Here is a 55,947-nt window from a genome sequence, read left to right as displayed (position 1 = left end):
TGGACGCTTGTGAGATCGCCGTGAAAAAGTTGTTGGGGACGACAAACCGATTGAGTATCCCAAACACCCAGGTCTTGATTCAGGAGTACCTGGCCGGGTTGGAGTATGTGGTGAATATGGTCTCCCTGGACGGCCAGCAGCTCGTCACTGAAGTCGTGCGCTATCAAAAGCAGCGCACGCAGGGGGGCGGCATCCTCTATGACATTGACGAGTTAATCGGGCCCGACTCGGCGGTCTATTCGGTATTGGTGGATTACACTCGGGCCGTAGTGCGATGCTTGGGTATCCACAATGGACCCAGCCACGCGGAGGTCATGTTCACCGAGGACGGGCCGAAATTGGTGGAAATTGCAGCCCGTACCGATGGCATTCTTCGCCCGGGCGTATCCAGGCAAACCACTGGTCTTGGGCAGATTGATGCGGTGGTGTTATCCATCGTCGAACCTGAACATTTTACGCAGCGGCTGGTTAAAGGAGAGCATTATCAACTGTTGCAACATACCTACAATGTTGGCCTGATCAACCGCTTGGAAGGCTATTTCTATAAGGACCAGTTCTTGAGCGAGCTGCGCAAGCTGGATTCTTTTTATGAAGCGGCTTTTTACGTTGAGAACGGTGAGCACATAGGCGCGACCCATGACGTTTTCAGTCAGCCAGGGACTGTCTATCTGGTTCATGCGGACCGTGCAGTTATCGCAGCAGATTACCGCAGAGTGCGCGCACTTGAGTTGCAGGGAAGCTATATAGGGAGGCGTTGAAGTTTGCGCCGTTGTTCATTTTCTCATTCCGCTTTCAACGAGACGGACCTCATGCATCTCCACGTCATACGCCACGGCGAAACCTGGGCCAACGCCGAGCACCGCTACCTCGGCGCACTCGATCCGGAATTGACCGAGCGGGGCAGGGAACAGGCCGCCTCTCTGAGCAAGAACCTGCCCTGCGGCATCGAAGTGTTGATCGTCTCTCCACGCCTGCGAGCCCAGCAAACGGCGCAGATTCTTAATCAGGCGTTGAACCTTGAACCCGTGACGATGGACAGCTTCCGCGAGCGCGATGTGGGTGTTTTCGAGGGTTTGACCCAGGCACAAGCCAAAGCCTTGCACCCAGCGCTTTGGGCGCAGAACATCACGCGGCAATGGGCGATCGGGCCAACGGGCGGTGAGTCGATTGCCGAGGTGGTCACGCGAGTGCACCAAGGCCTTGCCGAACTGGCGGCACTCTATCCAACCCAGTCGGTTTTGCTGGTGGCGCATGGTTTTTTGGCCAAGGTAATCCGGGCGTTGGCCATCGGGGACTTTTCGGATTTTTACACCTGGCAGCTTTCCAATGGAGCAATGCTGGTCCTCGAGGATTTTGAACTGAAGAGGCTTCCGACTGTTTCGCCCTTCGAATCTCAGTGAAACACCTCCACCCCTGTGGATAGGGAGCTTGCTCCCTCGCCACAGAGGGTTGCGGTGACATTCCAACCTTTCACAAAACCTTCATCCAGCCGACCCCCTCCAGTCATGTGCAAGTAATAGCACTGACACCTCCCGCGCCTACTGTCGTTTGAACTCAACCGCAGCCATCCCCTGGCTGTTCAAACAAGACAGAGAAGCCCATGACGCACGCTATCCATGTCGATCACTTGAACAAGACCTTTGCGAAGAAGCCCGCGTTGGTCGACCTCGAACTCACCGTTGCCGCTGGTGAGATGGTCGCGCTGATTGGCGCTTCCGGTTCCGGCAAGTCCACGTTGTTGCGCCATTTGGCGGGCCTGGCCTGTTGCGACAAGCGCAACGGCGGCAGCGTCAAGGTGCTGGGCCGGGAGGTGCAGGCCAGCGGACGCTTGAATGGCAAGGTGCGGCGGTTGCGGGCGGACATCGGCTACATCTTCCAGCAGTTCAACCTGGTCAATCGCCTGAGCGTGCTCGACAACGTGCTGCTCGGGTGCCTGGGCCGCATGCCGCGCTGGCGTGGCAACCTGGGGCTGTTCAATGCCGAGGAGAAGGCGTTTGCCATGGCGTCGCTGGCGCGCGTCGGCCTGGCCGATCTGGCCGCGCAACGGGCTTCGACCTTGTCCGGCGGCCAGCAGCAGCGCGTGGCGATTGCCCGTGCGTTGACTCAGCGCGCCGAGGTGATCCTGGCCGACGAACCGATCGCGTCCCTCGACCCAGAGTCGGCGCGCAAGGTCATGGAGATCCTCGCCGACATCAACCGCCGCGACGGCAAGACCGTGGTGGTAACCCTGCATCAAGTCGATTACGCCATGCGTTACTGCCCGCGTGCCGTGGCTCTGAAAGGCGGGCGCATTCATTTCGACGGGCAGGGCAGTTCGATGAGCAGCCAGTTTCTCAACGATTTATACGGTGCCGACGTCGACACCAGCCTGATGTGTTCCGACCAAACCCGCCGTGCCGAAGCGCCCCCTCGGCTGGCCCTGGCGCGCGCTTGAAACCCTACTCACGACCCACAGGAGTCCCGTCCATGTTGAACCGTATCGGCCATGTGTTTTTGTCTGCCGTGTTGCTGGCCAGTGTCGCGCTGGGCAACGCCCACGCCGCTGACAAGGTGATCAATTTCGGCATCATGTCCACCGAGTCTTCGCAGAACCTCAAGAGCATCTGGCAGCCGTTCCTGGATGACATGCACAAGAAGACCGGCCTGACCATCAACGCCACCTTCGCCTCCGACTACGCCGGCCTGATCCAGGGCATGCGCTTCAACAAGGTCGACGTGGCCTGGCTGGGCAACAAGGCCGCGATGGAAGCGGTGGACCGTTCCAACGGCGAGATCTTCGCCCAGACCGCTGCCGCCAACGGCGCCGCCGGTTACTGGAGCGTGCTGATCGTGCGCAAGGACAGCCCGATCAACAACGTCGACGACATGCTCAAGAATGCCAAGAACCTGACCTTCGGCAACGGTGACCCGAACTCCACCTCGGGCTACCTGGTGCCGGGCTACTACGTGTTCGCCAAGAACAACGTGGACGCCGCCACGGCGTTCAAACGCACGCTGAACTCCAGCCATGAGGTCAACGCGTTGAGCGTGGCCAAGGGGCAGTTGGACGTGGCCACCTTCAACACCGAAAGCTGGGACCGCCTGGAAGTCACCCAGCCCGACAAAGCCGCGATGCTCAAGGTGATCTGGAAATCTCCGCTGATCCCGGCCGACCCGATGGTGTGGAGCAAGGCGCTGAGCGACAGCGAGAAAACCAAGATCCGCGATTTCTTTGCCAACTATGGCGACACCGATGAAGAGAAAGCGGTGCTGAAGAACATGCAGCTGGGCAAGTTCCTCGCCTCCAACGACGACCAACTGTTGCCGATCCGCCAGCTGGAGCTGTTCAAGCAGCGCACCACGATCAGCGCTGACAGCAAGCTGGACGCGGCCGACAAGGCCAAGAAACTCGCCGACATCGACGCCGACCTGGCGAAGCTGCAACAGCGCATTTCCGAGCTGGACAAGAAAACTGCGGTCAACGGCTAATCCCCCGCCTGTATGCGGAGTGCTTTTGGGGTGAGGGGGCTTGTCCCCCTCCGGGTTCACAGCAGAGCCATTGGGGCTGCTGCGCAGCCCAGCGCGGGGCAAGCCCGCTCACCACAGAAGCCAGGCTCACCACAGAAAGCCCACTCATACACATTGATCGAGAGTGACCCATGACTACCTTGCACGCTGAAGCCGTCGGCAAACGCACGTGGCCGCAATACCTCGGCTGGGGCCTGTTCCTGGTCTTGCTCGCCTGGGCCTGGCACGGCGCGGAAATGAACCCGCTGGCGCTGTACCGCGACTCCGGAAACATGGCGACCTTCGCCGCCGACTTCTTCCCGCCGGACTTCCACGAGTGGCGCTCCTACCTCAAGGAGATGATCGTCACCGTACAAATCGCCCTCTGGGGCACGGTGTTGGCCATCGTCTGCTCGGTGCCGCTGGGCATCTTGTGCGCCGACAACATCACCCCCTGGTGGGTGCACCAACCCCTGCGCCGGGTCATGGACGCCTTCCGCTCCATCAATGAAATGGTCTTCGCGATGTTGTTCGTGGTCGCCGTCGGCCTCGGCCCTTTCGCCGGTGTATTGGCCCTGTGGATCAGCACCACCGGCGTGCTCGCCAAGCTGTTTGCCGAAGCCGTCGAAGCCATCGACCCAGGCCCGGTGGAAGGCGTACGTGCCACCGGCGCGAGCGCCCTGCAGGAAGTGATCTACGGCGTGATCCCCCAAGTGATGCCGCTGTGGGTGAGCTACGCGCTGTACCGCTTCGAAGCCAACGTCCGTTCGGCGACGGTGGTGGGCATGGTCGGTGCGGGCGGGATCGGCGTGATCCTCTGGGAAAACATCCGCGCCTTCCAGTTCGTACAAACCTGCGCGGTGTTGCTGGTGATCATCGTGGTGGTGAGCGCTATCGACGTGTTGTCCCAACGCCTGCGCAAGCAGTTCATCTGACGTCGGAGGGGTGCCCACGCGGCGCTTTTTTTTAACATGCAGTTGTCTAGACAAGATGAGCCGGTGTACCGCGAACTCGCGGATATCCTGCGCCGTGAACTGAGCAGCTATCAGGCCGGCGACTTCCTGCCCGGCGAGGTGCACATGGCCGAGCGCTTTGGCGTCAACCGCCACACCCTGCGCCGGGCTATCGACGAGCTGGTGTTCGAAGGCAGCCTGTTACGCCGCCAGGGAAAGGGCACCCAGGTGCTCGACCGCCCGCTCATCTACCCGATGGGCGCCGAGACCTCCTATAGCCAATCGTTGTCGGCCCAGGGCGTAGGGGTGGAAGCGCTGTTGCTCAAGCGCCGCTACTGCTACGCCAGCCGTGAAGAGGCGCAGCACTTAGGCATCGCCGAGATGGCGCCAATGATCGAACTGCAAACCCTGCGCAAGCTCGACCACCAGCCCGTCAGCCTGATCCGCCATCGCTACTGCGCCAGCCGCGCGCCGTTGCTGGCCGACTACACCGGCGGGTCTTTGCGCCACTACCTGCGCGAGCGTGACCTGCCGCTGACCCGCACCCACAGCCTGATCGGTGCGCGTTTGCCCAACCGTGACGAAGCCGCGCTGCTGATGATGCCCCGGCATTTGCCGGCGCTCACCGTATTCACCCTTTCCCGCGATCGCGATGGCCACCCGGTGGAGCTGGCGCAGTCCACCAGCCGTTCGGATCGCTTCCAGTACCAGGTGATGACTTGATGGAGCCTTTGATGAGCCTGTCCCCGCGTCAACACTGGATCGGCGTGCTTGCTCGCGCCCAGCTCAGTGAACTGCAGCCCCACGAAGCCGCGTTGAAGGACGCCGAATACCAACTGATCCGCGCCCCGGAAATCGGCATGACCCTGGTGCGCGGCCGCATGGGCGGCGATGGCGCGCCGTTTAACGTCGGCGAAATGAGCGTGACCCGCTGTGTGGTGCGCCTGGCCGATGGCCGCACCGGCTACAGCTACCTGGCCGGGCGCGACAAGGTCCATGCCGAGTTGGCCGCCTTGGCCGATGCCCATCTGCAAGGCACGCAGCCCAGCCGCTGGCTCAGCGATTTGATCACCGCGCTGGCCAATGCCCAGGCCGCCCGCCGTGCGCAAAAAGAAGCCGATACCGCCGCCACCAAGGTCGAGTTCTTCACGCTCGTACGAGGAGAAAACTGATGAGTGCGCCACTGTTGCAGCCGGCGTTTGTTGACCCGGTCCTTGATGCCCAGCGCGGTTTTCGTGCCGCACTCAAGGCCCTCGCCGAGCCCGGTTTGATCCAGCACCTGCCGTGCGCGCCACGCCTCGACGGCCTGGCGCCCGCCACCTACGCCTTGTGCCTGGCGCTCTTGGATACCGACACGCCGCTATGGCTGGCGCCGAGCTTCGAAACGCCGCTGATCCGCGCCAACCTGGCCTTCCATTGCGGCTGCCCGTTGACGTCGAAGCGCGAAGACGCGGTCTTCGCGCTGCTCGGCGAACAGGACCTGCTCGACCTCAGTGGCTTCGACCACGGCAATGACCGCTACCCCGATCAGTCCTGCACCCTGCTCGTGCAGCTCACCGACCTGGAAGGCGGTCGCGGCCTGCTGTGGCGCGGCCCCGGCATCAAGGCCCAGCGCCAGGTGCACCTGCCGGTGCCCCAAGACTTCTGGCACGAACGTCAGCGCCGCGAAGCTTTCCCCCGCGGGCTGGACGTTGTGTTCGCTGCCGGCCACCACTTGATCGGCCTGCCACGCAGCAGCCGCATTGCACAGGAGCACGCCTGATGTACGTAGCCGTCAAAGGTGGCGAACAGGCCATCGACAATGCCCACCGCCTGCTGGCGAAAAAACGCCGTGGCGATACCGCGATTCCGGAACTGAGCGTGACGCAAATCCGCGAGCAACTGCCGTTGGCCGTGGCACGGGTGATGACGGAAGGTTCGCTGTTCGACGAAGAACTCGCCGCGCTGGCGATCAAGCAAGCGGCGGGGGATCTGGTGGAAGCAATCTTCCTGCTGCGCGCCTACCGCACCACGCTGCCGCGCTTCAGCCCGAGCCTGCCGATCGACACCGCGCACATGTCGCTGAGCCGGCGTTTGTCGGCCACGTTCAAGGACGTGCCGGGCGGTCAATTGCTCGGCCCGACCTTCGATTACACCCATCGCCTGCTGGATTTTGCGCTGCTGGCCGAAGGTGAATATCCAGGGCCGCAGACCACGCCGGAGGCGACGTTGGAAGCCTGCCCACGCGTCCTCGGCCTGCTCGCCAAAGAAGGCCTGATCAAGCCCGAAGTCGACGACAACGCCACGGTCGCCGACATCACTCGCGACCCGCTGGAATACCCCGCCAGCCGTGCCGAACGCCTGCAGGCCCTGGCCCGTGGCGATGAAGGCTTCCTGTTGGCGCTGGGCTACTCGACCCAACGTGGCTACGGCCGCAATCACCCGTTTGCCGGCGAGATTCGCATCGGCGATGTGGACGTGTGGATCGATCCGCAAGAGCTGGGCTTCCCCATTTGCCTGGGCAGCATCGAAGTGACCGAGTGCGAGATGGTCAACCAGTTCGTTGGCTCGGCCACTGAGCTGGCGCAGTTCACGCGCGGGTATGGCCTGGCGTTCGGGCATGCCGAGCGCAAGGCCATGGGGATGGCGTTGGTCGACCGCTCGTTGCGCGCCGGGGAATACAACGAAGAGATCGTCTCGCCGGCCCAGCGCGAGGAGTTCGTGCTGGCGCACTGCGACAACGTCGAGGCCGCCGGTTTTGTCTCGCACCTCAAGCTACCGCACTACGTGGACTTCCAGTCCGAGCTGGAGCTGATCCGCAAACTGCGCCAATCCGCCGAGGGCTCCCGCCATGAATGACACGGCCTACAACTTCGCCTACCTCGACGAACAGACCAAACGCATGATCCGCCGCGCGTTGCTCAAGGCGGTGGCGATCCCCGGTTACCAGGTACCGTTCGGTGGCCGCGAAATGCCATTGCCGTATGGCTGGGGCACGGGCGGCATGCAACTGACCGCCGCGATCCTCGGCGCGGATGACGTGCTCAAGGTCATCGACCAGGGCGCCGATGACACCACCAACGCCGTGTCGATCCGCCGCTTTTTCGCGCGCACTGCGGGCATCGCCACCACCGAAGCCACGCCGGACGCCACGCTGATCCAGACCCGCCACCGCATCCCGGAAACACCCTTGCAGGCTGGGCAGATCATGGTTTACCAAGTGCCGATCCCCGAGCCGTTGCGCTTCATCGAACCGTCGGAAACCGAGACCCGCACCATGCACGCCCTGAATGATTACGGGGTGATGCACGTAAAGCTCTACGAAGACATCGCCACCTTCGGCCATATCGCCACCAGCTACGCCTACCCGGTGATGGTCGACGAGCGCTACGTGATGGACCCGTCGCCGATCCCTAAATTCGACAACCCGAAACTCGACATGAGCCCGGCGCTGATGTTGTTCGGCTCCGGTCGCGAAAAGCGCCTGTACGCGGTGCCGCCGTATACGCAGGTCACCAGCCTCGACTTTGAAGACCACCCGTTCGCCGTGCAGCAGTGGGAGCACAACTGCGCGATCTGCGGCAGCCATGAGTCGTTCCTTGATGAGCTGATTCTGGATGACGCCGGGACCCAGCGTTTCGTGTGCTCCGACACCTGGTATTGCGCCCAACGGGTTCTGGAGAACAACCAATGAGCCAGGTTCTTTTGAAGCAAAAAGCCGACGCACCGCTACTGCAAGTGCGCGACCTGTCCCTGCTGTACGGCCCGGAGAAGGGCTGCCAGGACGTCAGCTTCGATCTGTACCCCGGCGAAGTGCTGGGCATCGTCGGCGAGTCCGGCTCGGGTAAATCCACCTTGCTCTCGTTGTTGAGCGGGCGTCTGCCACCGCAAGCGGGCAGCATCGGCTATCGCAGCAAGGACGGCGAATGGCTGGACCTCTACAGCGCCAGCGAAGCCGAGCGCCGCACCTTGCTGCGGACCGAATGGGGCTTCGTCGAGCAGAACCCTCGCGACGGCCTGCGCATGGGCGTGTCGGCGGGCGCCAATATCGGTGAGCGTCTGATGGCCCAAGGCGTGCGCAACTATGAGCAACTGCGCGGCGCCGGGTTGGACTGGTTGAGCCAGGTGGAAATCGACCCCCAGCGTATCGACGACTTGCCGCGCACCTTCTCCGGCGGCATGCAGCAGCGCCTGCAAATCGCCCGCAACCTGGTCTCCAGCCCACGCCTGGTGTTTATGGATGAGCCCACCGGCGGCCTGGATGTGTCGGTGCAAGCGCGCCTGCTCGACCTGTTGCGCGGCCTGGTGCGTGAGCTGGACCTGGCGGTGGTGATCGTCACCCACGACCTGGCCGTGGCGCGGCTGCTGGCCGACCGCCTGATGGTCATGCGCCGCTCGCGGGTGGTGGAAACCGGGCTCACCGACCAGATCCTCGACGATCCACAGCACCCTTACTCTCAACTGCTGGTGTCTTCGGTATTGCAGCCATGACAAATGCCTTGATCGAGGTCCGTGACCTTTCGAAAACCTTCACCCTGCACCAGCAGAACGGCGTGGTGCTCAACGTGTTGCGCGGCGTGGAATTCAGCGTGCAGGGCGGTGAGTGCATGGTGCTGCATGGCGCGTCCGGTGCGGGTAAAAGCACCTTGCTGCGCACCTTGTACGGCAATTATCTAGCGGCGGGCGGCAGCATCCGCGTGCGCCATGCTGGCGAATGGCTGGAACTGGTCGGCGCCGAGCCGCGTGACATTCTCCAGGTGCGTCAACAGACCCTTGGCTATGTCAGCCAATTCCTACGGGTGATCCCGCGTGTGGCTTGCCTGGATGTGGTGATGGAGCCGGCCCTGGCGCGCGGCTGGTCCAAGGCGAATGCGCAGTCCCGCGCCGAGCACCTGCTGACCCGCCTGAACATCCCGCAGCGTCTGTGGCAACTGGCACCCGGTACGTTCTCCGGTGGCGAGCAACAGCGCGTCAACATCGCCCGCGGTTTCATGGTGGCCTGGCCGGTGATGCTGCTGGACGAACCCACCGCGTCTTTGGACGACAACAACCGCCAGGTGGTGCTGGAACTGATGAACGAAGCCAAGGCTGAGGGCGCCGCGCTGATCGGCATCTTCCACGACCGTGCTGCCCGTGAAGCGGTCGCCGACCGCCATTTCGACATGACCCCCACGTCCGTCGCCGCAGAGGAATACGCCCATGCCCGCTGAACAGATCCTCAGTAATGCCCAGATTGTCATGGCTGATCGCATGTTCCTGGGCTCGGTGGTGCTGCGCGACGGCACTATCGTCGACCTCGCCGAGGGCCGCAGCCAGCTGCCCCAGGCCCAGGACCTCGGCGGTGATTGCCTGTTGCCGGGCCTGGTGGAGTTGCACACCGACAACCTGGAAAAACACATGACCCCGCGCCCCGGCGTGGACTGGCCGTCGACCTCCGCGGTGCTCAGCCATGATGCGCAGATCATCGCGGCGGGCATCACCACGGTGTTCGACGCGGTGTCCATCGGCGACGTGAACCCCAAGGGCAACCGCATGAAAAAGCTGCCGGCGATGCTCGAGGCCATCGCCCAGGCGGAAGGTGCCGGCCTGACTCGCGCCGAGCACCACCTGCACCTGCGTTGCGAGCTGTGCCACCCGGATACCCTCAGCGTGTTCCGCGACCTGGTGGAAAACCCGTTGGTGCGGCTGGTGTCGGTGATGGACCATTCGCCGGGCCAGCGCCAGTTCGTGCTCGAATCCAAATACCGTGAGTACTACATGGGCAAGTACCACCTGAACGACGAGACCATGGACGCGTTCATCGTGCTGCAAAAAGCCAACTCCCTGGCCTACAGCGACCGCTATCGCGCGGCCATCGTCGAGCATTGCCTGGCGCGTGGCCTGTCGGTGGCCAGCCACGACGACGCGACACTGGCCCACGTGGAAGAGTCGGCGCGCTACGGCATGACCATCGCCGAATTCCCCACCACCCTGGAAGCCGCGAAGGGCTGCCAGGCGCTGAACATGAAAGTCTTGATGGGCGCGCCGAACGTGGTGCGCGGTGGGTCGCACTCGGGTAATGTGGCCGCGGCGGGCCTGGCGGCCGAGGGGTTGCTGGATATACTTTCCAGTGACTACTACCCGGCGAGCCTGTTGCAGGCTGCGTTTGTGCTGGCTGACCAGCAGGACGGCGGCGACCTGTCGCGGGCGGTCAAGATGATCAGCCTGGCGCCCGCGCAAGCGGCAGGCCTGAAGGATCGCGGTGAAATTGCCATTGGCCTGCGCGCCGACCTGGTCCAAGCCCGCAGCCGCCAAGGGCTTCCTGTAGTGCAACAAGTATGGCGACAAGCGAAGAGGGTGTTTTGATGGCAGGCAGGTTGATCTATCTCATCGGGCCCTCCGGCTCGGGCAAGGACAGCCTGCTGGATGCCGCACGCCCCCGTTTGGCCGAGCGCGGTTGCCGCATCGTGCGCCGCGTTATCACCCGCTCGGCGGAAGCGGTGGGTGAAGCGGCGCAGGGGGTGAGCCCGGAGCAGTTTGCCACGATGCAGGCCGAGGGCGCGTTTGCCCTCAGCTGGCAGGCGAATGGCTTGTCCTACGGCATTCCCAGGGAAATCGACGACTGGCTGGCGGCGGGTGACGACGTGCTGGTCAACGGCTCCCGCGCGCACCTGGCGCAGACGCGCGAACGTTACCCGACGTTGCTGGTGTTGCTGCTGACGGTTGACCAGGCCGTGTTACGCCAACGCTTGATCGCACGAGGGCGTGAGGCGTTGGCGGACATTGAAGCGCGCCTGGCGCGCAATGCGCGCTTCACGGCCGACTTGATCGCCGGTCATGGCGCGGGGTTGTTTGTCCTGGACAATTCCGGGCCGCTGGCACATACCGTCGAACGCCTGCTGTGCTGCCTGGACCACGGGCACTCGGCATGCGCCTGACCTTGCTTGGCACCGGTGACGCGCGGCAAGTCCCGGTGTATGGCTGCGAGTGCCCCGCGTGCGGTTTGGCGCGCAGCGATGCCAGCCTGCGCCGCCGACCTTGCAGTGCGCTGATCGAATGCGCCGACCAGCGCTGGCTGATCGACAGCGGCTTGCCCGACCTCACCGAACGCTTCCCGCCGCGCAGTTTCAACGGGATTCTGCAAACCCACTACCACGCCGATCATGCCCAGGGCCTGCTGCACCTGCGCTGGGGCCAAGGGCTGGTGATCCCGGTGCATGGGCCTGCGGATCCGGAGGGTTTATCCGACCTCTACAAGCATCCGGGTATCCTGGATTTCAGCCAGCCATTCAGCGAATTCGAAACCCGGCAGTTTGGCCCACTCAGCGTCACCGCGTTACCGTTGCAGCATTCCAAGCCGACCCTGGGTTACCTGCTGGAAGGCGAGGGGCGGCGCATCGCCTACCTCACCGACACCGTCGGCCTGCCACCGGCGACCCTGGCCTGGCTGCAACGTGAACCGCTGGACGTGCTGGTACTGGATTGCTCCATGCCGCCGCAACCGCAGGCACCGCGCAATCACAATGACCTGACGCTGGCGTTGCAGAGCATCGAGGACACAGGGGCTCAGTTGGGTGTGTTGACCCATGTGGGGCATACGCTGGATGCGTGGTTGCTGGAGCACCGCCGGGAGTTGCCGCGGCATGTTTCCATTGGTTGGGATGGGCGCGTGCTTTGAGGTGGAACTGGCTTCCACCTCTGATCCAAATTGTCAGGGCGATGGGGTTTCAGCCAGCAACTGCTCCACATACTCCACAAACGCCCGTGCCTTGGCACTCGCCATTCTGCCCGTGGCGTACACGGCCCATAAATCCCGCGCGGGTAACGTCCAATCGGCCAGTACGGTCTTCACTTCGCCACTGGCCAGCTCCGGCGCGAACATCCAGGTAGACGACAACGTCAGCCCCAAATGGCTCAACACCGCCGCACGTACACCCTCAGCCGCGGTGACGCGCACGCGCCCATGGGCGACGATGGGGTATTCCTGGTCGCCTTGGGTAAAGCACCAGTGCGAGCCTTCGCCACGGGTGTAGATGATGGCTTGGTGTTGCAGCACATCCGCCGGTGTGGCGGGCTCGCCGAAGCGTTCGAAGTAAGCCGGGGTGCCCAGGATGACGCAGGGCGATTCACCGATCTTGCGCGCCGTTAGGCTTGAGTCATTCAGGTTGCCCATGCGCAGGGCGAGATCGATGCCTTCTTCGATCAGGTTGAGGCTACGGTCGTCGAGCACAACGTCCACATTCAACTCGGGGAACTGCGTCAGGAAGGGGCCCAGGTGAGGAATGATGTGCATCCGGGCGAAGGTTACCGGAGCGCTGATGCGCAAGGTGCCGGTGAGCCCCGCCCCCGCGCCGCGTGCAGCGTCGTCAGCGGCGTTGGCTTCATCAATGGCGCGCTTGGCCTTCTCGAAAAACACCAGGCCTGCTTCGGTGGGCGTCAGGCCCCGCGTGGAGCGCAGCACCAACCGCACGGCCAGGCGCGTTTCCAATTGCGCAATGCTTTTGGAGACGGCGGGCTGACCGATGCCCAGGCGTTTGGCGGCAGCGGAGAAGGAGCCCGTTTCGATCACGTGGACGAAGGTTTCCATAGCGGTGAGACGGTCCATCGGCTGTTCCTGCTTGGCGTGGCGGCGCTCAAGCCTAAGGCGATGGACGACGGCTGTCATGCGTTTCCCGCCCTGAGCAGGCGGGTTTTCAATATTCAGTAAAACAGCCGTCAGTCAGGGATGGGTATTCTGTGCTTGAGTAAAGATAACTCTAGGGTTGCTTTTATTCAGGCCAAGCCAAGGAGGCTGGGGGGGCTAAGCAGGTTATTGATCAAGGAACTGCAAGAGGCAGGTTGGGTATTGGATCGGGTCACCGGCAGTCATCACATTTTTACCCATCGCTATAACCCGTACACCCTCCCGGTGCCGCATCCCAAGAAGGACCTGCCGCTGGGCACCGTCAGAAGCATCAGGAAACGCGCCGGTTTGTTTCAGTTTTAAGGAGAGCATTCATGCAATACCCAATCTGTATCGAATGGGGCGATGACTTCACCGCCACCGGTATCCAGATCCCCGATATCCCAGGCGCAGTCACCGCCGGGGACAGTTTTGAAGAGGCCTACAACGCCGCCGTGGAAGTCGCGCACATCATGCTGCAAGCCATCGCCGCAGAGGGCGGGGTGATTCCGATGCCAACGTCGGTGGCCCATCATCACGCGAACGAAGACTACGCCGAAATGGGCTGGGGCATGTTGGAGCTGGACGTCACGCCCTACTTGGGCAAGACCGAGAAGGTCAATGTGACCTTGCCCGGTTATGTCATCCAGCGTATTGACCGTTATGTGCGCGAGCACAAGGTCAAAAGCCGTTCTTCATTCCTGGCCGATGCCGCGCTTGAGAAATTGGTGCGGTCCTGAACGGGGCACCGACTGCGGCCACCGGCGCCGTTTTGGATGCCTTGAAGAACGTTGAACAGGTATGTCCTCACCCTTCGGAAAACCGCGTACTTGAACAACACCTGTTTTTTTAGATCTTGTTTTTTTCCTGCAAAAACAACGTGATGCCGTTCAGGTTGTTGTGTTGTCGAGTGTTTAAATTGCAAATGAATGCTTAGTTATATCGCCGCGTATGTCGAACCGCGCAAGTGTTGCGGTTAGAACCACATCTACGTTGGTGTCCAGTTTTTCAGCGTGCGAGCGTATCTCTAGAACGGCGGATCAACGGTCGGTTGGCCGGCGTTCTGGGTTACTCGAACGCCGAATTGGCTTGATTCGGCTCTTTTTATTCACACTGAAGGCGCCGCACAATGAATAACTATGACCTGCGCAGTATGAGTCCTCTTAATAACCTGCCGGTATCGGACCCCGGCCCGTTTGGTGCGGGGGCTGGAAATAAGCCCGCCTACACAACGGACCAGGCAGCCAAACAACTCTCGCGGGAAAACCTGCGCTTTCATGACCGTAATGATGATTCGACCGTCGATGTGCATTACACGGTAGACAACAGTTTCACTCAACCGCAGCAGCAACGCGTCCGCCAGGCGCTGCAGTCTTGGCAGGATGTTGCCAATATCAACTTTCGCGAGCAGTCAGGCGGCTCGGACGGCACGCTCAACGTGCGCAACAATCCACGCAGCGATCGTGGTGTCGCGACCTCTCCGAACCGTACCACTTCTCACACCACGGCCACGCTTGGCACACAGGGGGGGAACAGCTCAGCCGCATTGGGCAGTCACTTTTCGCTGACTGCCATTCATGAGATAGGCCACGCCATCGGTCTGCATCATCCGGGTGACTACAACGGCGGTAACCCCAATTACCAGACTGGCGCGACCTACGCAGGGGATACGCATGCGCGCACTGTCATGAGTTACTTTTCGGAGAAAAATCAGAAGGGCCATGACTTCAAGAACCAGAGCCCGTCCGCGCCGATGATGGACGATATCGCCGCGGCACAACGCCTGTACGGTGCCAACCATCAAACCCGTAACACCGACACCACCTATGGCTTCAATTCCAATACCGAAAGGGAGGCGTTTAGCCTCAAAAGCGCCACGGACAAACCGGTCTTCTGTGTGTGGGACGGCGGGGGGATCGACACGATGGATTTCTCCGGGTTTGTCCAGGACCAGAACATCGACCTGAACGCCGAATCGTTTTCCGATGTGGGCGGGTTGAAGGGCAATGTGTCGATTGCCAAGGGCTGCACGATTGAAAACGCAATGGGCGGCGCCGGCCGGGACACGCTCTCGGGGAATGATGCCGCTAATCGGCTCAAGGGCGGTGGGGGCGCTGATACCCTGAGAGGCGGGGGTGGCGCGGATACCTTTGTCTACGACAAGGCCAGTGACTCCACGCCGGACCAGCCTGACATGATCGAGGATTTCACCAGCGGTACCGATAAAATCGACGTGTCGGGTGCGTTGAAGGACGCGGGTGTCCGTGGCCTGGTATTTACCGATCGGTTCACTGGGCGAGCGGGTGAAGCAGTGCTTAAGCAGGATGCCAGTACGGGCCAGTCAAGCCTGGCCATTGACCTGAAAGGAACGGGCACTGCGGACTTGTTGGTCAAGAGTAAGGGCGAGATCAAACCGGCCGATGTGCGGTGGGACGGCCAGGCACCGGAGGTCTCACCCTTGCCCAAGCCGGCGCCTGCTCCCACACCGGCGCCTGTCCCCACTCCCGCGCCCTTGCCGGATAAAAAGCAGGACAGTACCGCTGGCGTGATCCACATCTTTGTCGTCACATTGCTAGCGATCTTCTCGCAGTTGCTGGGCCTGCTAACGTCGTCGTCCGGCCAGGCATCCGCTGGAAAAAAACAGCCCTGATTCCATCACTCAAGCGGTGGCGGCCGTGCCCTGGCGCGAAGCACTCAGGAACCGCAGCAACGCCACCAACGGAAATGCACTGCCCACCAGCATCACGCCCAGCCAGCCGCCGTGTTCATACACGCTGCTGGCAATGGCTGAGCCGAAGGCGCCGCCGATGAAGATGCTGGTCATGTACAGCGCATTCAAGCGGCTGCGGCTGTTAGCGTCGAGGGCGTAGATGGCACGCTGGCCGAGCACCATGTTCATCTGCACGCAGAAATCCAGGACCACACCGGTCACCGCCAAGCCGATCACGCTGTACAGCGGGTGCACGAAGGCCGGCAGGAAGCTCAGCGCGGCGAACAGCATGGCCAACAGTGACGCGCGGTGGGTATGACCGGCATCGGCCAGGCGCCCGGCGATAGGCGCGGCGATGGCACCCAGTGCACCGACCAAGGCAAACAGCGCGATCTCGCTTTGGCTCAGGCCGTGATTGCGCGCCAGTTCCAGTGGGGCGGCGGTCCAGAACAGGCTGAAGGTGGCGAACATGCAACCCTGGTAAAACGCGCGTTGGCGCAGTACCGGTTGCTCACGCAGCAAGGTGCCGAGGGAGCGCAGCAGTTGGCCGTAGCTGGCGCTGTGGTCGGGTTGGCGCTTGGGGATGGTGATCAGCAGCACCACGCTGATAAACGCCATCAACGCCGCCGCCGCCATGAACATCGCGCGCCAGCCGAAGTGGTCCGCCACTACGCTGGACACCGGCCGAGCCAGCAGGATACCGAGCAACAGGCCGCCCATGATGCTGCCGACCACCCGGCCACGGGACTCGGCGGGTGCCAGGTGCGCGGCCAGTGGAATCAGGATTTGCACCGACACCGAACTGAAACCGATCAACAGCGACACCAGCAGGAACAGGTTCGGCTGCTCGGTGACCGCTGCCCCCAACAGGCTGGCGATAGCGAGTACGGTGGTGGCGATCATCAGCTTGCGGTTTTCCAGCAGATCACCCAACGGCACCAGGAAAAACAGGCCCAGGGCGTAGCCGATTTGCGTCAGCGAGACGATCAGGCTGGCCATGGCGGGCGTGAGGCCGATGTCCGGTGCGATCAGCTCGATGATCGGTTGCGCGTAGTAGATGTTGGCGACGATCGCGCCGCAGCAAAACGCAAACAGCATCACCATGCTCCGGGTCATGGTGGTTGTAGCGTGGGAAGTAGCGTTCATGGTGTTCTCATAAAAGCGAAGGAAAGTGGGGCGAGCCTAAAGACAACACCGTAGCCGGGGTAGGCCGTCGGCAGTGATAACACTCATGCCCGGTAATGATGAGTGAATCGTTAACTTTCTGCGCGAGGCCTGATGATACATTCAGGCACAACTGCCCAAACAGGAAATTGACGGTCATGAAAATCACGTTGAACAAGATGCTCCTGGCTTCCACGCTTGCCGCCGCCATGGCCGTTGGCCTGGCCCAGGCTGCGGACGCCCCACGAGTGGGTGTGCGCGGCGCCATTACGGCGATGGAAGGCGATGCGATGCACGTCAAGGTCAACAGCGGCGAGGACGTCATCGTGCACCTCACCCCGGCCACCCAGGTGCGCGCGGTCACCCTGGCCAAGATCGATGAGATCAAGCCCGGCAGCTACATTGGCTCCGCCGCCATGCCCAATCCCGACGGCAGCCTGACCGCGCTGGAAGTGCACGTGTTCCCCCCGGCCATGGCCGGTACGGGCGACGGGCATCGCGCGTTTGATCTGAAAGAAGGCAGCAGCATGACCAACGGCACCGTCGGCGATTTGGTGGTCAGCAACGGGCGGACGTTGACCGTGAAATACAAAGGCGGCGAACAGAAGATCGTCGTGCCGGAGGATGTGCCGATCGTCAACCTGGAACCGGGGGATCGCAGTTTGCTCAAGGCGGGCGTGAAGGTGGTGTTGTTTGCGGCGCAGGGGGCGGATGGGACTATCACAGCCCAAGCCATCTCAGCCGGCAAGGATGGCGTGACACCGCCGATGTAACGGCCAAACACGGAGCCAAATGTGGGAGGGGGCTTGCCCCCGATAGCAGTGTGTCAGCCAACGGATAAACCAGCTGATATACCGCCATCGGGGGCAAGCCCCCTCCCACATTTATCAATTACTGGCCGCTGTAGATCTGGTCGAAAACGCCGCCATCATTGAAGTGAGTCTTCTGCACCGTGCGCCAGTCACCAAAGGTCTTCTCCACCGACAGGAAGTCGACTTTCGGGAAGCGGTCGGTGTACTTGGCCAGTACTTTCGGATCACGCGGACGCAGGTAGTTGTTGGCGGCGATTTCCTGACCTTCCGGCGACCACAAGTACTTCAGGTAGTCTTCGGCGGCCACGCGGGTGCCTTTCTTCTCGACCACTTTGTCGACCACCGACACCGGCGGCTCGGCTTCAGCGGAGACGCTTGGGTAGATCACTTCGAACTGATCACGCCCGAATTCACGGGCGATCATCTCGGCTTCGTTCTCGAAGGTCACCAGCACGTCGCCGATCTGGTTGGTCATGAAGGTCGTGGTGGCGGCACGGCCACCGGTGTCCAGCACAGGGGCCTGTTTGAACAGTTTGCCGACAAACGCCTTGGCTTTGTTTTCGTCGCCGCCGTTCTTGAGCACATAGCCCCAGGCCGACAGGTAGGTGTAGCGGCCGTTACCCGAGGTTTTCGGGTTGGGCACGATCACCTGCACGCCATCCTTGAGCAGGTCCGGCCAGTCTTTCAGGGCTTTGGGGTTGCCTTTGCGCACGATAAACACGGTGGCCGAGGTGAACGGCGCGCTGTTGTTCGGCAGGCGGGTGACCCAGTTGTCCGGCACCAGTTTGCCGTTGTCGACCAGGGCATTGATGTCGGTGGCCATGTTCATGGTGATCACGTCAGCCGGCAGGCCGTCGATCACCGAGCGCGCTTGTTTGCTGGAGCCGCCGAAGGACATCTGCAGGGTCAGCTTGTCGTTCGGGTGCTCGGCTTCCCAGTGTTTCTGGAAGGCGGCGTTGTAGTCCTTGTAGAAGTCGCGCATTACGTCATACGAGACGTTGAGCAGTGTGACGGGGGCAGCCTGGACGGCGCCCGCCAGGGCAAGGCCGGCGGCCAGGAGAGAGGCGCTAACGAGTTTTTTCACTGCTCATTCCTTGTTGTTCGAGAAGGTTGTCGATTGAGTGAGGGCAATTTGCCAGCGACTATAGCTGGCGCCGCATAGACGTTTAAAGATTAAAACGCACTTTGCTTATTCCACTTTCTTAAAAAGCGCATTGCCACAGCGCGAGCAAAAGGCCGCGTTAGGCTCATGGCTGTTTTTCTTGCACACCGGGCAGTCGGTTTGCAGCTGCTCACCGCGCATGGCACTGGCCAGTTCGGCGGTGAAAATACCGGTGGGCACGGCAATGATCGAATAACCGGTGATCATCACCAGCGACGAAATCACCTGGCCCAGCGGCGTCTTCGGCACGATATCGCCAAAGCCCACGGTGGTCAGCGTGACGATGGCCCAGTAGATGCCTTTCGGGATGCTGGTAAAGCCGTGTTCCGGGCCTTCGATCACGTACATCAAGGTGCCGAACACCGTGACCAAGGTGCACACGCTGACCAGGAACACCACGATCTTCTGCTTGCTGCCGCGCAGCGCCGCCATCAGGTAATTGGCTTGCTTGAGGTAGGGGCTGAGCTTGAGCACGCGGAAGATCCGCAGCATGCGGATGATGCGGATGATCAGTAGGTACTGCGCGTCGCTGTAATACAGCGCAAGGATGCCGGGCACGATCGCCAGCAAATCCACCAACCCATAAAAGCTGAAGGCATAGCGCAACGGCTTGGGCGAGCAATACAGGCGCAACCCGTACTCGATCAGGAAGATCAGCGTGAAGCCCCACTCGATGTACGCCAGCACATCGGCATAGTTCTGGTGTATCTGGTCGATGCTGTCGAGCATCACGATCACCAGGCTGGCGAGGATGATCAACAGCAGGATGCCGTCAAAGCGCCGCCCGGCGACCGTGTCACTTTGAAAAACCATGACGTAGAGCCGCTGGCGCCAGTCGTTGTTGCTGTCCATAAATCCCGCCCGAATCGAATATCGAGCAAGCCTAGGGGGATTCGAAGGGCCTGTCCATGCGGGGTTTGCGCAGCACTCGGGCGCCTGCGTGCACCAGCCAGCAGGCGAGGATGAACGGTGCGGTCAGCGCGGGCAGGTGCAGGGCGGCAAAGCCTGGCGTGAGGAGGATCGCCAGCAGGAGACCGAGCAGCGGCAGCCAGGGTTGGCGACGCACTTGGCTCAGTGCCAAGGCGGCCAACGCCGGGTTATAGCCGTGCAGGCCGAGGAGGGCGCTGGCGGGTTCCTGCAGCCACAGCGCGATCAGCATGCCGGCACTGGCGCCGATCAGGGCCCATACGCAGGCGCGGCGGTTGGCCAGCCACAGGCCCAGTGCAATCGAGGCACCGGCCACCGGCTGATCCAGCAGCATGATTTGCGCCAGGCCGGTGAAGGGCGCGGTGAGCACGGCCAGGGTGTCCGACTCGGTCACGGCAAACGTGCTCGGCGGTACCGTGCCCAGCAGTAACCAGCCAAGGCCGACAAAAGGTGCGGTATAGGCCGGCAAGTCATCGGGCTGGCTGGCGTGTTTCAACCAGTGCCGCGTCAGGATCGCACTCAAGCCGCCGCACGCCAGGATCAGCGGCGGCAACAACGCCGACCAGACGAAGTGCTGGCTGAGCAACACACCCAGCAGCACACCGTTATAGCTATAAAGCCCGGCCTGGCGTTCAACCTTGGGATAGCCCCGGCGCTGGGCCGTGAGCAAGCCCGCCACGCCACCGAGCAGCGCCCCGCCCAGCAGGGCCGGTGCGCCGATCAGGATGGCGAGCAGGCACAGCAGGCCACACAGGGGATGGCGTTGCAGGAAGATCTGGCTGAAGCCGTTGAGCAGGGCTTCGGCCCAGTCGGGGCAGGTTTGGTTGTGCATGGGTCGAGTTTCTAAGGGGGATCGCCACAGAGGATTAGAGTAGGGTTTCGATCCGCAGTGAATTGGTCGACCCCGGCTGCCCGAACGGCACCCCCGCCGTAATCACCAACGTGTCCCCACGCTGCGCCATGCCCTGCGCCTGCGCGATCTCCAGCGCGGTGGAACACACTTCATCCACTTGGCGCAGGCGGTCGTTGACCACCGAATGCACGCCCCAGGCCACGCTCAAGCGCCGTGCCGTGGACAGGTTCGGCGTGAGGTTGAGGATCGGCGCCACCGGCCGTTCCCGCGCCGCGCGCAGGCTGGAGCTGCCCGACTCGCTGTAGTTCACCAATACCGCCACCGGCAGGATGCTGCTGATGCGGCGGATCGCGCAGCTGATGGCGTCCGACACTGTGGCATCCGCCTTGGGCCGGCTGACATCCAGCTGGGCCTGGTAGTCCGGGCCGTTTTCCACTTGGCGGATGATCTTGCTCATCATCTGCACGGCCTCCAGCGGGTACTCACCGGAGGCGGTTTCCGCCGACAGCATCACCGCGTCCGCGCCTTCGGCCACGGCATTGGCGACATCGGTAACTTCGGCACGGGTCGGCGCCGGGGAGAAACGCATGGACTCCAGCATCTGCGTGGCCACCACCACCGGTTTGCCCAGCTGGCGGCAGGTGCTGATGATGTCTTTCTGGATCTGCGGCACACTCTCGGCCGGCACTTCCACGCCCAGGTCGCCTCTGGCCACCATGATTGCGTCGCTCAGTTCGGCGATTTCCCGCAGGCGCTGCACGGCCGAGGGTTTCTCGATCTTGGCCATCAGGAAGGCTCTGTCGCCGATCAGCTCACGGGCTTCGCGGATATCCTCCGGGCGCTGCACGAACGACAGCGCCACCCAGTCCACACCCAGTTCCAGGCCGAAGCTCAGGTCGCGCCGGTCCTTGGCGGTCAGTGGGCTGAGTTCCAGCAAAGCTTGTGGGACGTTCACGCCTTTGCGGTCAGACAATTCGCCGCCGTTCAGCACCGTGGTGTCGATGGCGTCGGCGTGTTTGGTGATCACCCGCAGGCGCAACTTACCGTCGTCCAGCAGCAGGTCCATGCCGGGCTCAAGGGCCTGGATGATTTCCGGGTGAGGCAGGTTGACCCGGCGTTGGTCACCGGGTGTTTCGTCGAGGTCCAGGCGCAGGGCCTGGCCGCGTACCAACTGCACCTTGCCCTCGGCAAACCGCCCGACCCGCAGCTTCGGCCCTTGCAGGTCCATGAGGATGCCCAGCGGGTAATTCAGCTGGCGCTCCACCTGGCGAATCCACTGGTAGCGCTGGGCGTGGTCGGCATGGTCGCCGTGGCTGAAATTGAGCCGGAAGATATTCACGCCGGCTTCCACCAGCTCGCGGATGTCATCGATACCGTCAGTGGCCGGGCCCAGGGTGGCGAGGATTTTGACCTTCTTGTCAGGCGTCATGTTTGGCAGTCTCAAGGATCAGGATGGCGCGGAAGTCGTTGACGTTGGTGCGCGTCGGCTCGGTGACGATCAAACCGTCGAGGGCGGCGAAATAGCCGTAGCCGTCGTTGTTATCCAACGCGTCGCTGGCCGACAGGCCGAGCGCTTCGGCGCGGCGGTAACTGCACGGCGTCATGATCGCGCCAGCGTTGTCTTCCGAGCCGTCGATGCCGTCGGTATCACCGGCCAGTGCGTAGACGCCGGGCAGACCCTTGAGGCTGTCGGTGAGGCTCAGCAGGAATTCCGCATTGCGCCCGCCACGGCCATCGCCGCGCACGGTCACGGTGGTTTCGCCGCCGGAGAGGATCACGCACGGCGCCGCCAGCGGCTGGCCGTGCTGGACGATCTGCCGGGCGATGCCGGCGTGCACCTTGGCCACGTCCCGTGCTTCGCCTTCAAGGTCGCCCAGGATCAACGGGCTGAACCCGGCCTGGCGCACTTTTACCGCCACCGCTTCCAGGGATTGCTGGGGGCGGGCGATCAATTGGAAGTGGCTGCGGGCAAGCACCGGGTCGCCGGGCTTGACGGTTTCCGAGGCCGGGTTCTGCAACCAGCTGCGCACTGAAGCCGGGGCGTCGATGTGGTAGCGCTTGAGAATCGCCAAGGCCTGTTGCGAGGTGCTCGGGTCGCCGACCGTGGGGCCGGAGGCGATCACCGTGGCCTGGTCGCCGGGCACATCGGAAATCGCATAGGTGTACACCGTCGCCGGCCAGGCCGCTTTCGCCAGGCGGCCACCCTTGATCGCCGAGAGGTGCTTGCGCACGCAATTCATCTCGCCAATGGTCGCCCCGGATTTGAGCAGGGCTTTGTTGATCGCCTGTTTGTCGGCCAGGGTGATGCCTTCGGCGGGCAGGGCCAGCAGGGCAGAGCCGCCGCCGGACAGCAGGAAAATCACACGGTCGTCTTCGCCGAGGTTGCTGATCAGCGCCAGCACGCGCTGGGCCACCGCCAGGCCGGCGGCGTCGGGCACGGGGTGGGCGGCTTCGACCACTTCGATTTTCTGGCAGGGCGCGCCGTGGCCGTAACGGGTGACCACCAAACCGGTGACTTCGCCCTGCCAGACGTTCTCCACGACCAAGGCCATGGCGGCGGCGGCCTTGCCGGCGCCGATCACGATCACACGGCCGCTGCGGTCGGCGGGCAGGTAGGGTTCGAGGACTTGCCGGGGGTGGGCGGCGTCGATGGCTGTGGCAAACAGCTCGCGAAGCAGGTGTTGCGGATCGACCGACATAAGCGGGCTCCCGGGGGATTCTTGTTATTAGAGGTGAGGCTTGGAATGCGATCAAAGTGTGGGAGGGGGCAAGCCCCCTCCCACACTTTGATTGCATTTCATCAGGGGCTATTTATCGCGAATCGAAAAATTCGCCATATGCTCCAGCCCCTTGATCAGCGCCGAATGGTCCCAGTTACCGCCGCCAATCGCCGTGCACGTGCTGAACACCTGTTGGGTGCCGGCGGTGTTCGGCAGGTTGATCCCCAGCTCCTTGGCGCCGGCCAGGGCCAGGTTGAGGTCCTTCTGGTGCAGGTTGATACGGAAGCCCGGATCGAAGGTGCCCTTGATCATGCGTTCGCCATGCACTTCGAGGATTTTCGACGAAGCAAAGCCGCCCATCAGCGCTTCACGCACCTTGGCCGGGTCGGCGCCGTTCTTGGCGGCGAACAACAACGCTTCGGCCACCGCCTGGATGTTCAGCGCGACGATGATCTGGTTGGCAACCTTGGCGGTCTGGCCATCGCCATTGCCGCCCACCAGCGTGATGTTCTTGCCCATGGCCTGGAACAGCGGCAAGGCGCGTTCGAAGGTCTGCGGCTCACCACCGATCATGATGCTCAGGGTGCCGGCCTTGGCGCCGACTTCACCACCGGACACCGGTGCATCCAGGTACTGCGCGCCGGTCTCGTTGATCTTCGCCGCGAACGCCTTGGTGGCGGTGGGGGAGATCGAGCTCATGTCGATCACCACCTTGTTCGGCGACAGGCCTGCAGCCACGCCGTCTTTGCGGAACAACACGTCATCGACCTGCGGGGTGTCCGGCACCATGACGATGATGAACTCAGCTTCCTGCGCCACTTGCTGCGGGTTGGCCAGGGCCACGGCACCCGCGTCGAGCAGCGTTTGCGGGGCCTTGCCGTGATGCTCGGAGAGGAACAGTTGGTGACCTGCTTTCTGCAGGTTGGCGGCCATGGGTTGGCCCATGATGCCGGTGCCGATGAATCCGATTTTAGCCATGACGAAAATCCTCTTGTTATTACACCGCAGGTCCCCTGTGGGAGGGGGCTTGCCCCCGATGACGGTGTGTCAGGTAAAACAGTACTGACAGACCCGCCGCTATCGGGGGCAAGCCCCCTCCCACATTGGTGTTGCGTCGTGTTGGTTAGATGGCGTTATGGGTCTTGAGCCAACCCAGCCCTGCTTCGGTGGTGGTCAACGGCTTGTACTCGCAGCCGACCCAACCCGGGTACCCGATGCGGTCCAGGTGTTCGAATAGGAAGCGGTAGTTGATCTCCCCGGTCCCCGGCTCGTTGCGCCCTGGGTTATCCGCCAGCTGGATGTGGTTGATCTCTTCCAAGTGCGCGGCCATGGTGCGGGCCAGGTCGCCTTCCATGATTTGCATGTGATAGATGTCGTATTGCAGGAACAGATTGTCGCTGCCGACCTGCTCGCGAATCGACAGGGCCTGCGCCGTGTTGTTCAAGTAGAAGCCTGGAATGTCGCGGGTGTTGATCGCCTCCATCACCAGCTTGATGCCCACCGCTTGCAGCTTTTCGGCGGCGTACTTGAGGTTGGCGACGAAGGTTTTTTCCAGGGTCTTGTCATCAATGCCTTGTGGTCGAATGCCCGCCAGGCAGTTGATCTGGGTGTTGCCCAACACCTCGGCGTAGGCAATCGCCAGCTTGACCCCGGCACGGAATTCCTCGATCCGGTCAGGGTGGCACGCCAGGCCGCGTTCGCCCTTGGCCCAGTCGCCGGCCGGCAGGTTGAACAGCACCTGGGTCAGGCCGTGGGCGTCCAGTTGCGCCTTGATTTCGGCGGAGCTGAATTCATACGGGAACAGGTACTCGACACCTTCGAAGCCGGCATCGGCGGCCGCTTTGAAACGGGGAAGGAAGTCCTGTTCGGTAAACAGCATGGACAGGTTGGCGGCGAAACGCGGCATAAGGTTCTCCTTAATCGAGCAGGGAAATGGCAGTCGGCGCATCGTTGCCGACCAGTGCCAGGTCTTCGAATTCGTTGACGGCGTTGATCTCGGTGCCCATGGAAATGTTGGTCACACGTTCCAGAATAATTTCAACGATCACCGGCACCTTGAATTCTTCGATCATTGCCTCGGCACGGCGCAGTGCCGGTGCGATCTGGCCGGGTTCGAACACGCGCAGGGCCTTGCAACCCAGGCCTTCGGCGACGGCGACGTGGTCCACGCCATAGCCGTTGAGTTCCGGGGCGTTGAGGTTGTCGAAGGACAGCTGCACGCAGTAGTCCATTTCAAACCCGCGCTGGGCCTGGCGGATCAAACCCAGGTAGGAGTTGTTCACCACCACGTGGATGTACGGCAGCTTGAACTGCGCGCCCACGGCCAGTTCTTCGATCATGAACTGGAAGTCATAGTCGCCCGACAGTGCCACCACCTTGCGGCTCGGGTCGGCCTTGACCACGCCGAGAGCGGCGGGGATGGTCCAACCCAGCGGGCCGGCCTGGCCGCAGTTGATCCAGTGGCGTGGCTTGTACACGTGCAGGAATTGCGCGCCGGCAATCTGCGACAGGCCGATGGTGCTGACGTAGCAGGTGTCTTTGCCGAACACCTGGTTCATTTCTTCATACACACGCTGTGGCTTGACCGGCACGTTGTCGAAGTGAGTCTTGCGGTGCAGGGTGGCTTTGCGTTGCTGACAGTCGTGCAGCCAGGCACTGCGGTCCTTGAGCTTGCCGGCGGCTTTCCATTCGCGGGCGACTTCGATAAACATCGTCAGTGCGGAACCGGCGTCGGACACGATGCCCAGGTCCGGGGTGAAGACGCGGCCAATCTGCGTCGGCTCGATGTCGACGTGAATGAACGTGCGGCCCTCGGTGTAGACCTCGACCGAACCGGTGTGGCGGTTGGCCCAGCGGTTACCGATGCCCAGCACCACGTCCGACTTGAGCAGGGTCGCGTTGCCGTAGCGGTGAGAGGTTTGCAGGCCGACCATGCCCACCATCTGTGGGTGATCGTCCGGGATGGTGCCCCAGCCCATCAGCGTCGGGATCACCGGGATACCGGTGAGTTCAGCGAATTCAACCAGCAAGTCGCTGGCGTCGGCGTTGATCACGCCGCCACCGCTGACCAGCAGTGGGCGTTCGGCCTGGTCCAGCAGGGCCAGGGCTTTCTCGACCTGGATGCGGGTTGCCAACGGCTTGGCCAGGGGCAGTGGCTGGTAGGCGTCGATGTCAAATTCGATCTCGGCCATTTGCACGTCGAACGGCAGGTCGATCAACACCGGGCCGGGGCGGCCGGAGCGCATTTCGTAGAAGGCTTTCTGGAAGGCGTACGGCACTTGGCCAGGTTCGAGGACAGTGGTCGCCCACTTGGTCACCGGTTTGACGATGCTGGTGATGTCCACGGCCTGGAAGTCTTCCTTGTGCATACGGGCGCGGGGGGCCTGGCCGGTAATGCACAGGATCGGGATCGAGTCGGCCGAGGCGCTGTACAGCCCGGTGACCATGTCGGTGCCCGCCGGGCCCGAGGTGCCGATGCATACGCCGATATTGCCGGCCTTGGTCCGGGTGTAACCCTCGGCCATGTGGGAGGCGCCTTCAACGTGGCGAGCAAGGACGTGATCGATGCCACCCACCTTCTGCAAGGCCGAGTACAGCGGGTTGATCGCGGCGCCTGGGATACCGAAGGCGGTGTCCACGCCTTCACGGCGCATCACCAGGACGGCGGCTTCGATTGCTCTCATTTTGCTCATGATTTTGGTGCCTCTTGCGTTTTGTAATTGTATACAAGTGGTGTCTGGCCAAAGTGTATTCACGGCGAGCGGCATAGGTCAATGCATTTTATAGACTGGCCTTTGCGTTCGTCGGAACGGCTTTTTTCGACGTGTGGAGCCTTTGTGCGAAAATATTGTATACAAAATTAAAAGCCATTGTGTTCTATTTGTTTGATCAAGCATCTGATCATTCAGACCGCCACGGCATTCCCAATAACAAAAGAAGGACGGCACCATGAGCGCTTTAACCTTGAAACTCGCCACCCAACTGGCCAGCCAGGCCCTCACTGCAGGGCGCACCCTGTCGGCAGCGCCGCTGACCATTGCGGTGCTCGACAGCGGCGGGCACCTGATCACCCTGCAGCGCGAAGACGGCGCCAGCCTGCTGCGCCCGCAGATCGCCATCGGCAAGGCCTGGGGCGCGATTGCCCTGGGCAAGGGCTCACGCCTGCTGGCACTGGACGCACAGCAACGCCCGGCGTTTATCGCCGCGCTGAACAGCCTGGGGCAGGGCAGCGTGGTGCCGGCGCCGGGTGGGGTGTTGATTCGGAATCAGGCAGGCGTGGTGCTGGGCGCGATCGGGATCAGCGGGGATACGTCGGATATTGATGAGCAGTGTGCGATCACGGCGATCGAGGGGGTGGGGTTGATGGCGGATGCGGGGGTGTCTGCTTGATTTTTCGTTGACTGTTAGGGCCTCATCGGGAGCAAGTCGAATCGTCGCACCGCCCCTCCCACACTTGAATTGTGAACACCGTCAAATGTGGGAGGGGCGGTGCGACGATTCGACTTGCCCCCGATTGGCACAGACGCCACGGTCTATCAGTCCGGCTCACATCCCTTGAGCACCAACCGGATAATTGTCTGCGCCGCCGCTTCGTAATCCGCTTCATCCAACTTGGCCTTGCCGGTCACCGCCGAGATCTGCCAGTCGAAGTCCGCATACGTCTGCGTGGCCGCCCAGATGCTGAACATCAAGTGATTGGGGTCAATCGCCGCGATCAGGCCGCGATCGACCCAATGCTGGATGCACGCGATGTTGTGCTTGGCTTGGGCGTTCAACTGTTCGACCTGGTCGGCACTGAGGTGCGGGGCGCCGTGCATGATTTCGCTGGCGAATACCTTGGAGGCAAACGGCAGGTCGCGGGAGATGCGGATTTTTGAGCGGATGTAGTTGCTCAGCACCACCGAAGGCTCACCGTCCGGATTGAACGGCGTGGAAGCGGCCAGGATCGGCTCGATAATGCTCTCGAGCACCTCGCGGTAGAGGTTGTCCTTGGACTTGAAGTAGTAATAGACGTTGGGCTTTGGCAGCCCGGCCTTGGCGGCGATGTCGCTGGTTTTAGTCGCGGCGAAGCCTTTGTCGGCAAACTCCTCGCTGGCCGCCCGCAGGATTTTTTCTTTGTTGCGCTCGCGAATGGTGCTCATAAACCAGAGGTTTCCTTGCCAGGACAGGCGGTTGCGCATGGTAGCACCGGCCATCCGCGAGCCTCAACAATGTGCCCGTAAAGCGTTGCACCGCGCTATGCTCGGCCCCTCCCTCTCTAATGGAAGCCCGATTCATGGCAGGAAGCAGTTTGTTGGTGTTGATCGACGATATCGCCGCGGTACTCGATGACGTTGCCCTGATGACAAAAGTGGCGGCGAAGAAGACCGCCGGCGTGCTCGGCGATGACTTGGCGCTCAATGCCCAGCAGGTCTCCGGGGTGCGCGCAGAGCGGGAAATTCCTGTGGTGTGGGCGGTGGCGAAAGGGTCGTTCGTCAACAAGTTGATCCTGGTGCCGGCCGCTTTGCTGATCAGTGCATTCGCGCCGTGGGCGGTGACGCCGTTGCTGATGCTCGGTGGTGCCTACCTGTGTTTTGAAGGTTTCGAGAAGCTCGCGCATAAATTCCTGCACAGCAAGACCGAAGACCAGGCTGAACGTGCGCAGTTGGTCGAGGCCGTGGCCGACCCGGCCACCGATCTGGTGGCCTTTGAAAAGGACAAGATCAAAGGCGCTATCCGCACCGACTTCATCCTCTCGGCCGAAATCATCGCCATCACCCTCGGCACTGTGGCTGACGCGCCGTTGATGCAGCAGGTGGTCGTGTTATCCGGCATTGCCATTGTCATGACCATCGGTGTCTACGGGCTGGTGGCTGGTATCGTCAAGCTGGATGACCTGGGCCTGTGGCTCACCCAGAAGCCTGGCCAAGTGGCCCGCAGTATCGGCGGCGCGATCCTGCGGGCGGCGCCTTACATGATGAAGAGCCTCTCCGTGATCGGTACAGCGGCGATGTTCCTGGTGGGCGGCGGCATTCTCACCCATGGCGTGCCGGTGGTGCATCACTGGATCGAGACGGTCAGCCAGGGCGCGGGCGGGGCGGCGTGGCTGGTGCCGACGTTGCTGAACGGTGTAGCGGGGATCATTGCTGGCGCGTTGGTGCTGGCGGTGGTCAGCGTGGTCGGCAAGGCGTGGAAAGCGCTGAAGGCCTGATACGGGCGGCAATAAAAAAGGCCATTCAATTGAATGGCCTTTTTTGTGAGCGTTTACTCCGCAATCTGCAACTTGCGTGATTCCGTATAGATGTACCGCACCTTCTCATACTCGAACGGCGAGTTCATCTGACCATAACGGAAGCTGGTCTGGTAGCGCTTGTCGACCGCGCGCAGGGCCCAGACTTCCGGGTGGTTGGAGCTGACTTCGGCCACGTTGAGGAAGTTGATCTGGGTTTCGGCGGTGTAATCGACCAGCAAACCGCCGGTGTCGCGCAGGTTCGATGGGCCGAAGATCGGCAGCACCAGGTAGGCGCCGCCGGGCACGCCGTAGAAGCCCAGGGTCTGGCCGAAGTCTTCGCTCTGGCGCGGCAGGCCCATGGCGGTGGCTGGGTCCCACAGGCCGGCGATGCCGATAGTGGTGTTGACCAGCAGGCGCCCGGTGGTTTCCAGGGAGCGGTGGCCCTTGAGCTGAAGCAGGCTGTTCAACAGGTTGGGCACATCGCCCAGGTTGTTGAAGAAGTTGCTCACGCCGGTGCGCAGGAAGCTGGGCGTCACATAGGTGTAACCGTTGACCACCGGCAGGAACACCCACTGGTCGAAGCGGTAGTTGAAGTGGTACACGCGACGGTTCCACGATTCCAGTGGGTCGTACACGTTGAGTGCGGTCAGCGACGAACGCTCGAACTCGCGCTGGTCCAGGCCCGGGTTGAACTTGAGCTTGGTCAGCGGTTCCTTGAACCCGTCGGCACCCACGTTGACCGGCTCATGGGCCTTGCTGTTGTCGGCATTGGCCACGCCTGCGCACATCAAGGCGGCAAGCAGCAGAAGATATTTAGCCACGGAAGAACTCCAGCATGGCGTCGGCGTTGACGCGGTAATTAAGGTTGCCGCAGTGGCCGCCCAGCGGGTAGACGGTCAAGCGATCGCCGAAGGTTTTACGCAGGAAACCGAGGTCGCCAGGGCCGAGGATTACGTCGTCGGCGTTGTGCATGACGGCGATCTTCGGGTTGGTGTGCAGGTAGTCCTTAAGGGCGTACAGGCTGACCTGGTCGACCAGTTGCAAGAGGCTGCCGCCGTCGGAACGGGCTCGCCACATCGGGATCACCTGTTCGGTGAGGTAACAATCGAAATCACATTGCAGCGCACGCTTGAGGAACGGCGTGAGGCTGGTGCCTTCGGTGATCGGGTACTTCGGCGGGATGATCAAGCCACGGCGGTTGATCAAGTCCGAGGTAAAGGCGATGTCGGCCGCCGAGAAGCGGAACGAGGTGCCGATCAGCATGGCCATCTGTTCGTTGGTCAGGTGCTGCTTGGATTGCTGGAAGTCGTAGAGCAGGGCGTCATTGAGGTCAATGTAGCCCTTTTGCTGGAAGTAACGGGTCAGCTTGTTCAGCACCAGCTCGTAGAAGGTGGTGGTGTTGTTGATGCCCTTCACTTCGGTTTGAACAAGCTTGTCGAGGTTGGTGATCGAGGTGTAGAGGTTGACCGGCGGGTTCAGCAGCAGCACTTTCTTGAAGTTGAAGCTGCGACGGGTCTCGTCGAGCTTGCTGACAAACGCCGCATCCAGGGCGCCGAGGCTGTAGCCGGTGAGGTAGAAGTCGGTCACCGGCAGCGAGGCGTTCTGCGCCCGCACGGCCTGCATCACGCGGTACATGTCTTCGGCGTCTTCCTGGGTGATCCCCGGAGTCGCGAAGCGCGAGGCGGCGCTGATGAAGTCGAAGCTGGTGGGCGACGACAGTTGCACCACGTGGTAGCCGGCCTGGTAATAGAGCTTTTTCAGGTATTCGTTGATGCTGCTGTCAAACCTTGCCCCGGTGCCCGCGATCAGAAAGATCAGCGGCGCGGCGCGATCCTGCTTGGCGATGCGGTAGGTGAGCTTCTTCACCGCCCAGAAGTTGTCCGGCAGGCTGAACTCGCGCTCGGGGCGCATGTTCAAGGTGTAGTCGGATTGGTTGATCTCGTCATCGTTCGGCAATTTGGGCCGAAGGTCGGGCGGTGTGGTGGCGATAGTCGCTTCAAATGGGTTGGTCAAAGGGTAGCCATAGCTGGCTTGGTCGATATCGACGGCCAGTGCTGACGCACTCAGAAAAAGGCTGCCCAGTAAGGCAGCACAGCGCAAGGAACGGAGCATGACTTAATCCCTAGGAGGAAACGTGCTTAATGAAGTTCGCAGGCTATGACCGCCGTCCTATCGCCGAAGTGCCATCACTCGGCACGAAATGTCGGAAAAAAACGTCGGAATCGGGGTAATAGTAGCCAGACGATACACTTTGACACGTGTAGGTGAACACTAATTGTGTATATGCGCCTTGCTAATGGCCGGCGGGGCATTAAGCTGAGCGCCGTTTTTGCCTATCGGAGTGCCTCATGTCCCGTCGTTTGCCGCTGATTTTGCTGCTTGTTGCACTGCCGCTATGGCTGGCCGCCAGTTACGGTGCGCGCTATGGCTTTATGGAAGATGGCCAGTGGGTCGGCACCTGTGCGGACGAAGCCAGCCGTTGGGAATGCCAGTTGCGTTCGAACCTGGGGTTGATGATCCACTTCAAGGTGCTGGGCTGGGCGGCGCTGATCACGTCGGTGCTGGCGTTTTTCGTGCCGGGTCGTGCCGGGTGGGGTTTGGCGGTGCTGGGGATGGTCTTCGGTTTGCCGGCGCTGGCGTTGTACAACACCACGTTTGCGGTGTTTGCGGTGGTGATTGCGGGGTTGCGGTTGGTCAGGAAGCCCCGCGTCGCCTGATAGGGCCTCATCGGGGCAAGCCCCTCCCACAGGGGAATGCATTCCAACTGTGGGAGGGGGCTTGCCCCCGATAGCGGTTTTAGAGCTTGCGCACCCGCAAGCAGCGCCACAAGGCTGCAACCATGAGCAGGCTAACCATCGCCCAGCCCCACGCCTGCTGGTTCAACAACCCTTCACGGTACAACTGCGGCGCAATGCCCGCACCGATGATAAAGGTCAGCAGCGCAATCTCCCGACGCGGTCCGGTCACCGGCCGCACCAGGTACACCAAGGCCGGCACTACCAGCGCCGCCGTCGGGAAGCTGCGATAGCGCGGGTCAAACACCAACGCCAGCATCATCACCGCGCCAGCGAATCCGGCAATCGCCACCAGCCAGCCCGCGCGCTGTTCCAGCCAGTTGAAGGCCCGTGCGCGCCAACCTTCCCGGGCGCTCAGGGCCAGTGCCGCGTGAGCCAGCACCAGCAGGTTCAACACCACCAGCAAGCCTGCCCACACCCATTCATCATTGAAACGCGCGGTAACGCGGGTCAGTTCAGCCCAGGTGCCGATGGCGCATGCGGCAACGGCGCCCAGCAGCGGCAGGGCGATAGCGGCACGCACACTGCGTACATGACCACCCAGCACCAAGGCGCCCAGCAGGATGATCCCGCCCACCCCCAGCCACAGTGGCCAGTAAGGCACATTGGTCACGGGCCCGGCGAGAATGCCCTTGTCCTGGCGGTCGGCATCGAACAGGCCCCAGTAACCGCCCACGGCGCCTTCGCTGGCGCGCTTCCACGGCTGGTCAAAGGCTTCGATCAGGTTGTAACGCCAGCCATTGGCTTCGGCCATGGCCACGAAGCCGCGCATGAACTTGGCTTCGTTGACCCGGCTTGGCACGGCGGTTTCGCGCTGGCGGCCTTCGCTGGGCCAGCCGGTTTCACCGATCAGGATGTCCTTGGGCGCAAACTTGTTGCCAAAGGTCTGGCGCACGTCACCTACGTGCTTGAGGGCCTGGTCGATGCCGGACGGCTCATCTTCCCAGTACGGCAACAGGTGGATCGTGAGGAAGTCCACCGCCGGCGCGATTTCCGGGTGTTGCAGCCAGAATTCCCAGACATCCGCGTATGTCACCGGCTGCTTGATCTGGCTTTTGACGGTGTGGATCAGCGCCACCAGCTGTTTGGCGGTGACTTCCTTGCGCAGCAGCGCTTCGTTGCCGACGATCACTGAGGTCACGACGTCAGGGTTGGCGTTGGCCGCGGCGATCAATTCGTTGACTTCCTTGGCGGTCGCCACCGGGTCGCTGCTGACCCAGGCGCCGGCCATCACCTTAAGGCCATGCTTGCGTGCCATTTCCGGCAAGGCTTCCAGGCCGGTCATGGAGTAGGTGCGAATGCACTCGAAGCGGGTCGCCAGCAGGGCCAGGTCAGCGTCCATGCGCTCCGGACGCAGGGTGAACGGCTGGTCAAACGGCGATTGGTCCTTATCGAACGGCGTGTAGGACGCGCACTGCATCTTGTGCGTTGCGCTGGCGACGTCGGGCAGTACCACCGGCCGGCCGAGGCCATACCAGTAGCCGATCATGGCCAGCAGGCCAAGGATCAAGGCGAAGCAATAGGGGAGGGCAGGGAAGCGGGCGATCGCGGGCATGGTTGGCTTATCTGGAGGAGCAAAGGCGCGCATCTTACCCGGATTTAGCCCTTCCCAGTGGGGCAGCATAATTTTGACATGCAAAGTTCGGGCGGGATTCTGGCGTCAAATCCTACAAAGCGTCCTACTGGCTATGTGATGTCGTTTCCTGCTTGCACAAGGTCGCTGACAGAGCAGGTCGAAGGTCTCGGCAGGTTGATGATCGAAGCGTCAGTACTCCGCTGACGGCGCACTACCGTGATCGATGCGCGTGAAGGGGGCGCGGTGCACCACATAACAACAGGTTGACGTCGCTCGGCATCCGCCGGGCGCAGCACTTTCGGGGAAGTACGATGAAGATGCGACGACTCTTGGGCGCAGCTGCCACTCTGGTAGTTGCGATGAGCTCCACACTGGCCAGCGCCGACAGCAAAACCCTGAGCATCGGCTATGTGGATGGCTGGTCTGACAGCGTTGCCACCACGCACGTGGCGGCTGAGGTGATCAAGCAAAAGCTCGGTTATGACGTGAAACTGCAAGCGGTTGCCACCGGGATCATGTGGCAGGGTGTCGCCACCGGCAAACTCGATGCCATGCTCTCCGCCTGGCTACCCGTGACGCACGGTGAGTATTGGGCGAAGAACAAGGACAAGGTGGTCGACTACGGCCCTAACTTCAAGGACGCGAAGATCGGCCTGATCGTGCCGGAGTACGTCAAGGCCAAGTCCATCGAAGACCTCAAGACCGATACCACCTTCAAGAACAAGATCGTCGGCATCGACGCCGGTTCAGGCGTGATGCTCAAGACCGACGAAGCCATCAAGCAATACGGCCTTGATTACAAGCTGCAAGCCAGCTCGGGCGCGGCGATGATCGCCGAGTTGACCCGTGCCGAAGACAAACAGGAATCCATTGCGGTCACCGGTTGGGTGCCACACTGGATGTTCGCCAAATGGAAGCTGCGCTTCCTGGACGATCCAAAAGGGATTTATGGTGCTGCTGAAACCGTCAACAGCATCGGCAGCAAGGGCCTGGAGAAGAAAGCGCCGGAAGTCGCGGCCTTCCTGAAGAAATTCCAGTGGGCCTCCAAGGACGAAATCGGCGAAGTCATGCTCGCTATCCAAGAGGGCGCCAAGCCGGATGCCGCGGCCAAGGATTGGGTAGCCAAGCACCCTGAGCGTGTGGCCGAGTGGATCGGTAAGTAACTCCCCAATGCCTTGATACACCCCCTGTGGGAGGGGGCTTGCCCCCGATGGCAGTGTTTCAGTCAGCTCATCTGTAGCTGACCCACTGCCATCGGGGGCAAGCCTCCTCCCACATTATTTTCGTGACCCGCAAATCTTTCTTCGCCCTCCCAATCCCTCGCTACACTCCCTCTAATACTAAGGTCGTCTGGAACCTGTTCCGCAGCCGCATACAGTGGATACGTTCCAATAATAAAAAAGCTGTGCTGCGAGGATAAAAACAATGAACGACAGCATTTACCTCTCGATTCAAAACAGCCCGCGTTTCAAGGAGCTGGTGAGAAAAAGGGAACGGTTCGCCTGGATTCTCTCGGCGATCATGCTAGGGCTCTACTCCGGATTCATCCTGTTGATCGCCTACGGGCCACAAGTACTGGGGGCCAAGATCAGCCCCGGTTCGTCGATTACCTGGGGCATTCCCCTGGGCGTCGGGCTGATTGTGTCTGCGTTTGTCCTGACCGGCATCTATGTGCGTCGGGCCAACGGCGAATTTGACGACCTGAACAATGCGATTCTCAAGGAGGCTGCGCAATGATCCGGCGTCTACTGGCAGTACTCGGCGCTTCGCTTTTTGCTCCAGCCCTTTGGGCGGCGGACGCATTGACCGGTGAAGTACACAAACAACCGCTGAACGTCTCCGCCATCTTGATGTTCGTCGCGTTTGTCGGTGCCACTCTGTGCATCACCTACTGGGCTTCCAAACGTAACAAGTCGGCGGCCGACTACTATGCGGCCGGCGGCAAGATCACCGGCTTCCAGAACGGCCTGGCGATTGCCGGCGACTACATGTCGGCGGCGTCTTTCCTGGGTATTTCCGCGCTGGTGTTTACCTCCGGCTACGACGGCCTGATCTACTCGATCGGCTTCCTGGTGGGCTGGCCGATCATTCTGTTCCTGATCGCAGAGCGCCTGCGTAACCTGGGCAAGTACACCTTTGCCGACGTGGCGTCCTATCGCCTCGGGCAAACCCAGATCCGCAGCCTGTCGGCCTGTGGCTCGCTGGTGGTGGTGGCGTTCTACCTGATCGCGCAGATGGTGGGCGCGGGCAAGTTGATCCAACTGCTGTTCGGCCTGGACTACCACGTAGCGGTGATCCTGGTGGGCATCCTGATGTGCCTGTATGTGTTGTTCGGCGGCATGCTGGCGACCACGTGGGTGCAGATCATCAAGGCCGTGCTGTTGCTGTCCGGTGCCTCGTTCATGGCGCTGATGGTGATGAAGCACGTCAACTTTGACTTCAACATGCTGTTTGCCGAGGCGATCAAGGTTCACCCTAAAGGTGAGGCGATCATGAGCCCTGGCGGTCTGGTGAAAGACCCGATCTCGGCATTCTCCCTGGGCCTGGCACTGATGTTCGGTACCGCCGGCCTGCCGCACATCCTGATGCGCTTCTTTACCGTGAGCGACGCCAAGGAAGCGCGTAAGAGCGTGTTGTATGCAACTGGCTTCATCGGCTACTTCTACATCCTGACCTTTATCATCGGCTTCGGCGCGATCTTGCTGGTCAGCACCAACCCGGCGTTCAAGGATGCGGCAGGCGCCTTGCTGGGCGGTAACAACATGGCGGCGGTGCACCTGGCCAACGCGGTGGGCGGCAGTATCTTCCTGGGCTTCATCTCGGCCGTGGCCTTCGCCACCATCCTGGCAGTGGTTGCCGGTTTGACCCTGGCGGGTGCCTCGGCGGTGTCCCACGACCTGTATGCCAGCGTGATCAAGAAAGGCAAGGCCAACGATAAAGATGAGATTCGCGTGTCGAAGATCACCACCATCGCCCTTGCGGTGCTGGCTATCGGCCTGGGTATCCTGTTCGAAAGCCAGAACATTGCGTTCATGGTCGGCCTGGCGTTCTCCATTGCTGCCAGCTGTAACTTCCCGGTGTTGCTGCTTTCCATGTACTGGAAGAACCTCACCACCCGTGGCGCGATGATCGGCGGCTGGTTGGGCCTGGTCAGTGCCGTTGGCCTGATGGTGCTGGGCCCGACCATCTGGGTCTCGATCCTGCATCACGAAAAAGCCATCTTCCCGTACGAGTACCCGGCGCTGTTCTCGATGATCATTGCGTTCGTCGGCATCTGGTTCTTCTCTATCACCGACAAGTCGGCGGCGGCAGAGAAAGAGCGTGCGCTGTACTTCCCGCAGTTTGTGCGTTCGCAGACTGGCCTGGGGGCGAGCGGGGCGGTTAATCACTAAGGTTGCAGCTGGATAAAGAAATGCCCCGGTCGCAAGGCCGGGGCATTTTTTTACCTGAATATCGGTGAGGGTAGGTCTGTAGTGAGCGGGCTTGCCCCGCGCTGGGTGGCGAAGCCGCCCCATCTCAGGCACTCAGTTCTCCAATTAGAACCGAGGTGCCTGGGTTTGGGGCGGCTTCGCCACCCAGCGCGGGGCAAGCCCGCTCACTACAAGTTGCACAAATGAATAAGGCCTCCAGAGGAGGCCTTATTCGGTACAACTCAAGTGCTTACTTGCGATCTTCCAGCTTGGTGATGTCACGCGACTCGTAGCCGGTGTACAGCTGGCGCGGGCGGCCAATCTTGTACGGGCTGGAGAGCATTTCTTTCCAGTGGGAGATCCAGCCCACGGTCCGCGCCAGGGCGAAGATCACGGTGAACATGCTGGTTGGAATGCCGATCGCCTTGAGGATGATCCCCGAGTAGAAGTCGACGTTCGGGTACAGCGAGCGTTCGATGAAGTACGGGTCGGTCAGGGCGATCTCTTCCAGGCGCATGGCCAGTTCGAGTTGCGGATCGTTCTTGATCCCCAGTTCCTTCAACACTTCGTCGCAGGTCTGCTTCATCACGGTGGCGCGTGGGTCGCGGTTCTTGTAGACCCGGTGACCGAAGCCCATCAACTTGAACGGATCGTTCTTGTCCTTGGCCTTGGCGATGAATTTGTCGATGTTCGACACATCGCCGATTTCATCGAGCATGGTCAATACGGCTTCGTTCGCACCGCCGTGGGCAGGGCCCCAGAGTGCGGCGATACCGGCGGCGATACAGGCGAACGGGTTGGCACCCGAAGAGCCGGCCAGGCGCACGGTGGACGTGGAGGCGTTCTGCTCGTGGTCGGCGTGGAGGATGAAGATCCGGTCCATTGCCTTGGCCAGCACCGGGCTGATCGGTTTGATCTCGCACGGGGTGTTGAACATCATGTGCAGGAAGTTTTCCGCGTACGTCAGGTCGTTGCGCGGGTACATCATGGGTTGGCCCATGGAGTACTTGTAAACCATTGCGGCCAGGGTCGGCATCTTGGCAACCAGGCGGATCGCGGAAATTTCGCGATGCTGCGGGTTATTGATGTCGAGGGAGTCGTGATAGAAGGCCGACAGGGCGCCAACCACGCCGCACATGACGGCCATCGGGTGGGCGTCGCGACGGAAGCCGTTGAAGAAGGTCTTCAATTGCTCGTGAACCATGGTGTGGTTCTTGACGGTGCTGACGAACTGGGCCTTCTGCTCGGCTGTTGGCAATTCGCCATTTAGCAGCAGGTAGCAGGTTTCCAGGTAGTCCGACTGTTCGGCGAGTTGCTCGATCGGGTAGCCGCGGTGAAGCAGAATGCCATTGTCGCCATCGATATAGGTGATCTTCGACTCGCAAGAGGCGGTCGACATGAAGCCTGGGTCGAAAGTGAAACGGCCCGTGGCCGTCAGGCCCCGTACGTCGATAACATCGGGACCAACGGTGCCGGTTAAAATGGGCAGCTCGACGGGGGCTGCGCCCTCGATGATCAACTGCGCTTTTTTGTCAGCCATGTGGCCTCCTATTTATGCTTCAAATCATCAGACAGACCCCCCACGCAGGGCCCGCACCACTATAGTGAGATAAATTCAGATGTCAATTTGCCTAAAGTCTTGCCCCAGAAGGCTTTAACCGTACTTTTTCCTCGAAATTGAGCGCCATTTACGCCTTTTATCCCGCCAGCGCAATCAGCTATTAGGGTGAGGAGTGCGCGTTGTCATTAGTAACCTAACTGTCTATACTCGGCCACCGACCGCCAAGGGCTTTTGGGCTTGCTTTCATTGGGGGTCGCACTCCCTGGGTGGTGCTTACCTGACCAGTCGCACTCCCCAACAACTTTGCCCTGATTGTTAGGGGCTCTTCAGTGTGAAAAAAAGCCGTGAATAGCCAACGACCTGTAAACCTAGACCTAAGGACCATCAAACTCCCCATCACCGGCGTTACGTCGTTCCTGCACCGTGTTTCCGGCATCATCCTGTTCCTGGGCTTGGGCATCATGCTTTATGCATTGAGCAAATCCCTGGGTTCCGAGGAAGGATACGCCGAGGTGAAGGCATGCTTGACCAGCCCGCTGGCCAAGTTCGTAGCATGGGGCCTCCTGTCTTCTCTTCTGTATCACCTGGTAGCCGGTGTGCGCCATTTGATCATGGACATGGGCATCGGTGAGACGCTGGAAGGCGGCCGCCTGGGCTCGAAAATCATCATCGCCATTTCCGTGGTGCTGATCGTTCTGGCAGGAGTTTGGATATGGTAACCAGCGTTACGAACCTTTCGCGTTCGGGCCTCTATGACTGGATGGCACAGCGTGTGTCTGCGGTCGTTCTCGCGGCTTATTTCATTTTCCTGATCGGATACCTCGTCGCAAACCCGGGCATCGGCTATGAGCAATGGCACGGCCTGTTTTCCCACAATGCGATGCGAATCTTCAGTCTGCTGGCCCTTGTTGCCCTGGGCGCACACGCCTGGGTTGGCATGTGGACCATCGCGACCGACTACCTGACGCCGATGGCGCTGGGCAAGTCCGCGACTGCAGTACGTTTTCTCTTCCAGGCAGTCTGCGGCGTCGCGATGTTCGCTTACTTCGTCTGGGGTGTGCAGATTCTTTGGGGTATCTGATTCATGGCTAACATTCCAACTATTTCATTCGACGCCATCATTATTGGTGGCGGCGGTGCTGGCATGCGCGCTGCGCTGCAGCTGGCCCAGGGTGGTCACAAGACTGCCGTGATCACCAAGGTGTTCCCGACCCGTTCCCACACCGTATCGGCCCAGGGTGGCATCACCTGCGCCATCGCCTCCGCCGACCCGAACGATGACTGGCGCTGGCACATGTACGATACCGTCAAGGGTTCCGACTACATCGGTGACCAGGACGCTATCGAATACATGTGTCAGGAAGGCCCGGCCGCGGTGTTCGAGCTGGACCACATGGGTCTGCCGTTCTCCCGTACCGAACAAGGCCGTATCTACCAGCGTCCATTCGGCGGCCAGTCGAAGGATTACGGCAAAGGCGGGCAGGCTGCCCGTACCTGCGCCGCGTCCGACCGTACCGGTCACGCGCTGTTGCACACCCTTTATCAGGGCAACCTGAAAGCCGGTACCACGTTCCTGAACGAGTACTACGCTGTTGACCTGGTGAAGAACGCACAAGGCGAGTTCGTCGGTGTGATCGCCATCTGCATCGAAACCGGTGAAACCACCTACATCCGCGCCAAGGCTACCGTGCTGGCGACGGGCGGTGCAGGCCGTATCTACGCGTCGACCACCAATGCCCTGATCAATACCGGTGACGGCGTCGGCATGGCACTGCGTGCAGGCGTGCCGGTACAAGACATCGAAATGTGGCAGTTCCACCCGACCGGCATCGCCGGCGCCGGTGTACTGGTGACCGAAGGTTGCCGTGGTGAAGGTGGTTACCTGATCAACAAGCACGGCGAGCGTTTCATGGAGCGTTATGCTCCGAACGCCAAGGACCTTGCCGGTCGTGACGTTGTGGCCCGTTCGATGGTTAAGGAAATCATCGCTGGCAACGGCTGTGGCCCGAATGGCGACCACGTACTGCTGAAGCTCGATCACCTCGGCGAAGAAGTGCTGCACAGCCGTCTGCCGGGTATCTGCGAACTGTCCAAGACCTTCGCACACGTTGACCCGGTGGTGGCTCCGGTTCCGGTTGTTCCAACTTGCCACTATATGATGGGCGGCGTGCCGACCAACATCCATGGCCAGGCGATCACCCAGAACGCCGACGGCGTGGACGAGATCATTCATGGTCTGTTCGCGGTAGGCGAAGTGGCTTGCGTATCGGTACACGGCGCCAACCGCCTGGGCGGCAACTCGCTGCTCGACCTGGTGGTCTTCGGCCGCGCGGCCGGCCTGCACCTGGAAAAAGCGCTGACTGACGGCATCGAGTACGATGACGCAACCGACGCCAACATCGAAGCTGCCCTGGCGCGCCTGAACGCTCTGAACGAGCGCACGGATGGCGAAGACGTGGCAACCCTGCGTCGCGAGCTGCAAAGCTGCATGCAGAACTACTTCGGTGTGTTCCGTACCGGCGAATACATGCAGAAGGGCATCGCCCAGCTGGCTGACCTGCGCACGCGCATCGCCAACGTCAAGATCAACGATAAGAGCCAGGCGTTCAACACGGCTCGTATCGAGGCCCTTGAGCTGCAAAACCTGCTGGAAGTGGCCGAAGCGACCGCGATCGCCGCCGAGGTTCGTAAAGAATCCCGTGGTGCCCACGCTCGTGAAGACTTTGAAGACCGCGACGACGAAAACTGGTTGTGCCACACCCTGTACTTCCCGGGTGACAAGCGCGTGACCAAGCGTGCCGTGAACTTCTCGCCGAAGACGGTTCCGACGTTTGAACCGAAGATTCGGACTTACTAAGGGTGGCTGCCATGTTGAAAGTCAGTGTTTATCGCTACAACCCTGATCAGGACGCTGCGCCGTTCATGCAGGAGTTCCAGGTCGATACCGGTGGTAAAGACCTGATGGTGCTGGATGTATTGGCACTGATCAAAGAGCAGGACGAAGGTTTCTCCTATCGTCGCTCTTGCCGTGAAGGTGTGTGCGGTTCCGACGGCATGAACATCAACGGCAAAAACGGCCTGGCGTGCATCACGCCGCTGTCCGCCGTGGTTAAAGGCAACAAGCTGATCGTTCGTCCTCTGCCAGGTTTGCCGGTTATCCGTGACCTGGTCGTCGATATGAGCATCTTCTACAAGCAATACGAGAAAGTTAAGCCGTTCCTGCAGAACGACACGCCGGCCCCGGCCATCGAGCGTCTGCAGTCCCCGGAAGAGCGCGAGAAGCTCGACGGTCTGTACGAGTGCATCCTGTGCGCTTGCTGCTCGACTTCGTGCCCGTCCTTCTGGTGGAACCCGGACAAGTTCCTGGGCCCAGCTGCCCTGCTGCAAGCGTACCGCTTCCTGGCAGACAGCCGTGACACCAAGACGTCCGAGCGTCTGGCTTCGCTGGATGACCCGTTCAGCGTATTCCGCTGCCGCGGGATCATGAACTGCGTCAACGTATGTCCCAAAGGCCTGAACCCGACTAAGGCCATTGGTCACATTCGTAACATGCTGCTGCAGAGCGGCGTGTAACTGACGTTGTAACAAGGCAGGACCGTTGTGCCCGTAAATGCTACGGCGCAGGCTTCAACCGGCGCCGTAGTTTTAACTTGAGCAGCGACTTACAAAGCCGCGGCTCTTATTTTGAAGAAATGAGACAAGCAGGGGCATTCGGGTTGGTACCCGAACTATCAGCGTGATCCTAAGTGGCTTGTTTTGGTCGCTGCACTTGGCCTTTTGCAAGCAAACTCGGTGTTTTCGCCGGTGGTGTCCCCAAATCGAGGGTGACCAAGCATGCAAGAAAGCGTGATGCAGCGCATGTGGAACAGCGGCTATCTTTCAGGTGGTAACGCTGCCTATGTGGAAGAGCTTTATGAGCTCTACCTGCACGACCCTAACGCTGTGCCAGAAGAATGGCGCACCAAATTTCAGACGTTGTCTTCAGACGGCAACGCTGCCACCGATGTATCGCATGCAACGATTCGCGATCAATTCGTGCTGCTGGCAAAGAACCAGCGCCGCGCTCAACCGGTTTCCGCCGGCAGCGTGAGCAGTGAGCACGAGAAGAAGCAAGTTGAAGTACTGCGACTGATCCAGGCCTATCGGATGCGTGGCCACCAGGCGGCCCAGCTTGACCCGCTGGGGCTCTGGCAGCGTCCTGCACCTGCTGACCTGTCGATCAATCATTACGGCTTGACCAATGCCGATCTTGATACGACCTTCCGTGCCGGCGACCTGTTCATCGGCAAAGAGGAAGCGAGCCTACGCGAAATTCACGAAGCGTTGCAGCAGACATATTGCCGCACCATTGGCGCTGAGTTCACGCACATCACCGATTCCGAGCAACGTCACTGGTTCCAGCATCGCCTGGAAGGTGTGCGTGGCCGTCCGGTGTTGTCCGCCGACGTACGCAGCCACCTGCTCGAGCGCGTTACCGCTGCCGAAGGCCTGGAAAAATACCTGGGCACCAAATACCCGGGCACCAAGCGTTTCGGCCTGGAAGGCGGCGAAAGCCTGATCCCGATGCTCGACGAGCTGATCCAGCGTTCCGGTTCCTACGGTACCAAGGAAGTCGTGATCGGCATGGCTCACCGTGGTCGCCTGAACGTGTTGGTCAACACCTTCGGCAAGAACCCGCGTGAGCTGTTCGACGAGTTCGAAGGCAAGAAGAAGGTCGAGCTGGGTTCCGGTGACGTTAAATACCACCAGGGCTTCTCGTCCAACGTGATGACCACCGGCGGTGAAGTTCACCTGGCCATGGCGTTCAACCCATCCCACCTGGAAATCGTTTCTCCAGTGGTCGAGGGTTCGGTGCGGGCTCGCCAGGATCGTCGTAACGACACCACCGGTGAGAAGGTCCTGCCGATTTCCATCCACGGCGACGCGGCATTTGCCGGTCAAGGCGTGGTCCTGGAAACCTTCCAGATGTCGCAGACCCGCGGCTTCAAGACCGGCGGTACGGTTCACATCGTCATCAACAACCAGGTTGGTTTCACCATCAGCAACCCGCTGGATGCGCGCTCTACCGAGTACGCCACCGACGTTGCCAAGATGATCCAGGCGCCGATCCTCCATGTGAATGGCGATGATCCGGAAGCCGTGCTGTTCGTGACCCAGCTCGCCATCGACTATCGCATGCAGTTCAAGCGTGACGTGGTGATCGATCTGGTTTGCTACCGCCGTCGCGGTCACAACGAAGCGGACGAGCCAAGCGGCACCCAACCGTTGATGTACCAGCAGATCAGCAAGCAGCGCACCACCCGTGAGCTGTACGCCGAAAGCCTGACCAAGGCCGGTGTACTGGATGACGCGCGTGTTCAGGCGAAAATCGATGAATACCGCAACGCGCTGGACAATGGCCTGCATGTTGTAAAAAGCCTGGTTAAAGAGCCGAACAAAGAGTTGTTCGTGGACTGGCGTCCGTACCTGGGCCACGCCTGGACTGCGCGTCACGATACGTCGTTCGATCTGAAGACCTTGCAGGAATTGTCCGCCAAACTGCTGGAAATTCCGGACGGTTTCGTGGTGCAGCGTCAGGTCTCGAAGATCTACGAAGACCGTCAGAAGATGCAAGCCGGCGGCCTGCCGATCAACTGGGGTTACGCCGAAACCATGGCGTACGCGACCCTGGCGTTCGAAGGTCACCCGATCCGCATGACCGGCCAGGACATCGGCCGTGGTACGTTCTCGCACCGTCATGCGGTGTTGCACAACCAGAAAGACGCGGGCACCTACATCCCGTTGCAGAACCTGTACGAAGGCCAGCCACGTTTCGACCTGTACGATTCGTTCCTGTCCGAAGAAGCCGTTCTGGCGTTCGAATACGGTTACTCGACCACCACGCCTCAGGCGCTGGTGATCTGGGAAGCCCAGTTCGGCGACTTTGCCAACGGTGCACAGGTGGTTATCGACCAGTTCATCACCAGCGGCGAGCACAAGTGGGGTCGCCTGTGCGGTCTGACCATGCTGCTGCCACACGGTTATGAAGGTCAGGGTCCTGAGCACTCCTCGGCCCGTCTGGAGCGTTACCTGCAGCTGTGCGCCGAGCACAACATCCAGGTGTGCGTGCCGACTACCCCGGCCCAGATCTACCACTTGCTGCGTCGCCAGGTGATCCGCCCGCTGCGCAAGCCGCTGGTTGTGCTGACACCGAAGTCGCTGCTGCGTCATAAATTGGCCATCTCGACCCTGGAAGATCTGGCTGATGGTTCGTTCCAGACCGTTATTCCAGAAATCGACACGCTGGACGCGGCCAAGGTGACTCGCCTGGTCCTGTGCAGCGGCAAGGTCTACTACGACTTGCTGGAAAAACGCCGTGCCGAAGGCCGCGAAGACATCGCTATCGTGCGTATCGAGCAGCTTTACCCGTTCCCGGAAGACGACCTGATGGAGGCCATCGCGCCTTACACCAACCTCACTCACGTGGTGTGGTGCCAGGAAGAGCCGATGAACCAGGGCGCGTGGTACAGCAGCCAGCATCACCTGCGTCGCAGCATCGGCAACCATAACAAGGCCCTGGGCCTGGAATATGCCGGCCGTGATGCTTCCGCTGCACCTGCGTGTGGTTATGCGTCGATGCACGCCGAGCAGCAGGAAAAACTGCTGCAAGATGCTTTCACTGTTTAACGCCTTCGCGCTGACTGAAACCGAATTTTAAGGACCCACAGATAATGGCTATCGAAATCAAAGCCCCGTCATTCCCGGAATCGGTTGCCGATGGCACCGTTGCCACCTGGCACAAGAAACCAGGTGAGGCCGTCAAGCGTGACGACCTGATCGTTGACATCGAGACTGACAAGGTCGTGCTGGAAGTGCTGGCTGAGGCTGACGGCGTGCTGGGCGCAATCGTTGCCGAAGAAGGCGCTACCGTTCTGTCGAACCAGGTACTGGGTTCGATCGAAGAGGGCGGCGCTGCTGCTGCCGCTCCTGCCGCCGCCGCTGCACCGGCTGCTGCTTCGGCGCCTGCTGCCGCTCCGGCTGCTGGCGCTGAAGACCCAATCGCTGCACCGGCTGCCCGTCAGCTGGCTGACGAGAACGGCATCAACCTGGCGTCCATCAAGGGCACCGGCAAAGACGGCCGCGTGACCAAGGAAGACGTGGTTGCCGCTGTTGAAGCCAAGAAAAACGCTCCCGCTGCCGCACCTGCCAAGGCTGCTGCCCCGGCTGCCGCTGCACCTGTGTTCGCTGCCGGCGACCGCACCGAGAAGCGCGTTCCGATGACCCGCGTACGCGCCACCGTGGCCAAGCGCCTGGTTGAAGCACAGTCGAACATGGCGATGCTGACCACGTTCAACGAAGTCGACATGACTGAAGTCATGGCCCTGCGTTCGAAGTACAAGGACCTGTTCGAGAAGTCCCACAACGGCGTACGCCTGGGCTTCATGTCGTTCTTCGTGAAAGCGGCCACCGAAGCGCTGAAACGCTTCCCGGCGGTCAACGCTTCCATCGACGGCGGCGACATCGTTTACCATGGCTACGCAGACGTCGGCGTTGCCGTCTCCAGCGACCGTGGCCTGGTGGTTCCGGTCCTGCGTAACGCCGAACTGATGAGCCTGGCTGAAATCGAAGGCGGCATCGCCGGCTTCGGCAAGAAAGCCCGTGACGGCAAGCTGACCATCGACGAGATGACCGGCGGTACCTTCACGATCACTAACGGTGGTACCTTCGGTTCGATGATGTCGACCCCGATCGTCAACCCGCCACAAGCCGCGATCCTGGGCATGCACAACATCATCCAGCGTCCGATGGCCATCAACGGCCAAGTCGTGATCCGCCCAATGATGTACCTGGCACTGTCTTACGATCACCGCCTGATCGATGGTAAAGAAGCCGTGACTTTCCTGGTGACCATCAAGAACCTGCTGGAAGACCCGGCTCGTCTGCTGCTGGACATCTAAAGACGCAGCGGCAAGTTGCGAGCTACAAGCTGTAGGAAAAAGCAGCTTGGCTTGCGGCTTGTCGCTTGAAGCTTGTCGCTGAATAGAGGAACTATTTTCATGTCGCAGAAATTTGACGTTGTAGTGATTGGTGCAGGTCCTGGCGGCTATGTTGCCGCCATCAAGGCCGCACAACTGGGCCTCTCGACTGCTTGCATCGAAAAATACACCGACAAGGAAGGCAAACTGGCACTGGGCGGTACTTGCCTGAACGTTGGTTGCATTCCTTCCAAGGCGCTGCTGGACAGCTCCTGGAAATTCCACGAAGCCCAAGACGGTTTCGCGATCCACGGTATCAACCATGCTGGCGTGACCATGGACGTGCCAGCAATGGTCGGCCGTAAAGCCAACATCGTTAAAGGCCTGACCTCCGGCGTTGCCACCTTGTTCAAGGCCAACGGTGTCACTTCCCTGCAAGGCCACGGCAAGCTGCTGGCCGGCAAGAAAGTTGAAATCACCAAGCCAGACGGTTCGACCGAAATCATCGAAGCCGAAAACGTGATCCTGGCACCAGGCTCGCGTCCAATCGACATTCCACCGGCTCCGGTTGACCAGAACGTGATCGTCGATTCGACCGGCGCCCTGGAATTCCAAGCGGTACCTAAGCGTCTGGGCGTGATCGGCGCTGGCGTGATCGGCCTGGAACTGGGTTCGGTCTGGTCCCGCCTGGGTTCCGAAGTCACCGTGCTGGAAGCCCTGGACACGTTCCTGCTGGCTGCCGACACCGCCGTGTCCAAAGAAGCGCTGAAGACCCTGACCAAACAAGGTCTGGACATCAAGCTGGGCGCTCGCGTGACCGGTTCGAAAGTCAACGGTGAAGAAGTTGTTGTCAACTACACCGACAAGGATGGCGAAAAGACCATCACTTTCGACAAGCTGATCGTCGCCGTGGGTCGCCGTCCAGTGACCACCGACCTGCTGGCTTCGGACAGCGGCGTGAACATCGACGAGCGTGGCTTCATCCACGTTGACGATCATTGCGCTACCACCGTGCCTGGCGTCTACGCCATCGGCGACGTGGTTCGCGGCATGATGCTGGCGCACAAAGCGTCCGAAGAAGGCATCATGGTGGTCGAGCGCATCAAGGGCCACAAAACCCAGATGAACTACGACCTGATCCCGTCGGTTATCTACACCCACCCGGAAATTGCATGGGTCGGCAAGAACGAACAGCAGTTGAAAGCTGAAGGCGTTGAAGTTAACGTCGGCACCTTCCCGTTTGCCGCTTCTGGCCGTGCCATGGCAGCCAACGACACCGGTGGTTTTGTCAAAGTCATCGCTGATGCCAAGACTGACCGCGTATTGGGCGTCCACGTGATTGGCCCAAGCGCTGCAGAACTGGTTCAGCAAGGCGCAATCGGTATGGAATTCGGCACCAGTGCCGAAGACCTGGGCATGATGGTCTTCTCCCATCCGACCCTGTCCGAAGCGTTGCACGAAGCAGCGTTGGCAGTGAATGGCGGCGCCATCCACATCGCCAACAAGAAGAAGCGTTAAGCGAGATAATAAGAAACCACGGCGGAGTTGCCCGTCGTGAGCCTTGCGCGCAAGACTCACCGCGGAATATCCGCTGGACGCAGTCTTGCGCAGCTTTACGGGCCTTGAGCCCCGCAAGCTGCGCAAGCAGCAGTCACAGGTGGCGCGGCACTCATAATGAGCGCAGCGCCGAATGCGCAGTACCTAACGAAGACGGTAAAAAGCATGAATCTTCACGAGTATCAGGGTAAGCAGCTGTTCGCTGAATACGGCCTGCCAGTTTCCAAGGGCTACGCAGTAGACACCCCGGAAGCAGCAGCAGAAGCTTGCGACAAAATCGGCGGCACTGAGTGGGTTGTCAAAGCCCAGGTCCACGCTGGTGGTCGCGGTAAAGCGGGCGGCGTTAAGCTGGTTCGCAGCAAAGAAGACGCCAAGGCCTTCGCACAGCAGTGGCTGGGCAAGCGTCTGGTGACTTACCAGACTGATGCCAATGGCCAGCCAGTCACCAAGATCCTGGTTGAATCGTGCACTGATATCGCTAAAGAGCTGTACCTGGGCGCTGTCGTTGACCGTTCGAGCCGTCGCATCGTGTTCATGGCTTCCACCGAAGGTGGCGTGGACATTGAGAAGATCGCCGAAGAAACCCCAGAAAAAATTCTGAAAGCCACTATCGATCCACTGGTTGGCGCTCAGCCATTCCAGGGTCGCGAGCTGGCTTTCCAGCTGGGTCTGGAAGGCAAGCAAGTTGCCCAGTTCGCCAAGATCTTCGTAGGTCTGGCCAAACTGTTCCAGGATCACGATCTGGCCCTGCTGGAAGTGAACCCGCTGGTGATCAAGGCTGACGGCGATCTGCATTGCCTCGACGCCAAGATCAACATCGACGCCAACGCCATGTACCGTCAGCCTAAGCTGAAGACTTTCCACGATCCGTCGCAAGACGATCCGCGCGAAGCGCACGCTGCCAAGTTCGAACTGAACTACGTAGCCCTGGAAGGTAACATCGGTTGCATGGTCAACGGTGCTGGCCTGGCCATGGGTACCATGGACATCGTCAACCTGCATGGCGGCAAACCAGCCAACTTCCTCGACGTGGGCGGTGGTGCTACCAAAGAACGCGTAACCGAAGCCTTCAAGATCATCCTGTCCGACTCCAACGTCGCTGCAGTACTGGTCAACATCTTCGGCGGCATCGTTCGTTGCGACATGATTGCCGAAGGCATCATCGGTGCAGTGAAAGAAGTTGGCGTTAAAATCCCGGTTGTTGTTCGCCTTGAAGGTAACAACGCTGAACTGGGCGCTAAAGTACTGGCAGAAAGCGGTTTGAACATCATCGCGGCTACCAGCCTGACCGACGCTGCTCAACAAGTAGTCAAAGCTGCGGAGGGCAAATAATGAGCGTCCTGATCAATAAAGACACCAAAGTTATCTGCCAGGGTATTACCGGTTCGCAAGGTAGTTTCCACACCCAGCAAGCCATCGAATACGGCACCAAGATGGTTGGCGGCGTAACGCCGGGCAAAGGCGGCACCGAGCACCTGGGCCTGCCTGTGTTCAACACCGTGAAAGACGCTGTAGCGGCCACTGGCGCCACCGCCAGCGTGATCTACGTTCCAGCTCCTTTCTGCAAGGACTCGATCCTGGAAGCGGCCTTCGGCGGCATCAAGCTGATCGTCTGCATCACCGAAGGCATTCCTACCCTGGACATGCTGGACGCTAAAGTTAAGTGCGACGAGCTGGGCGTAGTCCTGATCGGCCCTAACTGCCCAGGCGTGATCACGCCAGGCGAATGCAAGATCGGCATCATGCCAGGTCACATTCACTTGCCAGGTAAAGTCGGTATCGTTTCCCGTTCCGGCACCCTGACCTACGAAGCTGTTAAGCAGACCACTGACGCCGGTTTCGGTCAGTCGACTTGCGTCGGCATCGGCGGTGACCCGATCCCAGGCTCCAACTTCATCGACATCCTGAAGCTGTTCCAGGAAGACCCGAAGACCGAAGCGATCGTGATGATCGGTGAGATCGGCGGTTCGGCTGAAGAAGAAGCGGCTGCCTACATCAAGGCACACGTGACCAAGCCGGTTGTTTCCTACATCGCTGGTGTGACTGCCCCTGCGGGCAAGCGCATGGGCCATGCGGGCGCAATCATCTCTGGCGGCAAGGGTACTGCAGACGAGAAGTTTGCTGCCCTGGAAGACGCAGGCGTTAAAACCGTGCGTTCGCTGGCAGACATCGGCAAGGCGTTGTCCGAGCTGACCGGTTGGGCTGTCAAGTAAGCCTCGCGCTTTACTGACGCTTCACCAGCAAAGGCCACCTTCGGGTGGCCTTTGTGCTTTCTGAGGTTTAATAAAGATCAAAATGTGGGAGGGGGCTTGCCCCCGATTGCAGTGGGTCAGTTAACAAATACAGTGACTGACACTTCGCCATCGGGGGCAAGCCCCCTCCCACATTTATCTGCATTGCCAGATTAAGTATGAAAATGCGACATAGAGATGTCGCTTATCGGACAGTGCGCCCCGCAACAGTGCGTTTGTCAGCCCAATTCTGTACCCTTGCCGCCTCTTTATGCGCCCGCATCCCAAAAGGAAGCCGCGCGCTAGACCGTTCGGCGCCCATAAGGGCCGGCAGTATTTCCCTCATCCACAGGGAATCCCCCTCTAAATTCCGATTCAGTAGTGTGGTATTTCCTCAAATGAAAGTGTTGAAAAGCCAGGACATCCTGGCGCTGGGCTTTATGACGTTTGCCCTGTTCGTGGGCGCCGGCAACATCATCTTCCCGCCTATCGTGGGTTTGCAGTCCGGGCCTCATGTCTGGATGGCAGCGCTGGGCTTCCTGATCACCGCAGTGGGTTTGCCGGTGGTCACGGTGATCGCCCTGGCCAAGGTCGGTGGCGGTATGGACGCGTTGAGCAGCCCGATCGGCAAGATCGCCGGTGGCCTGCTCGCGGCGGCGGCGTATCTGGCGGTAGGGCCGCTGTTCGCCACCCCGCGTACCGCGACCGTCTCCTTCGAAGTGGGCCTGGCGCCGCTGACCGGCGAAAGCCCGCTGGCGCTGTTCCTCTATAGCTCGGTGTACTTCCTGGTGGTGTTCTTTGTCTCCCTGTACCCAGGTCGTCTGTTGGACACTGTTGGCCGCTTCCTGGCGCCGCTGAAGATCATCGCGCTGGCCATCCTCGGTATCGCGGCGTTCGCCTTGCCGGCCGGTGACGTGGGCGTTGCTACCCCGGAATACGTGGCTGCGCCGTTCTCCCAGGGCTTTATCAATGGTTACCTGACCATGGACACCCTGGGCGCCCTGGTATTCGGCATCGTGATCGTCAATGCCATTCGCTCCCGTGGCGTCGAGTCGCCGAAGCTGATCACCCGCTACGCGATCATTGCCGGGCTGATTGCCGGTGTGGGACTGGCGCTGGTGTATATCAGCCTGTTCCGCCTCGGCTCGGGCAGCCATGCAGTCGCCTCGGGTGCGGCTAACGGTGCCGCCGTGTTGCATGCCTACGTGCAGCACACCTTCGGTTCCCTGGGCAGCGGTTTCCTGGCGGTGTTGATCTCGCTCGCGTGCCTGGTTACCGCCGTGGGCCTCACCTGCGCTTGCGCTGAGTACTTCAGCAAAATCCTGCCGCTGTCCTACAAGACGCTGGTCGTGATCCTGGCTTTGTTCTCGCTGTTCGTGTCGAACCTGGGCCTGACCAAGCTGATTGCGTTCTCGATCCCGGTACTCACCGCGATCTACCCGCCGTGCATCGTGCTGGTGGCGCTGAGCTTCTGCAAAGACTTCTGGCAGGAGCAGGGCCGCATCGTTGGCCCGGTGATGCTGGTGTCGTTCATCTTCGGTTGCATCGACGCGCTCAAGGGCGCGGGCCTGGCGGGCTGGATGCCGTCGCAACTGGCGAACCTGCCGCTGAGCGAACAAGGCCTGGCGTGGTTGGTGCCGTCGGTGATGACGTTGGTCGTGGCGGTGGTGATTGACCGTATGCTCGGCAAGCGTAGCGAAGCGATCGCATAACCCACGTTCGCGCAGCACTGAAATGCCCCGTATCAATCGATACGGGGCATTTTTTATGGGCATCAGGCAGTGTCTTTTGGCCTGAGCTAGCGTCGAACAGGCTACAGAATCTAAACATTGGAATGCGGTAAGTGTGGGAGCGGGCTCCCACCTTCAGACGGTGTTCCGCCACCCGCCACTGTGTAACAGGACCCGCATGTCGTTCGTCGAAACCAATCAGATCCATCTGCTGGCCGCCCTCTGGTTCATCCTCTGCTGGGGCGGCTACACCCGCTACGCCACCTGGAAGGCCCGCGACACGGCCTGCCTGGCCAGTGTGCTGCACCTGTATCGCGAAGACTGGATGCGCCGCATGCTGCTGCGTGACAACCGCATCGCCGACGCCAGTGTGATCGGCAACCTGGAGCGCAACGCCTCGTTCTTCGCCTCCAGTACCTTGATCATCCTGGCCGGTATTCTCACCGTGCTGGGTGCCTCGGAACGCGCGGTGTCGCTGTTGGCCGACATTCCCATGGTGCAGCAGGCTTCCCAAGGCATGTCGGAGATCAAGCTGTTGTGCCTGGCGCTGGTGTTCGTCTATGCGTTCTTCACGTTCAGTTGGTGCATGCGCCAATACAACTTCGCGGCGGTGCTGGTCGGCTCGGCACCGATGATTGGTGAGCGGCATGTGTCGGAGCAGGAGCGCAAGGCGTTTGCACTGCGCGCGGCGCGGGTGATCTCCATGGCCGCCAACCAGTTCAACTTCGGCCTGCGCGCTTATTACTTCGGCATGACCATGCTGGCGTGGTTTGTCAGCCCTTGGTTATTCATGTTGATGAGCAGTGGGGTAGTGTTGGTACTGTACCGTCGGGAATTCCATTCCGACGTACTGCAAGTGATGGTGTATACACAGACGGATACGTCGCCGCCGGAGGCGGTGAAAGAGGCTGTTTAATTAACGCTTCAACTAAAAACAGCAGACAAAGAAAAGCCCGCTATTTAAGCGGGCTTTCTTTTTGCAGCGAAGCTATTTCAAGCCGCGGTCTCAAGAACCGGTGGCAGGTGTAGCAGGTGCTGCTTCTTTTGCGGCGGCTGCGTTCGATTCAGCCTGAGCTTTGGCAGCATCGGCGTTTTCTTTCGCAGCGTCGTTCACTTTATCCTGAGCTTTCGCCATATCTTTCTGAGCTTGCTCAGAATGCGCGGCGGCATCTTGGGCTTTGTCTTCGGATTTTTTATCGCAGGCAGCGAGACCGAGGGCAGCGGCCAACATCATGGAAATAGCTAAAGTCTTGCGCATGGGGTGTTTCTCCTTATTGAAGATATCTACTGGCCTTTCGAGCATGGCCGTTCAGCATTAGTTCCTTTTATTGCGCAGATATATAAACCACGGTCGCCAAGGAACTTTCACGCGTACCACCTGCACGGCATATCCCCACCCATAAGAGTCTGGAGCCCATGACCGAAAATCCTTTGTTAGAGCGTGCGAAGCGTTTTGTATCGGCCTTGCGCCACTGTCAGGTACTGGGTATTGCCGCTTATCAGGCCAGCGAGGAGGGCATCACGCTGGTCATGCCTTATGCGCTGCATTTGGTCGGTGACCCGCGGACCGGAGTGATCCATGGCGGCGCGCTGACCTCGCTGATGGACACCGCCTGCGGCATGGCCACCCTGTGTGTGTTGCCGGAGTTCGAGGTGTGCCCGACCCTGGACCTGCGCATCGACTACATGCATCCCGCCGAGCCGCGCAAGCCTGTATACGGCTTTGCTCAATGCTACCGAGTGACTGCCGACGTGATTTTTACCCGTGGATTCGCCTATCAGGATGACCCGCAGCAACCCATTGCCCATGTGGTCGGTACCTTCATGCGCATGGGTAAGCGCCTCAAGGGCACTCAAGGGTTGAGCAGCACGATCAAAGGAGAGCAGGCATGACGCACCGCTTCAAGACCCGTCTGGAACAAGCCCATGAGCGCGGCGACTACGCGGCGCTGCTCGAGCTGATTCCCTACGCCAAACTGATTGGCATCGAATGCACCCGGCTGGGGGATGAGCTGCTGTTTCGCCTGCCGGCCAGCAAGGACAATATTGGTAACCCTATATTGCCGGCGCTGCACGGCGGGGTGATCGCGGGTTTTATGGAACTGTCGGCGGCGCTGCACCTGCTGGTGTTTACTGGCACACCGGGTATCCCGAAAATCATCGATTTTTCCCTGGATTACCTGCGCGCCGGCCAATTTCGCGACACTTACGCCAAATGCCAGGTGTGGCGCCAAGGCCGACGGGTGGCCAATGTGGCGATTACCGCCTGGCAAAGCACGGCGGCGGAGCCCATCGCCACCGCTCGCGCGCATTTCAAGATCGAGGAACCAAGCCGCCCTTGAAATCCTGGTCTTAGCCCCCAACTTTGATGACAACCCGCCGCCAACCCTTCAGGGCGCGGCCATTGCCATCCAATTGGAGTTTGATGACCATGAGTGTGGAAACTCAAAAGGAAACCCTGGGCTTCCAGACCGAGGTGAAGCAACTGCTGCACCTCATGATCCATTCGCTGTATTCCAACAAGGAAATCTTCCTTCGCGAATTGATCTCGAACGCCTCTGACGCTGTCGACAAATTACGTTTCGAAGCCCTGTCCAAGCCTGAGTTGCTGGAAGGTGGCGCGGAACTGAAAATCCGTGTGAGCTTCGACAAAGACGCCAAGACCGTCACCCTCGAAGACAACGGCATCGGCATGAGCCGCGAAGACGCGATCACCCACCTGGGTACCATCGCCAAATCCGGCACCGCCGATTTCATGAAGAACCTGTCGGGCGACCAGAAAAAAGATTCGCACCTGATCGGCCAATTCGGCGTGGGCTTCTATTCGGCCTTTATCGTCGCTGACAAGGTTGAGGTATTCAGCCGCCGTGCCGGCCTCGACGCCAGCGAAGGCGTGCACTGGTCGTCCAAAGGCGAGGGCGAGTTCGAAATCGCCACCGTCGACAAGGCCGATCGGGGTACCCGTATCGTGCTGCACCTTAAAGACGGTGAAGACGAGTTCGCCGATGGCTGGCGCCTGCGCAACATCGTCAAGAAGTACTCCGACCACATCGCCCTGCCGATCGAACTGCCGAAAGAACAAGCGGCCGCCGAAGGCGAAGAGACGCCTGCCCAGGAATGGGAAGTGGTCAACCGTGCCAGCGCCCTGTGGACCCGTCCGCGTACCGAGATCAAGGACGAGGAATACCAGGAGTTCTACAAGCACATCGGTCATGACTACGAAAACCCGCTGAGCTGGAGCCACAACAAGGTCGAAGGCAAGCTGGAATACAGTTCGCTGCTCTATGTACCGGCCCGTGCTCCGTTCGACCTGTACCAGCGTGAAGCGCCAAAAGGCCTCAAGCTCTACGTACAACGCGTGTTCGTGATGGACCAGGCAGAATCCTTCCTGCCGCTGTACCTGCGCTTTATCAAAGGCGTCGTCGACTCCAACGATTTGTCGCTGAACGTGTCGCGGGAAATCCTGCAGAAAGACCCGATCATCGACTCCATGAAGTCGGCGCTGACCAAGCGC

At 60.7% G+C, this 55,947-nt stretch carries 55 protein-coding genes (1 of these 55 only partly in view); 39 read left to right on the top strand and 16 right to left on the bottom strand.

All coding sequences use genetic code 11. The features are described 5' to 3' along the window. The 15 genes from AC3ZU9_RS19530 to phnP all read left to right on the top strand — a co-directional run. Positions 1 to 758, top strand: partial view of an ATP-grasp domain-containing protein gene (locus AC3ZU9_RS19530; RefSeq protein WP_490091208.1) — the 3' portion only. It extends 493 nt beyond the left edge of the window; the window shows 758 of its 1,251 coding nt (coding positions 494-1,251); its start codon lies beyond the left edge, outside the window; its stop codon occupies positions 756 to 758. A gap of 51 nt (positions 759 to 809) precedes the next feature. Next, the gene (locus AC3ZU9_RS19525) at positions 810 to 1,400 is read left to right on the top strand and encodes a histidine phosphatase family protein (RefSeq protein WP_102060280.1); all 591 of its coding nucleotides are present in this window, start codon (positions 810 to 812) and stop codon (positions 1,398 to 1,400) included. 200 nt (positions 1,401 to 1,600) lie between these two features. Continuing rightward, on the top strand, positions 1,601 to 2,434 hold the full coding sequence (gene phnC, locus AC3ZU9_RS19520; protein ID WP_231809660.1) for a phosphonate ABC transporter ATP-binding protein: 834 nt from the start codon (positions 1,601 to 1,603) through the stop codon (positions 2,432 to 2,434). A gap of 32 nt (positions 2,435 to 2,466) precedes the next feature. Then, positions 2,467 to 3,468 carry a phosphonate ABC transporter substrate-binding protein gene (gene phnD / locus AC3ZU9_RS19515; RefSeq protein ID WP_012723050.1) on the top strand — a complete coding sequence of 334 codons (1,002 nt, stop codon included), beginning with the start codon at positions 2,467 to 2,469 and terminating at the stop codon, positions 3,466 to 3,468. Positions 3,469 to 3,638: 170 nt separating this feature from the next. Beyond that, on the top strand, positions 3,639 to 4,421 hold the full coding sequence (gene phnE / locus AC3ZU9_RS19510) for a phosphonate ABC transporter, permease protein PhnE (RefSeq protein WP_012723051.1): 783 nt from the start codon (positions 3,639 to 3,641) through the stop codon (positions 4,419 to 4,421). A gap of 36 nt (positions 4,422 to 4,457) precedes the next feature. Beyond that, a complete protein-coding gene (gene phnF / locus AC3ZU9_RS19505; RefSeq protein ID WP_012723052.1) occupies positions 4,458 to 5,162 on the top strand; it encodes a phosphonate metabolism transcriptional regulator PhnF in 705 nt (234 codons plus the stop codon). Positions 5,163 to 5,173: 11 nt separating this feature from the next. Then, positions 5,174 to 5,611 carry a phosphonate C-P lyase system protein PhnG gene (gene phnG, locus AC3ZU9_RS19500; protein ID WP_490091207.1) on the top strand — a complete coding sequence of 146 codons (438 nt, stop codon included), beginning with the start codon at positions 5,174 to 5,176 and terminating at the stop codon, positions 5,609 to 5,611. Then, a complete protein-coding gene (gene phnH, locus AC3ZU9_RS19495) occupies positions 5,611 to 6,201 on the top strand; it encodes a phosphonate C-P lyase system protein PhnH (protein WP_093546116.1) in 591 nt (196 codons plus the stop codon). Before phnG ends, phnH begins: the two co-directional genes overlap by 1 nt. Continuing rightward, positions 6,201 to 7,277, top strand: a complete 1,077-nt coding sequence (locus AC3ZU9_RS19490; protein WP_064052906.1) for a carbon-phosphorus lyase complex subunit — start codon at positions 6,201 to 6,203, stop codon at positions 7,275 to 7,277. Before phnH ends, AC3ZU9_RS19490 begins: the two co-directional genes overlap by 1 nt. Then, positions 7,270 to 8,112, top strand: a complete 843-nt coding sequence (locus AC3ZU9_RS19485) for an alpha-D-ribose 1-methylphosphonate 5-phosphate C-P-lyase PhnJ (RefSeq protein WP_490091206.1) — start codon at positions 7,270 to 7,272, stop codon at positions 8,110 to 8,112. Before AC3ZU9_RS19490 ends, AC3ZU9_RS19485 begins: the two co-directional genes overlap by 8 nt. Further along, a complete protein-coding gene (phnK, locus tag AC3ZU9_RS19480; protein ID WP_046035728.1) occupies positions 8,109 to 8,909 on the top strand; it encodes a phosphonate C-P lyase system protein PhnK in 801 nt (266 codons plus the stop codon). The genes AC3ZU9_RS19485 and phnK overlap by 4 nt, the downstream gene beginning before the upstream one ends. Beyond that, on the top strand, positions 8,906 to 9,628 hold the full coding sequence (gene phnL / locus AC3ZU9_RS19475; protein ID WP_490091205.1) for a phosphonate C-P lyase system protein PhnL: 723 nt from the start codon (positions 8,906 to 8,908) through the stop codon (positions 9,626 to 9,628). Before phnK ends, phnL begins: the two co-directional genes overlap by 4 nt. Beyond that, positions 9,618 to 10,763, top strand: a complete 1,146-nt coding sequence (locus AC3ZU9_RS19470) for an alpha-D-ribose 1-methylphosphonate 5-triphosphate diphosphatase (protein WP_046035727.1) — start codon at positions 9,618 to 9,620, stop codon at positions 10,761 to 10,763. The genes phnL and AC3ZU9_RS19470 overlap by 11 nt, the downstream gene beginning before the upstream one ends. After that, entirely contained in the window at positions 10,763 to 11,335 is a 573-nt protein-coding gene (gene phnN, locus AC3ZU9_RS19465; RefSeq protein ID WP_012723060.1) for a phosphonate metabolism protein/1,5-bisphosphokinase (PRPP-forming) PhnN, read from the top strand. The genes AC3ZU9_RS19470 and phnN overlap by 1 nt, the downstream gene beginning before the upstream one ends. After that, positions 11,326 to 12,075 (top strand): phosphonate metabolism protein PhnP, encoded by a 750-nt coding sequence (gene phnP, locus AC3ZU9_RS19460; protein ID WP_490091204.1) that lies wholly within the window; start codon positions 11,326 to 11,328, stop codon positions 12,073 to 12,075. Before phnN ends, phnP begins: the two co-directional genes overlap by 10 nt. Positions 12,076 to 12,108: 33 nt before the next feature. Here the strand turns inward: phnP and AC3ZU9_RS19455 are convergent, their stop codons facing one another. Beyond that, positions 12,109 to 13,002 carry a LysR family transcriptional regulator gene (locus AC3ZU9_RS19455; protein ID WP_490091214.1) on the bottom strand — a complete coding sequence of 298 codons (894 nt, stop codon included), beginning with the start codon at positions 13,000 to 13,002 and terminating at the stop codon, positions 12,109 to 12,111. 186 nt (positions 13,003 to 13,188) lie between these two features. Between AC3ZU9_RS19455 and AC3ZU9_RS19450 the strand changes: the two genes are divergently transcribed. The 3 genes from AC3ZU9_RS19450 to AC3ZU9_RS19440 all read left to right on the top strand — a co-directional run bounded on the left by AC3ZU9_RS19450 (position 13,189) and on the right by AC3ZU9_RS19440 (position 15,709). Then, entirely contained in the window at positions 13,189 to 13,383 is a 195-nt protein-coding gene (locus AC3ZU9_RS19450) for a type II toxin-antitoxin system HicA family toxin (protein ID WP_490091213.1), read from the top strand. Between the two features lie 11 nt (positions 13,384 to 13,394). Next, complete coding sequence (locus AC3ZU9_RS19445; RefSeq protein ID WP_012723064.1) at positions 13,395 to 13,799, top strand: type II toxin-antitoxin system HicB family antitoxin; 405 nt, start codon at positions 13,395 to 13,397, stop codon at positions 13,797 to 13,799. A gap of 389 nt (positions 13,800 to 14,188) precedes the next feature. Continuing rightward, on the top strand, positions 14,189 to 15,709 hold the full coding sequence (locus tag AC3ZU9_RS19440) for a M10 family metallopeptidase C-terminal domain-containing protein (RefSeq protein WP_490091203.1): 1,521 nt from the start codon (positions 14,189 to 14,191) through the stop codon (positions 15,707 to 15,709). A gap of 9 nt (positions 15,710 to 15,718) precedes the next feature. Here the strand turns inward: AC3ZU9_RS19440 and AC3ZU9_RS19435 are convergent, their stop codons facing one another. After that, a complete protein-coding gene (locus AC3ZU9_RS19435; RefSeq protein WP_012723066.1) occupies positions 15,719 to 16,915 on the bottom strand; it encodes an MFS transporter in 1,197 nt (398 codons plus the stop codon). Between the two features lie 176 nt (positions 16,916 to 17,091). Between AC3ZU9_RS19435 and AC3ZU9_RS19430 the strand changes: the two genes are divergently transcribed. After that, positions 17,092 to 17,706: a DUF5666 domain-containing protein gene (locus tag AC3ZU9_RS19430; protein WP_490091202.1), complete on the top strand. Its 615-nt coding sequence runs from the start codon at positions 17,092 to 17,094 to the stop codon at positions 17,704 to 17,706. A gap of 118 nt (positions 17,707 to 17,824) precedes the next feature. Here AC3ZU9_RS19430 and AC3ZU9_RS19425 read toward each other — a convergent pair whose 3' ends face one another. The 8 genes from AC3ZU9_RS19425 to gcl all read right to left on the bottom strand — a co-directional run bounded on the left by AC3ZU9_RS19425 (position 17,825) and on the right by gcl (position 27,099). Beyond that, a complete protein-coding gene (locus AC3ZU9_RS19425) occupies positions 17,825 to 18,829 on the bottom strand; it encodes a sulfate ABC transporter substrate-binding protein (RefSeq protein WP_033897617.1) in 1,005 nt (334 codons plus the stop codon). Between the two features lie 105 nt (positions 18,830 to 18,934). Beyond that, entirely contained in the window at positions 18,935 to 19,759 is an 825-nt protein-coding gene (locus tag AC3ZU9_RS19420) for an ion transporter (RefSeq protein WP_012723069.1), read from the bottom strand. Positions 19,760 to 19,790: 31 nt separating this feature from the next. Then, positions 19,791 to 20,666 carry an urea transporter gene (locus AC3ZU9_RS19415; RefSeq protein ID WP_490091201.1) on the bottom strand — a complete coding sequence of 292 codons (876 nt, stop codon included), beginning with the start codon at positions 20,664 to 20,666 and terminating at the stop codon, positions 19,791 to 19,793. Between the two features lie 34 nt (positions 20,667 to 20,700). Beyond that, positions 20,701 to 22,116 carry a pyruvate kinase gene (gene pyk / locus AC3ZU9_RS19410; protein ID WP_046035720.1) on the bottom strand — a complete coding sequence of 472 codons (1,416 nt, stop codon included), beginning with the start codon at positions 22,114 to 22,116 and terminating at the stop codon, positions 20,701 to 20,703. Continuing rightward, entirely contained in the window at positions 22,106 to 23,386 is a 1,281-nt protein-coding gene (locus AC3ZU9_RS19405) for a glycerate kinase type-2 family protein (protein WP_012723072.1), read from the bottom strand. Before AC3ZU9_RS19405 ends, pyk begins: the two co-directional genes overlap by 11 nt. A 108-nt stretch (positions 23,387 to 23,494) precedes the next feature. Beyond that, positions 23,495 to 24,385 (bottom strand): 2-hydroxy-3-oxopropionate reductase, encoded by an 891-nt coding sequence (locus AC3ZU9_RS19400; RefSeq protein ID WP_490091200.1) that lies wholly within the window; start codon positions 24,383 to 24,385, stop codon positions 23,495 to 23,497. 145 nt (positions 24,386 to 24,530) lie between these two features. Next, entirely contained in the window at positions 24,531 to 25,313 is a 783-nt protein-coding gene (gene hyi, locus AC3ZU9_RS19395) for a hydroxypyruvate isomerase (RefSeq protein WP_490091199.1), read from the bottom strand. 10 nt (positions 25,314 to 25,323) lie between these two features. Further along, the gene (gcl, locus tag AC3ZU9_RS19390) at positions 25,324 to 27,099 is read right to left on the bottom strand and encodes a glyoxylate carboligase (RefSeq protein ID WP_012723075.1); all 1,776 of its coding nucleotides are present in this window, start codon (positions 27,097 to 27,099) and stop codon (positions 25,324 to 25,326) included. Positions 27,100 to 27,355: 256 nt separating this feature from the next. On the opposite strand from gcl, the gene AC3ZU9_RS19385 reads away from it, so the two are divergent. Beyond that, on the top strand, positions 27,356 to 27,796 hold the full coding sequence (locus AC3ZU9_RS19385) for a GlcG/HbpS family heme-binding protein (RefSeq protein ID WP_093546142.1): 441 nt from the start codon (positions 27,356 to 27,358) through the stop codon (positions 27,794 to 27,796). A gap of 146 nt (positions 27,797 to 27,942) precedes the next feature. On the opposite strand, the gene AC3ZU9_RS19380 is transcribed toward AC3ZU9_RS19385, so the two are convergent. Beyond that, complete coding sequence (locus AC3ZU9_RS19380) at positions 27,943 to 28,548, bottom strand: TetR/AcrR family transcriptional regulator (protein ID WP_012723077.1); 606 nt, start codon at positions 28,546 to 28,548, stop codon at positions 27,943 to 27,945. 134 nt (positions 28,549 to 28,682) lie between these two features. On the opposite strand from AC3ZU9_RS19380, the gene AC3ZU9_RS19375 reads away from it, so the two are divergent. After that, positions 28,683 to 29,597 (top strand): DUF808 domain-containing protein, encoded by a 915-nt coding sequence (locus AC3ZU9_RS19375; RefSeq protein WP_490091198.1) that lies wholly within the window; start codon positions 28,683 to 28,685, stop codon positions 29,595 to 29,597. Between the two features lie 53 nt (positions 29,598 to 29,650). On the opposite strand, the gene AC3ZU9_RS19370 is transcribed toward AC3ZU9_RS19375, so the two are convergent. Next, complete coding sequence (locus AC3ZU9_RS19370; RefSeq protein WP_012723080.1) at positions 29,651 to 30,439, bottom strand: MlaA family lipoprotein; 789 nt, start codon at positions 30,437 to 30,439, stop codon at positions 29,651 to 29,653. Further along, positions 30,432 to 31,730: a serine/threonine protein kinase gene (locus tag AC3ZU9_RS19365; protein ID WP_046033851.1), complete on the bottom strand. Its 1,299-nt coding sequence runs from the start codon at positions 31,728 to 31,730 to the stop codon at positions 30,432 to 30,434. Before AC3ZU9_RS19365 ends, AC3ZU9_RS19370 begins: the two co-directional genes overlap by 8 nt. A gap of 236 nt (positions 31,731 to 31,966) precedes the next feature. On the opposite strand from AC3ZU9_RS19365, the gene AC3ZU9_RS19360 reads away from it, so the two are divergent. Then, on the top strand, positions 31,967 to 32,335 hold the full coding sequence (locus AC3ZU9_RS19360; RefSeq protein WP_490091197.1) for a hypothetical protein: 369 nt from the start codon (positions 31,967 to 31,969) through the stop codon (positions 32,333 to 32,335). Between the two features lie 79 nt (positions 32,336 to 32,414). Here AC3ZU9_RS19360 and AC3ZU9_RS19355 read toward each other — a convergent pair whose 3' ends face one another. After that, entirely contained in the window at positions 32,415 to 33,968 is a 1,554-nt protein-coding gene (locus tag AC3ZU9_RS19355) for a glycoside hydrolase family 17 protein (protein ID WP_490091196.1), read from the bottom strand. Between the two features lie 332 nt (positions 33,969 to 34,300). On the opposite strand from AC3ZU9_RS19355, the gene AC3ZU9_RS19350 reads away from it, so the two are divergent. From AC3ZU9_RS19350 to AC3ZU9_RS19340, 3 genes are all read left to right on the top strand, one after another. Then, entirely contained in the window at positions 34,301 to 35,152 is an 852-nt protein-coding gene (locus AC3ZU9_RS19350; RefSeq protein ID WP_012723084.1) for a glycine betaine ABC transporter substrate-binding protein, read from the top strand. A gap of 262 nt (positions 35,153 to 35,414) precedes the next feature. Next, positions 35,415 to 35,726, top strand: coding sequence for a DUF485 domain-containing protein (locus AC3ZU9_RS19345; RefSeq protein ID WP_012723085.1), 312 nt, complete (start codon positions 35,415 to 35,417; stop codon positions 35,724 to 35,726). Then, a complete protein-coding gene (locus AC3ZU9_RS19340) occupies positions 35,723 to 37,381 on the top strand; it encodes a cation acetate symporter (protein WP_012723086.1) in 1,659 nt (552 codons plus the stop codon). The genes AC3ZU9_RS19345 and AC3ZU9_RS19340 overlap by 4 nt, the downstream gene beginning before the upstream one ends. Before the next feature lie 268 nt (positions 37,382 to 37,649). Here AC3ZU9_RS19340 and gltA read toward each other — a convergent pair whose 3' ends face one another. Then, complete coding sequence (gltA, locus tag AC3ZU9_RS19335) at positions 37,650 to 38,939, bottom strand: citrate synthase (RefSeq protein ID WP_012723087.1); 1,290 nt, start codon at positions 38,937 to 38,939, stop codon at positions 37,650 to 37,652. A 365-nt stretch (positions 38,940 to 39,304) separates the two neighbouring features. Here gltA and sdhC point away from each other — a divergent pair, with 365 nt between their 5' ends. The 11 genes from sdhC to AC3ZU9_RS19280 all read left to right on the top strand — a co-directional run bounded on the left by sdhC (position 39,305) and on the right by AC3ZU9_RS19280 (position 53,349). Beyond that, complete coding sequence (gene sdhC / locus AC3ZU9_RS19330; protein ID WP_003190005.1) at positions 39,305 to 39,679, top strand: succinate dehydrogenase, cytochrome b556 subunit; 375 nt, start codon at positions 39,305 to 39,307, stop codon at positions 39,677 to 39,679. Continuing rightward, entirely contained in the window at positions 39,673 to 40,041 is a 369-nt protein-coding gene (gene sdhD / locus AC3ZU9_RS19325) for a succinate dehydrogenase, hydrophobic membrane anchor protein (protein WP_003172805.1), read from the top strand. Before sdhC ends, sdhD begins: the two co-directional genes overlap by 7 nt. A 3-nt stretch (positions 40,042 to 40,044) precedes the next feature. After that, entirely contained in the window at positions 40,045 to 41,817 is a 1,773-nt protein-coding gene (sdhA, locus tag AC3ZU9_RS19320; RefSeq protein ID WP_012723088.1) for a succinate dehydrogenase flavoprotein subunit, read from the top strand. Between the two features lie 11 nt (positions 41,818 to 41,828). After that, entirely contained in the window at positions 41,829 to 42,533 is a 705-nt protein-coding gene (locus tag AC3ZU9_RS19315) for a succinate dehydrogenase iron-sulfur subunit (protein ID WP_003172807.1), read from the top strand. A 261-nt stretch (positions 42,534 to 42,794) separates the two neighbouring features. Continuing rightward, positions 42,795 to 45,626 carry a 2-oxoglutarate dehydrogenase E1 component gene (locus AC3ZU9_RS19310; protein WP_012723089.1) on the top strand — a complete coding sequence of 944 codons (2,832 nt, stop codon included), beginning with the start codon at positions 42,795 to 42,797 and terminating at the stop codon, positions 45,624 to 45,626. A gap of 44 nt (positions 45,627 to 45,670) precedes the next feature. Next, a complete protein-coding gene (gene odhB / locus AC3ZU9_RS19305; protein ID WP_012723090.1) occupies positions 45,671 to 46,897 on the top strand; it encodes a 2-oxoglutarate dehydrogenase complex dihydrolipoyllysine-residue succinyltransferase in 1,227 nt (408 codons plus the stop codon). Between the two features lie 99 nt (positions 46,898 to 46,996). Beyond that, the gene (gene lpdA, locus AC3ZU9_RS19300; protein ID WP_012723091.1) at positions 46,997 to 48,433 is read left to right on the top strand and encodes a dihydrolipoyl dehydrogenase; all 1,437 of its coding nucleotides are present in this window, start codon (positions 46,997 to 46,999) and stop codon (positions 48,431 to 48,433) included. Positions 48,434 to 48,637: 204 nt separating this feature from the next. Next, positions 48,638 to 49,804 carry an ADP-forming succinate--CoA ligase subunit beta gene (sucC, locus tag AC3ZU9_RS19295; RefSeq protein ID WP_003210567.1) on the top strand — a complete coding sequence of 389 codons (1,167 nt, stop codon included), beginning with the start codon at positions 48,638 to 48,640 and terminating at the stop codon, positions 49,802 to 49,804. Further along, positions 49,804 to 50,685 (top strand): succinate--CoA ligase subunit alpha, encoded by an 882-nt coding sequence (sucD, locus tag AC3ZU9_RS19290; RefSeq protein ID WP_003210566.1) that lies wholly within the window; start codon positions 49,804 to 49,806, stop codon positions 50,683 to 50,685. Before sucC ends, sucD begins: the two co-directional genes overlap by 1 nt. Positions 50,686 to 51,101: 416 nt before the next feature. Beyond that, positions 51,102 to 52,415 (top strand): branched-chain amino acid transport system II carrier protein, encoded by a 1,314-nt coding sequence (brnQ, locus tag AC3ZU9_RS19285; RefSeq protein WP_046033847.1) that lies wholly within the window; start codon positions 51,102 to 51,104, stop codon positions 52,413 to 52,415. A 196-nt stretch (positions 52,416 to 52,611) separates the two neighbouring features. Beyond that, positions 52,612 to 53,349, top strand: a complete 738-nt coding sequence (locus AC3ZU9_RS19280; RefSeq protein ID WP_012723094.1) for a DUF599 domain-containing protein — start codon at positions 52,612 to 52,614, stop codon at positions 53,347 to 53,349. A gap of 90 nt (positions 53,350 to 53,439) precedes the next feature. Here the strand turns inward: AC3ZU9_RS19280 and AC3ZU9_RS19275 are convergent, their stop codons facing one another. Continuing rightward, on the bottom strand, positions 53,440 to 53,691 hold the full coding sequence (locus AC3ZU9_RS19275; RefSeq protein ID WP_012723095.1) for a hypothetical protein: 252 nt from the start codon (positions 53,689 to 53,691) through the stop codon (positions 53,440 to 53,442). A 158-nt stretch (positions 53,692 to 53,849) separates the two neighbouring features. On the opposite strand from AC3ZU9_RS19275, the gene AC3ZU9_RS19270 reads away from it, so the two are divergent. The 3 genes from AC3ZU9_RS19270 to htpG form a co-directional block, all read left to right on the top strand. Continuing rightward, a complete protein-coding gene (locus AC3ZU9_RS19270; protein ID WP_064052884.1) occupies positions 53,850 to 54,326 on the top strand; it encodes a PaaI family thioesterase in 477 nt (158 codons plus the stop codon). Next, positions 54,323 to 54,775, top strand: a complete 453-nt coding sequence (locus AC3ZU9_RS19265; RefSeq protein WP_046033845.1) for a PaaI family thioesterase — start codon at positions 54,323 to 54,325, stop codon at positions 54,773 to 54,775. Before AC3ZU9_RS19270 ends, AC3ZU9_RS19265 begins: the two co-directional genes overlap by 4 nt. An 89-nt stretch (positions 54,776 to 54,864) precedes the next feature. Further along, the coding region (gene htpG, locus AC3ZU9_RS19260) for a molecular chaperone HtpG (protein ID WP_490091195.1) at positions 54,865 to 55,947 on the top strand (1,083 nt) is incomplete at its 3' end.

The organism is Pseudomonas sp. A39, assembly GCF_058145955.1.
Note: the sequence above shows the minus strand (reverse complement) of the source record. Positions and strands in the feature narration are given on the sequence as shown.

Bases quoted from the DNA above. Each gene is read 5' to 3' on its own strand.
- AC3ZU9_RS19525 (WP_102060280.1), top strand. From the start codon at position 810: ATGCATCTCCACGTCATACGCCACGGCGAAACCTGGGCCAACGCCGAG.
- phnC (WP_231809660.1), top strand. From the start codon at position 1,601: ATGACGCACGCTATCCATGTCGATCACTTGAACAAGACCTTTGCGAAG.
- phnD (WP_012723050.1), top strand. From the start codon at position 2,467: ATGTTGAACCGTATCGGCCATGTGTTTTTGTCTGCCGTGTTGCTGGCC.
- phnE (WP_012723051.1), top strand. From the start codon at position 3,639: ATGACTACCTTGCACGCTGAAGCCGTCGGCAAACGCACGTGGCCGCAA.
- phnF (WP_012723052.1), top strand. From the start codon at position 4,458: ATGCAGTTGTCTAGACAAGATGAGCCGGTGTACCGCGAACTCGCGGAT.
- phnG (WP_490091207.1), top strand. From the start codon at position 5,174: ATGAGCCTGTCCCCGCGTCAACACTGGATCGGCGTGCTTGCTCGCGCC.
- phnH (WP_093546116.1), top strand. From the start codon at position 5,611: ATGAGTGCGCCACTGTTGCAGCCGGCGTTTGTTGACCCGGTCCTTGAT.
- AC3ZU9_RS19490 (WP_064052906.1), top strand. From the start codon at position 6,201: ATGTACGTAGCCGTCAAAGGTGGCGAACAGGCCATCGACAATGCCCAC.
- AC3ZU9_RS19485 (WP_490091206.1), top strand. From the start codon at position 7,270: ATGAATGACACGGCCTACAACTTCGCCTACCTCGACGAACAGACCAAA.
- phnK (WP_046035728.1), top strand. From the start codon at position 8,109: ATGAGCCAGGTTCTTTTGAAGCAAAAAGCCGACGCACCGCTACTGCAA.
- phnL (WP_490091205.1), top strand. From the start codon at position 8,906: ATGACAAATGCCTTGATCGAGGTCCGTGACCTTTCGAAAACCTTCACC.
- AC3ZU9_RS19470 (WP_046035727.1), top strand. From the start codon at position 9,618: ATGCCCGCTGAACAGATCCTCAGTAATGCCCAGATTGTCATGGCTGAT.
- phnN (WP_012723060.1), top strand. From the start codon at position 10,763: ATGGCAGGCAGGTTGATCTATCTCATCGGGCCCTCCGGCTCGGGCAAG.
- phnP (WP_490091204.1), top strand. From the start codon at position 11,326: ATGCGCCTGACCTTGCTTGGCACCGGTGACGCGCGGCAAGTCCCGGTG.
- AC3ZU9_RS19455 (WP_490091214.1), bottom strand. From the start codon at position 13,002: ATGGACCGTCTCACCGCTATGGAAACCTTCGTCCACGTGATCGAAACG.
- AC3ZU9_RS19445 (WP_012723064.1), top strand. From the start codon at position 13,395: ATGCAATACCCAATCTGTATCGAATGGGGCGATGACTTCACCGCCACC.
- AC3ZU9_RS19440 (WP_490091203.1), top strand. From the start codon at position 14,189: ATGAATAACTATGACCTGCGCAGTATGAGTCCTCTTAATAACCTGCCG.
- AC3ZU9_RS19435 (WP_012723066.1), bottom strand. From the start codon at position 16,915: ATGAACGCTACTTCCCACGCTACAACCACCATGACCCGGAGCATGGTG.
- AC3ZU9_RS19430 (WP_490091202.1), top strand. From the start codon at position 17,092: ATGAAAATCACGTTGAACAAGATGCTCCTGGCTTCCACGCTTGCCGCC.
- AC3ZU9_RS19420 (WP_012723069.1), bottom strand. From the start codon at position 19,759: ATGGACAGCAACAACGACTGGCGCCAGCGGCTCTACGTCATGGTTTTT.
- AC3ZU9_RS19415 (WP_490091201.1), bottom strand. From the start codon at position 20,666: ATGCACAACCAAACCTGCCCCGACTGGGCCGAAGCCCTGCTCAACGGC.
- pyk (WP_046035720.1), bottom strand. From the start codon at position 22,116: ATGACGCCTGACAAGAAGGTCAAAATCCTCGCCACCCTGGGCCCGGCC.
- AC3ZU9_RS19405 (WP_012723072.1), bottom strand. From the start codon at position 23,386: ATGTCGGTCGATCCGCAACACCTGCTTCGCGAGCTGTTTGCCACAGCC.
- AC3ZU9_RS19400 (WP_490091200.1), bottom strand. From the start codon at position 24,385: ATGGCTAAAATCGGATTCATCGGCACCGGCATCATGGGCCAACCCATG.
- hyi (WP_490091199.1), bottom strand. From the start codon at position 25,313: ATGCCGCGTTTCGCCGCCAACCTGTCCATGCTGTTTACCGAACAGGAC.
- gcl (WP_012723075.1), bottom strand. From the start codon at position 27,099: ATGAGCAAAATGAGAGCAATCGAAGCCGCCGTCCTGGTGATGCGCCGT.
- AC3ZU9_RS19385 (WP_093546142.1), top strand. From the start codon at position 27,356: ATGAGCGCTTTAACCTTGAAACTCGCCACCCAACTGGCCAGCCAGGCC.
- AC3ZU9_RS19380 (WP_012723077.1), bottom strand. From the start codon at position 28,548: ATGAGCACCATTCGCGAGCGCAACAAAGAAAAAATCCTGCGGGCGGCC.
- AC3ZU9_RS19375 (WP_490091198.1), top strand. From the start codon at position 28,683: ATGGCAGGAAGCAGTTTGTTGGTGTTGATCGACGATATCGCCGCGGTA.
- AC3ZU9_RS19365 (WP_046033851.1), bottom strand. From the start codon at position 31,730: ATGCTCCGTTCCTTGCGCTGTGCTGCCTTACTGGGCAGCCTTTTTCTG.
- AC3ZU9_RS19360 (WP_490091197.1), top strand. From the start codon at position 31,967: ATGTCCCGTCGTTTGCCGCTGATTTTGCTGCTTGTTGCACTGCCGCTA.
- AC3ZU9_RS19355 (WP_490091196.1), bottom strand. From the start codon at position 33,968: ATGCCCGCGATCGCCCGCTTCCCTGCCCTCCCCTATTGCTTCGCCTTG.
- AC3ZU9_RS19350 (WP_012723084.1), top strand. From the start codon at position 34,301: ATGAAGATGCGACGACTCTTGGGCGCAGCTGCCACTCTGGTAGTTGCG.
- AC3ZU9_RS19345 (WP_012723085.1), top strand. From the start codon at position 35,415: ATGAACGACAGCATTTACCTCTCGATTCAAAACAGCCCGCGTTTCAAG.
- AC3ZU9_RS19340 (WP_012723086.1), top strand. From the start codon at position 35,723: ATGATCCGGCGTCTACTGGCAGTACTCGGCGCTTCGCTTTTTGCTCCA.
- gltA (WP_012723087.1), bottom strand. From the start codon at position 38,939: ATGGCTGACAAAAAAGCGCAGTTGATCATCGAGGGCGCAGCCCCCGTC.
- sdhD (WP_003172805.1), top strand. From the start codon at position 39,673: ATGGTAACCAGCGTTACGAACCTTTCGCGTTCGGGCCTCTATGACTGG.
- sdhA (WP_012723088.1), top strand. From the start codon at position 40,045: ATGGCTAACATTCCAACTATTTCATTCGACGCCATCATTATTGGTGGC.
- AC3ZU9_RS19315 (WP_003172807.1), top strand. From the start codon at position 41,829: ATGTTGAAAGTCAGTGTTTATCGCTACAACCCTGATCAGGACGCTGCG.
- AC3ZU9_RS19310 (WP_012723089.1), top strand. From the start codon at position 42,795: ATGCAAGAAAGCGTGATGCAGCGCATGTGGAACAGCGGCTATCTTTCA.
- odhB (WP_012723090.1), top strand. From the start codon at position 45,671: ATGGCTATCGAAATCAAAGCCCCGTCATTCCCGGAATCGGTTGCCGAT.
- lpdA (WP_012723091.1), top strand. From the start codon at position 46,997: ATGTCGCAGAAATTTGACGTTGTAGTGATTGGTGCAGGTCCTGGCGGC.
- sucC (WP_003210567.1), top strand. From the start codon at position 48,638: ATGAATCTTCACGAGTATCAGGGTAAGCAGCTGTTCGCTGAATACGGC.
- sucD (WP_003210566.1), top strand. From the start codon at position 49,804: ATGAGCGTCCTGATCAATAAAGACACCAAAGTTATCTGCCAGGGTATT.
- brnQ (WP_046033847.1), top strand. From the start codon at position 51,102: ATGAAAGTGTTGAAAAGCCAGGACATCCTGGCGCTGGGCTTTATGACG.
- AC3ZU9_RS19280 (WP_012723094.1), top strand. From the start codon at position 52,612: ATGTCGTTCGTCGAAACCAATCAGATCCATCTGCTGGCCGCCCTCTGG.
- AC3ZU9_RS19275 (WP_012723095.1), bottom strand. From the start codon at position 53,691: ATGCGCAAGACTTTAGCTATTTCCATGATGTTGGCCGCTGCCCTCGGT.
- AC3ZU9_RS19270 (WP_064052884.1), top strand. From the start codon at position 53,850: ATGACCGAAAATCCTTTGTTAGAGCGTGCGAAGCGTTTTGTATCGGCC.
- AC3ZU9_RS19265 (WP_046033845.1), top strand. From the start codon at position 54,323: ATGACGCACCGCTTCAAGACCCGTCTGGAACAAGCCCATGAGCGCGGC.